The 57,671-nt window shown below is 69.8% G+C and carries 48 protein-coding genes and 1 tRNA gene (2 of these 49 only partly in view); 36 read left to right on the top strand and 13 right to left on the bottom strand.

Translation table 11 applies throughout. The annotated features are described in order from the left end of the window. The 9 genes from ASF23_RS00740 to ASF23_RS00780 all read left to right on the top strand — a co-directional run. Positions 1-1,878, top strand: the 3' portion of a protein-coding gene (locus ASF23_RS00740; RefSeq protein ID WP_055947588.1) for a Na+/H+ antiporter subunit A. 1,143 nt of this gene lie to the left of the window's left edge; 1,878 of the gene's 3,021 nt are visible here — the last part of the coding sequence; the start codon falls outside the window, past its left edge; it ends in the stop codon at positions 1,876-1,878. Further along, positions 1,875-2,351, top strand: coding sequence for a Na(+)/H(+) antiporter subunit C (locus ASF23_RS00745; protein ID WP_055947591.1), 477 nt, complete (start codon positions 1,875-1,877; stop codon positions 2,349-2,351). Before ASF23_RS00740 ends, ASF23_RS00745 begins: the two co-directional genes overlap by 4 nt. After that, positions 2,348-4,168 carry a Na+/H+ antiporter subunit D gene (locus ASF23_RS00750; RefSeq protein WP_055947594.1) on the top strand — a complete coding sequence of 607 codons (1,821 nt, stop codon included), beginning with the start codon at positions 2,348-2,350 and terminating at the stop codon, positions 4,166-4,168. The genes ASF23_RS00745 and ASF23_RS00750 overlap by 4 nt, the downstream gene beginning before the upstream one ends. Continuing rightward, a complete protein-coding gene (locus tag ASF23_RS00755) occupies positions 4,165-4,731 on the top strand; it encodes a Na+/H+ antiporter subunit E (protein WP_082473668.1) in 567 nt (188 codons plus the stop codon). The genes ASF23_RS00750 and ASF23_RS00755 overlap by 4 nt, the downstream gene beginning before the upstream one ends. Beyond that, positions 4,728-5,009, top strand: coding sequence for a hypothetical protein (locus ASF23_RS00760; RefSeq protein WP_055947596.1), 282 nt, complete (start codon positions 4,728-4,730; stop codon positions 5,007-5,009). The genes ASF23_RS00755 and ASF23_RS00760 overlap by 4 nt, the downstream gene beginning before the upstream one ends. After that, positions 5,006-5,374 (top strand): cation:proton antiporter, encoded by a 369-nt coding sequence (locus ASF23_RS00765; RefSeq protein WP_082473669.1) that lies wholly within the window; start codon positions 5,006-5,008, stop codon positions 5,372-5,374. Before ASF23_RS00760 ends, ASF23_RS00765 begins: the two co-directional genes overlap by 4 nt. Positions 5,375-5,520: 146 nt before the next feature. After that, complete coding sequence (locus tag ASF23_RS18925; protein ID WP_055947599.1) at positions 5,521-6,798, top strand: GAF domain-containing protein; 1,278 nt, start codon at positions 5,521-5,523, stop codon at positions 6,796-6,798. Positions 6,799-6,836: 38 nt separating this feature from the next. Then, a tRNA-Leu gene (locus ASF23_RS00775) sits at positions 6,837-6,918 on the top strand. A 188-nt stretch (positions 6,919-7,106) separates the two neighbouring features. Further along, positions 7,107-7,712 carry an ANTAR domain-containing response regulator gene (locus ASF23_RS00780; RefSeq protein ID WP_055947602.1) on the top strand — a complete coding sequence of 202 codons (606 nt, stop codon included), beginning with the start codon at positions 7,107-7,109 and terminating at the stop codon, positions 7,710-7,712. A gap of 169 nt (positions 7,713-7,881) precedes the next feature. On the opposite strand, the gene ASF23_RS00785 is transcribed toward ASF23_RS00780, so the two are convergent. Beyond that, complete coding sequence (locus ASF23_RS00785; RefSeq protein WP_055947605.1) at positions 7,882-8,307, bottom strand: hotdog fold thioesterase; 426 nt, start codon at positions 8,305-8,307, stop codon at positions 7,882-7,884. 51 nt (positions 8,308-8,358) lie between these two features. Between ASF23_RS00785 and polA the strand changes: the two genes are divergently transcribed. The 8 genes from polA to ASF23_RS00825 all read left to right on the top strand — a co-directional run bounded on the left by polA (position 8,359) and on the right by ASF23_RS00825 (position 20,735). Further along, positions 8,359-11,019 (top strand): DNA polymerase I, encoded by a 2,661-nt coding sequence (gene polA, locus ASF23_RS00790; RefSeq protein WP_055947608.1) that lies wholly within the window; start codon positions 8,359-8,361, stop codon positions 11,017-11,019. A gap of 58 nt (positions 11,020-11,077) precedes the next feature. Next, a complete protein-coding gene (locus ASF23_RS00795; RefSeq protein WP_055947610.1) occupies positions 11,078-12,757 on the top strand; it encodes a DUF885 domain-containing protein in 1,680 nt (559 codons plus the stop codon). 150 nt (positions 12,758-12,907) lie between these two features. Further along, a complete protein-coding gene (gene rpsA / locus ASF23_RS00800; protein WP_055947612.1) occupies positions 12,908-14,380 on the top strand; it encodes a 30S ribosomal protein S1 in 1,473 nt (490 codons plus the stop codon). 102 nt (positions 14,381-14,482) lie between these two features. Continuing rightward, positions 14,483-15,088, top strand: a complete 606-nt coding sequence (coaE, locus tag ASF23_RS00805) for a dephospho-CoA kinase (RefSeq protein ID WP_055947614.1) — start codon at positions 14,483-14,485, stop codon at positions 15,086-15,088. A gap of 93 nt (positions 15,089-15,181) precedes the next feature. Beyond that, positions 15,182-16,312, top strand: a complete 1,131-nt coding sequence (locus ASF23_RS00810; protein WP_156364029.1) for a BPSS1187 family protein — start codon at positions 15,182-15,184, stop codon at positions 16,310-16,312. A 109-nt stretch (positions 16,313-16,421) separates the two neighbouring features. Then, positions 16,422-17,534 carry a BPSS1187 family protein gene (locus tag ASF23_RS00815; RefSeq protein WP_055947621.1) on the top strand — a complete coding sequence of 371 codons (1,113 nt, stop codon included), beginning with the start codon at positions 16,422-16,424 and terminating at the stop codon, positions 17,532-17,534. A gap of 22 nt (positions 17,535-17,556) precedes the next feature. Then, positions 17,557-19,086, top strand: coding sequence for a class I adenylate-forming enzyme family protein (locus ASF23_RS00820; RefSeq protein ID WP_055947622.1), 1,530 nt, complete (start codon positions 17,557-17,559; stop codon positions 19,084-19,086). Between the two features lie 149 nt (positions 19,087-19,235). After that, positions 19,236-20,735, top strand: coding sequence for an acyltransferase (locus tag ASF23_RS00825; RefSeq protein ID WP_055947625.1), 1,500 nt, complete (start codon positions 19,236-19,238; stop codon positions 20,733-20,735). 135 nt (positions 20,736-20,870) lie between these two features. Here ASF23_RS00825 and ASF23_RS00830 read toward each other — a convergent pair whose 3' ends face one another. Further along, a complete protein-coding gene (locus ASF23_RS00830) occupies positions 20,871-22,205 on the bottom strand; it encodes an MFS transporter (RefSeq protein ID WP_055947627.1) in 1,335 nt (444 codons plus the stop codon). Between the two features lie 165 nt (positions 22,206-22,370). Here ASF23_RS00830 and uvrB point away from each other — a divergent pair, with 165 nt between their 5' ends. The 11 genes from uvrB to ASF23_RS00885 all read left to right on the top strand — a co-directional run bounded on the left by uvrB (position 22,371) and on the right by ASF23_RS00885 (position 36,781). Further along, on the top strand, positions 22,371-24,443 hold the full coding sequence (gene uvrB, locus ASF23_RS00835) for an excinuclease ABC subunit UvrB (RefSeq protein WP_055947630.1): 2,073 nt from the start codon (positions 22,371-22,373) through the stop codon (positions 24,441-24,443). After that, positions 24,433-25,344 (top strand): SDR family NAD(P)-dependent oxidoreductase, encoded by a 912-nt coding sequence (locus ASF23_RS00840; protein WP_055947633.1) that lies wholly within the window; start codon positions 24,433-24,435, stop codon positions 25,342-25,344. The genes uvrB and ASF23_RS00840 overlap by 11 nt, the downstream gene beginning before the upstream one ends. A 138-nt stretch (positions 25,345-25,482) precedes the next feature. Continuing rightward, positions 25,483-28,560: an excinuclease ABC subunit UvrA gene (uvrA, locus tag ASF23_RS00845; protein WP_055947635.1), complete on the top strand. Its 3,078-nt coding sequence runs from the start codon at positions 25,483-25,485 to the stop codon at positions 28,558-28,560. Further along, positions 28,561-30,669, top strand: coding sequence for an excinuclease ABC subunit UvrC (uvrC, locus tag ASF23_RS00850; RefSeq protein ID WP_082473670.1), 2,109 nt, complete (start codon positions 28,561-28,563; stop codon positions 30,667-30,669). 95 nt (positions 30,670-30,764) lie between these two features. Further along, on the top strand, positions 30,765-31,649 hold the full coding sequence (rapZ, locus tag ASF23_RS00855) for an RNase adapter RapZ (RefSeq protein WP_055947638.1): 885 nt from the start codon (positions 30,765-30,767) through the stop codon (positions 31,647-31,649). A 137-nt stretch (positions 31,650-31,786) separates the two neighbouring features. Next, entirely contained in the window at positions 31,787-32,767 is a 981-nt protein-coding gene (gene whiA / locus ASF23_RS00860; protein WP_055947641.1) for a DNA-binding protein WhiA, read from the top strand. A gap of 202 nt (positions 32,768-32,969) precedes the next feature. Further along, complete coding sequence (gene gap, locus ASF23_RS00865) at positions 32,970-33,974, top strand: type I glyceraldehyde-3-phosphate dehydrogenase (protein ID WP_055947644.1); 1,005 nt, start codon at positions 32,970-32,972, stop codon at positions 33,972-33,974. Positions 33,975-34,000: 26 nt separating this feature from the next. After that, positions 34,001-35,218, top strand: a complete 1,218-nt coding sequence (locus tag ASF23_RS00870) for a phosphoglycerate kinase (protein WP_055947647.1) — start codon at positions 34,001-34,003, stop codon at positions 35,216-35,218. Further along, on the top strand, positions 35,206-35,994 hold the full coding sequence (gene tpiA / locus ASF23_RS00875) for a triose-phosphate isomerase (RefSeq protein WP_055947650.1): 789 nt from the start codon (positions 35,206-35,208) through the stop codon (positions 35,992-35,994). The genes ASF23_RS00870 and tpiA overlap by 13 nt, the downstream gene beginning before the upstream one ends. Positions 35,995-36,155: 161 nt before the next feature. Then, complete coding sequence (gene secG, locus ASF23_RS00880; RefSeq protein WP_055947653.1) at positions 36,156-36,407, top strand: preprotein translocase subunit SecG; 252 nt, start codon at positions 36,156-36,158, stop codon at positions 36,405-36,407. 5 nt (positions 36,408-36,412) lie between these two features. Continuing rightward, positions 36,413-36,781, top strand: coding sequence for an RNA polymerase-binding protein RbpA (locus ASF23_RS00885; RefSeq protein ID WP_055947656.1), 369 nt, complete (start codon positions 36,413-36,415; stop codon positions 36,779-36,781). Between the two features lie 170 nt (positions 36,782-36,951). On the opposite strand, the gene pgl is transcribed toward ASF23_RS00885, so the two are convergent. The 6 genes from pgl to tkt all read right to left on the bottom strand — a co-directional run bounded on the left by pgl (position 36,952) and on the right by tkt (position 45,308). Then, the gene (gene pgl, locus ASF23_RS00890) at positions 36,952-37,722 is read right to left on the bottom strand and encodes a 6-phosphogluconolactonase (protein ID WP_055947659.1); all 771 of its coding nucleotides are present in this window, start codon (positions 37,720-37,722) and stop codon (positions 36,952-36,954) included. 108 nt (positions 37,723-37,830) lie between these two features. Further along, positions 37,831-38,775, bottom strand: a complete 945-nt coding sequence (locus ASF23_RS00895) for a glucose-6-phosphate dehydrogenase assembly protein OpcA (protein WP_055947662.1) — start codon at positions 38,773-38,775, stop codon at positions 37,831-37,833. Then, entirely contained in the window at positions 38,772-40,313 is a 1,542-nt protein-coding gene (zwf, locus tag ASF23_RS00900; protein WP_055947665.1) for a glucose-6-phosphate dehydrogenase, read from the bottom strand. Before zwf ends, ASF23_RS00895 begins: the two co-directional genes overlap by 4 nt. 23 nt (positions 40,314-40,336) lie before the next feature. Beyond that, positions 40,337-41,935, bottom strand: coding sequence for a glucose-6-phosphate isomerase (locus ASF23_RS00905; protein ID WP_055947668.1), 1,599 nt, complete (start codon positions 41,933-41,935; stop codon positions 40,337-40,339). Continuing rightward, positions 41,932-43,056, bottom strand: a complete 1,125-nt coding sequence (tal, locus tag ASF23_RS00910) for a transaldolase (protein ID WP_055947670.1) — start codon at positions 43,054-43,056, stop codon at positions 41,932-41,934. Before tal ends, ASF23_RS00905 begins: the two co-directional genes overlap by 4 nt. Before the next feature lie 152 nt (positions 43,057-43,208). Continuing rightward, on the bottom strand, positions 43,209-45,308 hold the full coding sequence (gene tkt, locus ASF23_RS00915) for a transketolase (protein WP_055947673.1): 2,100 nt from the start codon (positions 45,306-45,308) through the stop codon (positions 43,209-43,211). A gap of 459 nt (positions 45,309-45,767) precedes the next feature. Between tkt and ASF23_RS00920 the strand changes: the two genes are divergently transcribed. Then, entirely contained in the window at positions 45,768-46,703 is a 936-nt protein-coding gene (locus ASF23_RS00920) for a heme o synthase (RefSeq protein WP_055947675.1), read from the top strand. Positions 46,704-46,995: 292 nt separating this feature from the next. On the opposite strand, the gene ASF23_RS00925 is transcribed toward ASF23_RS00920, so the two are convergent. Beyond that, on the bottom strand, positions 46,996-47,964 hold the full coding sequence (locus tag ASF23_RS00925) for a COX15/CtaA family protein (RefSeq protein WP_055947678.1): 969 nt from the start codon (positions 47,962-47,964) through the stop codon (positions 46,996-46,998). Positions 47,965-48,218: 254 nt separating this feature from the next. Between ASF23_RS00925 and sufB the strand changes: the two genes are divergently transcribed. The 5 genes from sufB to ASF23_RS00950 all read left to right on the top strand — a co-directional run bounded on the left by sufB (position 48,219) and on the right by ASF23_RS00950 (position 52,469). Next, positions 48,219-49,637 (top strand): Fe-S cluster assembly protein SufB, encoded by a 1,419-nt coding sequence (gene sufB, locus ASF23_RS00930; protein ID WP_055947681.1) that lies wholly within the window; start codon positions 48,219-48,221, stop codon positions 49,635-49,637. 159 nt (positions 49,638-49,796) lie between these two features. Next, positions 49,797-50,993: a Fe-S cluster assembly protein SufD gene (gene sufD / locus ASF23_RS00935; RefSeq protein WP_055949001.1), complete on the top strand. Its 1,197-nt coding sequence runs from the start codon at positions 49,797-49,799 to the stop codon at positions 50,991-50,993. Then, entirely contained in the window at positions 50,990-51,319 is a 330-nt protein-coding gene (locus ASF23_RS00940) for a non-heme iron oxygenase ferredoxin subunit (RefSeq protein WP_055947683.1), read from the top strand. Before sufD ends, ASF23_RS00940 begins: the two co-directional genes overlap by 4 nt. A gap of 17 nt (positions 51,320-51,336) precedes the next feature. Then, complete coding sequence (gene sufC, locus ASF23_RS00945; RefSeq protein ID WP_055947684.1) at positions 51,337-52,134, top strand: Fe-S cluster assembly ATPase SufC; 798 nt, start codon at positions 51,337-51,339, stop codon at positions 52,132-52,134. Positions 52,135-52,139: 5 nt separating this feature from the next. Continuing rightward, a complete protein-coding gene (locus tag ASF23_RS00950) occupies positions 52,140-52,469 on the top strand; it encodes a metal-sulfur cluster assembly factor (RefSeq protein ID WP_055947686.1) in 330 nt (109 codons plus the stop codon). A gap of 116 nt (positions 52,470-52,585) precedes the next feature. On the opposite strand, the gene ASF23_RS00955 is transcribed toward ASF23_RS00950, so the two are convergent. Further along, positions 52,586-53,188, bottom strand: a complete 603-nt coding sequence (locus tag ASF23_RS00955) for a biotin transporter BioY (protein ID WP_055947689.1) — start codon at positions 53,186-53,188, stop codon at positions 52,586-52,588. 167 nt (positions 53,189-53,355) lie between these two features. Between ASF23_RS00955 and ASF23_RS00960 the strand changes: the two genes are divergently transcribed. Continuing rightward, a complete protein-coding gene (locus ASF23_RS00960) occupies positions 53,356-54,954 on the top strand; it encodes an ABC-F family ATP-binding cassette domain-containing protein (RefSeq protein WP_055947692.1) in 1,599 nt (532 codons plus the stop codon). A 69-nt stretch (positions 54,955-55,023) separates the two neighbouring features. On the opposite strand, the gene ASF23_RS00965 is transcribed toward ASF23_RS00960, so the two are convergent. From ASF23_RS00965 to ASF23_RS00975, 3 genes are read right to left on the bottom strand one after another with little or no spacing between them, the layout of a single operon-like run. After that, a complete protein-coding gene (locus ASF23_RS00965; protein WP_082473673.1) occupies positions 55,024-56,016 on the bottom strand; it encodes an SURF1 family cytochrome oxidase biogenesis protein in 993 nt (330 codons plus the stop codon). Beyond that, complete coding sequence (locus tag ASF23_RS19045; RefSeq protein ID WP_442854993.1) at positions 56,013-56,429, bottom strand: hypothetical protein; 417 nt, start codon at positions 56,427-56,429, stop codon at positions 56,013-56,015. Before ASF23_RS19045 ends, ASF23_RS00965 begins: the two co-directional genes overlap by 4 nt. Before the next feature lie 46 nt (positions 56,430-56,475). Beyond that, positions 56,476-56,898 (bottom strand): DUF3099 domain-containing protein, encoded by a 423-nt coding sequence (locus ASF23_RS00975; protein ID WP_055947696.1) that lies wholly within the window; start codon positions 56,896-56,898, stop codon positions 56,476-56,478. 134 nt (positions 56,899-57,032) lie between these two features. On the opposite strand from ASF23_RS00975, the gene fabG reads away from it, so the two are divergent. Next, positions 57,033-57,671 carry the 5' portion of a 3-oxoacyl-ACP reductase FabG gene (gene fabG, locus ASF23_RS00980; protein ID WP_055947699.1) on the top strand. 75 nt of this gene lie beyond the right edge of the window, so the window shows 639 of its 714 coding nt (coding positions 1-639); the start codon lies at positions 57,033-57,035; its stop codon lies off the right edge, out of view.

Here is a 57,671-nt window from a genome sequence, read left to right on the forward strand (position 1 = left end):
GGCCTCCCCCCGACCCTCGGGTTCGTCGGCAAGGAGGCGGTGCTCACCGGGTTCCTCGACGCCACGTCCGGTGTCGCGCCGGCCTGGGCATGGATCGCGCTGGTGGGCGTGACCGCGGGGTCGGTCCTCACGGTCGCGTACAGTGCGCGGTTCTTCTGGGGAGCGTTCTGGCGGAAGCCCGGCGTGGCCGAGGCGCACCCGCACGACCTCGTCCCGCTGCTGCCGGTGCCGGCGTCGCTCGGGCTCGCCGGCCTGGTCCTCGGCACGGTCGTCGGAATCGTCGGACCGTTCCTCGAGCCGGCGGCGCACGGACTGCCGGCCGACGGCGAAGTCGCGCACCTCGCGCTCTGGCACGGTCTCGAACCCGCGCTCGGCCTGTCCGCCGTGACGCTCGTCGGCGGACTCGCCCTGTTCACGGTGCTGTACCGCCTGCGCGTCGGGGCGTCCGCCGTCCGACCGGCACCGTCCCTCCACACCGGTTCCGTCCCCACCCACCATGCGCCGACCCGTGTGCGGATGCCGAGCGCGGCCGGCAGCTACCGCGCGGTCATGCGGGGCATCGACCGCGGTGCAGCGGTGACGACCGCGAGCGTGCAGCGCGGGTCACTGCCCTACTACCTCACCGTGATCCTGTCGGTCATGGTCGCTGCCGCGGTCGTGAACCTCGTGCTCGGCGGACCGTGGACGATCCACCTCCGGTTCCAGGACACCTGGGCGCAGCTGCCGACCGTCGTCATCATGGCGATCGCGTCGATCGGGGTGCTCACCGCGCGGACCCGGTTCGCCGCGGCGCTCCTCGTCGGCATCACCGGCTACGGCATGTCCGTGCTCTTCGTCATCCAGGGTGCCTACGACCTCGCGTTGACCCAGCTCGTCGTCGAGACCGTCACCCTCGTCGCCTTCGTCCTCGTGCTCCGCCGGCTCCCCCCGCGCATCGCCGAGGCGAACCCGTCCCGGTTCCGGGTCGGTCGCGCCGTCTTCGCAGCACTCACCGGTGTGACCATCGCCGTCGTGGTGGTCGTCGTCGCGTCGAGCCGCGGCGCCGACCCGATCTGGACCGAGCTCCCGGCACTGACCAGCTCGTTCGGTCACGGGCAGAACGTCGTCAACGTGGCGCTCGTCGACCTCCGCGGCTGGGACACCATGGGCGAGCTCAGCGTCGTCGTCGCCGCGGCCACGGGCGTCGCGAGCCTGGTGTTCGTCAAGTCCCGCGAGGACACCCTGCCCCGACTCCGCGGCTCGCAGTCCCGACTCGGCGACGGGGCCAGGGACGCGGACCACACCGGCCCCGCGGACCAGGGCGACCGCTCCCGTGCCGCGGCCGCCGGGGGACCGCGCATCTGGCTCCCCACGTCCGACGTGATCCCGACCGGCAGGTCAGCGCTCCTCGACGTCGTCGTGCGCCTGCTCTTCCACGGCATGGTCGTCCTGTCGATCTACCTGCTGTTCGCCGGGCACAACCTGGTCGGTGGCGGGTTCGCGGGCGGGCTCGTCGCTGGCATCGCGCTCGTCGGCCGCTACCTGGCCGGCGGCGCGGCCGAACTCGGTGCCGCAGCCCCGATCCGCGCCGGGCGACTGCTCGGCCTCGGGCTGGCGACGGCGGCAGCGACGGCCGTCGTCCCCCTGTTCTTCGGCCAGGACGCACTCGAGAGCACCTTCATCGACGCGACCGTCCCGATCCTCGGCCACGTCGAGTTCGTCACCGCGACGTTCTTCGACATCGGCGTGTACCTCATCGTCATCGGGCTCGTGCTCGACGTCCTGCGGAGCCTCGGCGCCGAGGTCGACCGGCAGGGCCGCGAGGAACGCTCGGCGCGGAACGGCACCACCGACGAACGACCAGAGCGCATCGACATCACCGAGGGGAGCGACGCATGACCATCAGCCTCGTCCTGGTCATCGCGATGGCGGTGCTGTTCGCCTCGGGGGTGTACCTGCTCCTGGAGCGGAGCCTGACGCGGATGCTGCTCGGCTTCCTGCTCCTCGGGAACGCCGTCAACCTCCTGCTGCTCATCATGACCGGCGCGGCGGGCCGGCCGCCGATCGGTGACGACCCCGCCGGCATGACCGACCCGCTGCCGCAGGCGTTCGGGCTGACGGCGATCGTCATCACGTTCGCGGTCAGCGCGTTCCTCCTCGCGCTCATCTACCGGTCATGGAACCTCTCGCGTCGTGACGAGGTCGACCTCGACGAGGAGGACGTCGCGATCGGACGCCTCCGACCGGACGATGACGACGCCGACGACGTCGACGCGGACGACGACGCGGACGGCGACGACGCGGACGGCGGCCCAGCGGACGCCGCCGGCGACGACGACGCCGACCGGACCGTCGGAGAGGCACGCCGATGATCGCCCTCGTCCCGCTCCTCGTCCTCCTCCCGCTCCTCGGGTCCGCCGTCGCGCTCGGACTCCTCCGCCACCAGGGCGTCCAGCGCGTCGTCACGGTCACAGTCCTCGCGCTCGTGGTGACCATCGCGGTGATCCTGCTCATCGAGGTGGACCGCCACGGCACCCTCGTCATGCAGGTCGGCGGGTGGGCGGCCCCGTACGGCATCTCCCTCGTGGTGGACCGGCTGAGCGCGCTGCTGCTCCTGGTGTCCGCGGCCGTGCTCCTCGCGGTCCTGCTCTACTCCGTCGGGCAGGGCCTCGCCGACGACGACGCCGACGCGCCCGTCACGATCTACTACCCGACCTACCTGGTGCTCGCAGCCGGGGTGCTCAACAGCTTCATCGCCGGCGACCTCTTCAACCTCTACGTCGGGTTCGAGATGCTGCTCGTCGCGAGCTTCGTGCTGATCACGGTCGGCGGGAGCGCCACCAGGGTGCGGGCCGGCACGACCTACATCATCACCAGCCTGGTGTCGTCGGCGATCTTCCTCACCGCGATCGGCCTGGTGTACGGCGCGACCGGCACGGTGAACCTCGCGCAGATCAGCCAGCGCGTCGCGGACCTGCCGCTCGGGACCCAGCTGCTCCTGCACTCGATGCTGCTCATCGGGTTCGGGATCAAGGCCGCGGTGTTCCCGCTGGCGTTCTGGCTGCCGGACTCCTACCCGACGGCTCCGGCCCCGGTCACGGCCGTGTTCGCGGGCCTGTTGACCAAGGTCGGCGTCTACGCGATCATCCGGCTCGAGACGATCGTGTTCCCGTCGGACACCCTGAACCCGGTCCTCATGGTGGTCGCCGCGCTGACCATGATCGTCGGTGTCCTCGGGGCGGTGTCGCAGACGGACATCAAGCGGCTGCTGTCGTTCACGCTCGTGAGCCACATCGGCTACATGGTGATGGGCATCGGCCTCGGGACCGTCGCCGGCACGGCCGCCGCGGTCTTCTACACGGTGCACCACATCCTCGTGCAGACGACCCTGTTCCTCGCCTCGGGGCTCATCGAGCGAGCGGGCGGGTCGACCTCGACGCGTCGGCTCGCCGGACTCCTGAAGGCCTCCCCACTCCTCGGGGTCCTGTACTTCATCCCCGCACTGAACCTCGGTGGCATCCCGCCGTTCTCCGGGTTCCTCGGCAAGGTCGGTCTCTTCCGGGCGGCCGCGGAGCAGGGCGGTGTGCTCGCGTACGTGCTCATCGGCGTCGGCACCGTGACGTCGCTCCTCACCCTGTACGCACTCATGCGCGTGTGGGACGCCGCCTTCTGGCGCCCGCGCCGTTCGATCGCCGCGGCCGCGGCACCGCACGCGGACATCGTCGACCGCGCGGGCCACGTCGACCGTGCGGGCCACGCCGACCGCACCGGGGCCGACACCGGACACGACGACGACGTGACCATGGACCCGGCCGAGCGCGCGACGTCGGACCTGACACGATCCTCCAGGCCGGTGGGGACGACCGCGGCACCGCACCGGACGGGAGGCACGGCGCAACCGGCCGAGCCGCTCGCGGCTCCAGGGACCCGCACCGAGGTGGCGACCGCCTCGTCACCGGAGGACGGTGCGACGTCCACCGCGGATCCAGAACCCGCGCACCTGCCCCGCATGCTCGTCGGCGTCACGGCGACCATGGTGCTCGCGACACTGGCGCTGACGGTGTTCGCCGGTCCGCTCTACGGGTACGCGACGCGCGCCGCGCAGAACCTCGAGTCGCCGACGGCGTACGTCACGGCGGTCCTCGGCTCGGGCGGCACCAGCGGCCAGGACGGAGGGACCGCACCGTGACCGCAACACCGCCCCCGTCCACGCACGCGCACGCGCCGAGACTGGCCCTGACCTGGCGGTACGAGATCCCGCTCGTCCTCGGGCTCGTCGTGCTCTGGGCTCTGCTCTGGGGCTCGTGGACGCCGCTGACCCTCCTCACCGGCATCGTCGTCGCCGTCCTCGTGACGCAGACGCTCCCGCTGCCGCCGATCCCGCTCTCGCCGCGCGTCGACCCGTTCCGGCTCATCGTGCTCCTCGTGGTGTTCGTCGCGCAGGTCGTCGTGGCCTCGTTCCAGGTCGCCTGGATCGCCGTCCGTCCGAGGGGGGCGCCGACGAGTTCGATCATCCTCGTCCCGCTCCGCACGACGTCGGAGCTCACCTTCACCCTCGCGGTGCTCGCGATCTCGCTCGTGCCGGGTTCCTACGTGGTGGACGTCGACCTCGATCGTCGGCGGGTGCTCCTGCACGTGCTCGACACCCCCACCGAGGCGCACGCCGACGCCGCACGGTCGTCCGCGCGCGCACTCGAGGCCCGGGTTGTCAGGGCGCTGGGGTCGACCCGGGACGTGGAGGCACTCCGATGATCGTGATGCTCGCCGTGATCGGCCTCCTGGTCAGCGCGACCCTGGTGCTCTCGGTGCTCCGGATCCTCCGGGGCCCGACACTCATCGACCGGATGATCGGCTCGGACATCGTCCTGACGACGGTGCTCATCGTGCTCGCCGCCGTCGCGGTCGTGCACGGGGACCTCACGGTGATCCCGGTGCTCGTGGTGATCGGGGCGACGAGCGTGTTCGCGACCGTCGCCGTGGCCCGGGTCATCACGCCGACGTCGAACCCCGACGGGAGTGAGGACGCATGACCGAGATGACCGCCTACCTCGAGACCATCGGTCTGCGGGCGTGGATCGCCCTGGCGCTCCTCCTCGTGGCCGCGCTGCTGTCACTGTCCGCGGGCATCGGCATCACCCGGTTCCTCGACCCGCTGGCCAGGCTGCACGCGATGGCGAAGCCGCAGGTGCTCGGGCTCGCCTGCGCCCTCGCAGCGATCGTCGTGGCCGTCGGCACCTGGACGGCGTTCTGGGTGGTCGTCCCGGTGATGGTCTTCCAGCTGTTCCTCGTCCCGGTGTCGACGCACATGATCGCGCGGGCCGGGCTCCGCGACGGGGACTACCGCGAGGACGCACTCCTCGTCGACGACACCGACGACCACCACCGCGCGCCCTGAGCCTCGACCGGCTCCCGACCCGGTCACACCCTGCGTTCGTGGATCCTCGCCACGGCCGTGTACGCCCGGATCGATCGGACGTAGCATGTCGCTGAAGCCGGCGGGGCGATGCTGCTCCGCCTCCCGTCGACGGCGATCGGAGAGCGATGAACGAGCCCGGTGCCGTTCGACTCCGCCCGGTGGTCCGGGACTCCTGGCGGCGTTCCTCCGCGCTCGATCCCGACCGGCTCCCGTCGCTCGGGCCGGACGGCGACGCGATCGGCGACGTCCGCGCGGCGCACCCGCTCGCGGCCGTGCTGCCGGTGGTCCGGAAGCTCCTGCTCCGGGACACGGAGGGGTCGGGCCTCCTCGTCGCGATCGGTGACGCCGACGGTCGCCTGCTCTGGGTGGAGGGTGACCACGTGGCTCTCGACGCCGCCGAGCGCATGCGGTTCGTCGCCGGTGCCGACTGGGCCGAGCGGCTCGTCGGCACGAGTGCGCCCGGCACGGCACTGGTGCTCGACCGTGCCGTGCAGATCCGCGGACACGAGCACTGGGCGACCGTCGTCAAGGGCTGGTCCTGCACCGCGGTCCCCATCCACGACACCGACACGGGCCGGGTCCTCGGGGTCCTCGACCTGACCGGTGACGTCCGCGCGGTGGGGGAGCACGCCCTGCCGCTGCTCACCGCGACGGGCGTTGCGATGGAGGCCGAGCTGGCGCTCGAACGGCTCAGACGGGAGGCGCGGCGAACCACCGTCGGGCGACGTCCGGCCCGGTCCGTGGCCGGCTCCCCGACCACCGCCGCCGTCCGTCCCCGCTCCGACCCCGGCCCGCGGTCCGGCATCGCTCCGCGTCCCGTCACCCGCGTCCGACTCCTCGGCATCGACGACGCCGGTGTCGAGGTCGACGGGCGGCACGCGAGGGTCGGCGGCCGGCACTCCGAGATCCTCGCCGTGCTGAGCGCACACCCGGACGGCCTCCCGGCGCGGGCACTCGCGGCCGCGGTGTACGGCGACGAGGACGCGGTCGACACGCTCCGGGCCGAGATCGTCCGACTCCGACACGTCCTCGACGGGGTCGCGCCGGGTCTCGAGCTCGCCTCGCGCCCGTACCGACTGTGCGGACCGGTCGACACGGACGTCGCCGACGTGCTCGCGTCCCTCGGCCGTGGGAACCGACAGGCCGCGATCCGCGCCTACGTCGGGCCGGTCCTGCCCTCGTCGCGCGCACCCGGGGTGGAGGCCGTCCGCGACCGGGTCCGGCGGCGCATCAGCGAGTCGGTGGTCGAGGACGGCTCCGTCGACGCGCTCGTCGCCTGGACCGCGACGGCCTGCGGAGCGGAGGACGTCGCCGCGCTCCGTGCGCTGCTCGCGCTCCTGCCCGCACGGTCGCCGCGCCGGGCCGGGGTCGTCGCGACGCTCGCCGACCTGGGGGAGCCGTGACGGGCCTCCCGGCTGCGCGCTGCTACTCTGGCAGCCGCGCGAGTGTGGTGGAATCGGCAGACACGGGGCACTCAAAATGCTCTGCCTCACGGCGTGCGGGTTCAAGTCCCGCCACTCGTACGAACGGCGTGCGGGACTCCGTCATCCAGGKGTCCCGCCACTCGTACGAACGGCGTGCGGGACTCCGTCATCCAGGGGTCCCGCCACTCCTACGGACGGCGTGCGGGACTCCGGCATCCAGGGGTCCCACCACTGCTGCAGATCAACCGCACGCCGCCCGCACGTGCCACGCATAGTAGAGTTCCGGTGTGAGTGACACTGAAGCAACTACCGCCGCCCCCCGCCGAGTCGTCGTCGCGGAGGACGAGTCGCTCATCCGCCTCGACATCGTCGAGATCCTCCGGGACAACGGCTTCGACGTGGTCGGTGAGGCCGGTGACGGCGAGACCGCCGTCGCACTGGCCACGGACCTCCGTCCCGACCTCGTCATCATGGACGTCAAGATGCCCCAGCTCGACGGCATCTCGGCCGCGGAGCGCCTCTCGAAGAACCACATCGCACCCGTCGTTCTGCTGACCGCGTTCAGCCAGAAGGAGCTCGTGGAGCGGGCGACCGAGGCCGGCGCACTGGCCTACGTCGTCAAGCCGTTCACGCCGAACGACCTGCTGCCCGCGATCGAGATCGCGCTCTCGCGGTACCAGCAGATCATCACCCTCGAAGCCGAGGTCGCCGACCTCGTCGAGCGCTTCGAGACCCGCAAGCTCGTCGACCGCGCCAAGGGCCTGCTCAACGAGAAGATGGGCCTCACCGAGCCCGAGGCCTTCCGCTGGATCCAGAAGGCCTCGATGGACCGCCGGCTCACCATGCACGACGTCGCCAAGGCCATCATCGAGCAGCTCAGCGCCAAGAAGTAGCGCTGCCCGGCCGACTGCCGGCCGAGGTCGAGTCCGCAGAACACGCCGCGTGCCCCTCGGGGACGCGGCGTGTTCCGTTTCCGGACGCTGCCACGCGCGGACTGGAGGGACGGCGCGGTCCCGCACCGTCCCTCCAGTCCGCCAGGCGGTGACGCGGGACGACCGCCGCCTACGCGTCCCGCAGGAAGTTCGTGATCCGCACCGTCGACAGCCGACGGCCCTGGTCGTCGGTCAGGACGATCTCGTGCGTGGCGAGGGTGCGCCCGAGGTGGAGTGCCGTGCACGTCCCGGTGACGGTACCGGTGGTGGCGCTCCGCGAGTGCGATGCGTTCAGCTCGATGCCGACGGCGATGCGCCCGGGACCAGCATGGACGGTCGCGGCCATCGAGCCGAGGCTCTCCGCGAGGACCACGTACGCGCCGCCGTGCAGGATCCCGACCGGCTGGGTGTTGCCCTCGACCGGCATCGTGCCGACGGCACGTTCCGCGCCCATCTCCGTGACGACGATCCCCATCTTCTCGGCGAGGGGGCCGACCCCGCGGAGCTCGAGCCGCTCGGCGCCGGTCGGAGGAGTGGTCGGCTGGGTGTCGGTCACGGGGCTCCTCGGCGGTCGGTCGTTGTCACCTGTCGCTTGTAGTGTGGCGGGGTGTCGGATCCTGAAAAGCCTACCCTTCTGGTCATCGACGGACACTCGCTGGCGTTCCGGGCGTTCTACGCGCTCCCGGTCGACAGCTTCGTGAACCGCGAGGGGCAGCACACCAACGCCATCCACGGCTTCATCTCGATGCTGCTGATGCTCCTCCAGCGCGAGAAGCCGACCCACCTCGCGGTCGCGTTCGACATCTCGCGGTACTCCTTCCGCACGCGCGAGTACGAGGCCTACAAGGGCACCAGGAACGAGACCCCGGCGGAGTTCAAGGGCCAGATCCCGCTCCTGCAGGAGGCCCTGCACGCCATGGGCATCACGACCGTCACGAAAGAGGACTACGAGGCCGACGACATCCTCGCGACGCTGTCCCTGCAGGGTGCGGAGCAGGGGTTCCAGGTGTTCGTCGTCTCCGGTGACCGCGACGCGATCCAGCTCGTCGACGACCGGGTGACGCTCCTGTACCCGTCGGTGCGCGGCGTGTCCGAGCTCACCCGGTACGACCGCGACAAGGTGTTCGAGCGCTACGGCATCGAGCCGCACCAGTACCCGGACGTCGCGGCGCTGGTCGGCGAGACGAGCGACAACCTGATCGGGATCGACAAGGTCGGCGAGAAGACCGCCGTTAAGTGGATCAACCAGTTCGGCTCGCTCGACGCGGTCCTCGAGCACGCCGACGAGATCAAGGGCGTGGTCGGCAACAACCTGCGGGAGCAGAAGGACCGCGCGGTCCTCAACCGGCGGCTGAACCGCCTCGTGCGCGACGTCGAGCTGCCCGTCGGTCCCGCCGACCTCGCGCGACGCCCGGTCGACGAGGACGCCGTCCGCGAACTCTTCGCGAAGCTGCAGTTCCGGACGCTCCTCGACCGCGTCTTCAAGGTCGCGGGCTCCGGCGAGTCCGCGGAGCCGTCCGCCGACGCGCCCGAGCCGACCGGGCCCGCGGCGCCCGGCGTCCGGACCCTCATCGACGAGGAGCTCGGGTTCTGGCTCGACCGGAAGACGGCGGACGACGCCGCCTTCGGGGTCGCGATCGAGACGATCGACGGCCGCCTCAGCGCGATCGGGATCGCCACGCACGACGACACCGTGATGGTCCCGGGCGGCAGCGGCATCAAGGACTACGAGCAGCTCCAGGCGTGGCTCGCCTCCGACGCGCCGAAGCACTTCCACGACGCCAAGGCCGCCGTCCACGCGCTCGGCACCGCCGGGTTCACGGTCGGCGGGATCGCCGGCGACGCCAGGATCATGGGGTGGCTCGCGAACCCCGGCAAGCAGGGCCAACCCCTCGACGACCTCGTGTACGCCGAACTCGGCGAGTCGATGCCGACCGCCGACCCGAACCAGCTCGTGCCGGAGTCCGAGCCGACGACCATCGCGACGGAGGCCTGGTACGTCCTCCGGGTGACGACGGCCCTCCGCGCACGGATCGACCCGAGTTCGCTCGGCGTCCTCGACGACATCGAGCTCCCGCTCGTGCCGGTGCTCGCCGGCATGGAGCGTCTCGGTGTCACGATGGACCACGACGTGCTCGCGGACCTGTCGCACGAGCTCGGTGACCGCGCGGCGGACCTCGCCCAGCAGGCGTTCGCGGAGATCGGGCACGAGGTCAACCTCGGCTCCCCGAAGCAGCTGCAGGAGGTCCTGTTCACCGAGCTCGCGATGCCGAAGACCCGCAAGACCAAGACCGGGTTCTCCACCGACGCCGCGAGCCTCGCCGACCTCCAGGACCAGCACCCGCACCCGTTCCTCGGGCTCCTGCTCCAGCACCGAGACGCCACGAAGCTCCGGCAGATCGTGGACACCCTCGACACCGCGGTGGTCGACGGCCGCGTGCACACCACGTACGAGCAGACCGGCTCGAGCACGGGCCGGATCTCGTCGACCGACCCCAACCTGCAGAACATCCCGGTCAAGACCGCCGTCGGGCGTCGGGTCCGCAGCGCCTTCACGATCCAGGCCCCGTTCACGACCCTGCTGACCGCCGACTACTCGCAGATCGAGATGCGCATCATGGCGCACCTCTCCGGCGACCCGGGGCTCATCGAGGCGTTCAACGCGGGCGAGGACCTGCACCGCTTCGTCGGTGCCCGTGTCTTCGGGGTCGAGCCAGCCGAGGTCAGTCCCGAGATGCGCACCAAGGTGAAGGCGATGTCCTACGGACTCGCCTACGGGCTCAGTGCGTTCGGCCTGTCGAAGCAGCTCCGGATCGACCAGAAGGAGGCCCGCGGACTCATGACGGGGTACTTCGAGCGGTTCGGAGCGGTCCGCGACTACCTCAGGAACGTCGTCGAGCAGGCGCGCGAGGACGGCTACACCGAGACGATCTTCGGCCGACGCCGTCCGTTCGGGGACCTGAAGAGCCCGAACCGTGTGCTCCGCGAGAACGCCGAGCGAGCGGCGCTGAACGCGCCGATCCAGGGCTCAGCCGCCGACATCATCAAGATCGCGATGCTCGGTGTGACGGAGGACCTCCGCGCGGGCGGTCACGAGTCGCACCTGCTGCTCCAGGTGCACGACGAGCTCATCCTCGAGGTCGCTCCGGGCGAGGAGGCCGCGGTCGAGGAGCTCGTCCGTCGCCGGATGGGTGCCGCGGCCGAGCTGACCGTCCCGCTCGACGTGTCGGTCGGCACCGGCCCCAACTGGGAGGTCGCGGCGCACTGACGTGCACCCTGGCCACCCACCGGACGGGAGGGTCGGTGCGGGTGGGTAGGGTCGGGGCATGACCGACGCACGACCAGACCGCACCCCGTCCGACGTCGACGCGATCGCCGAGGGCTGGGTCGCCACCCTCGTCGACCTCGACCCGACGGTCGCCACGTACATCGGCGTGCCCGGACGCACGGGCGAGTGGGGCGACACCTCCCCGGCCGGCGCGGACGCCCTCGCCGAGGCGGCTCGCCGGACCCGCGACGCCCTGGCCGCGACGCCCGCCGTCGACCGCGTCGACGAGGTGACGAAGACCGACCTCGACGCCGAGCTCGAGCTCGTCGTCCTCAGCCACGAACGGCGCCTGCACCTCCGGGACCTCAACGTCATCGCGAGCCCGTCGCAGGACCTCCGGATGGCGCTCGACCTCATGCCCACCGCGACCGTCGACGACTGGACGGACATCGCGTCGAGGCTCGCCACCATGGGCGACGCGCTCGAGGGCTACCGCGAGACCCTGCTGCAGGGCACGCGCGAGGGTGTCGTGCCCGCGGTGCGCCAGGTGGAGGCGGTCGCCGAGCAGTGCCTCCGGAACGGCAAGGACGGCGGGTTCTTCGACGAGCTCGCTTCCGGCGCCGCGCTCGAGGACGGCGGAGCGCTGCCGGAATCGCTCCGCGCGGACCTGACCCGCGGTGCCGAGATGGCCGCCGCCGCCTACCGATCGCTCGGCGAGTTCCTCCGCCACGAGCTGCTGCCGCTCGCCACGCCGGTCGACGCCGTGGGGCGCGAGGCCTACGAGCTGCACTCCCGCCGGTTCCTCGGCGCCGTCGTCGACCTCGATGAGACCTACGAGTGGGGCATCGCCGAGCTCGCGCGGATGAGCGAGGAGCAGGAGCGGATCGCCGACCGCATCGAGTCCGGGGCGTCGGTGGCCCGCGCGATCGAGCTCCTCGACGCCGATCCCGCACGTCGACTCAACGGCACGGACGCGCTCCGGGCCTGGATGCAGGAGACCTCGGACGCCGCGGTCGCGGGTCTCGCCGGCACCGCCTTCGAGGTACCGGACCCGATCCGCCGCCTGGAGTGCCGGATCGCGCCCACGAAGGACGGCGGGATCTACTACACGGGGCCGAGCGACGACTTCTCGCGTCCGGGCCGGATGTGGTGGTCGGTGCCCGAGGGCGTCACCGAGTTCAACACGTGGCGCGAGAAGACCACCGTCTACCACGAGGGCATCCCGGGCCACCACCTGCAGATCAGCCAGGGCGTCTACAACCGCGGGGAGCTGAACACCTGGCGACGGCAGCTGTCCGGCAGCTCGGGGCATGTCGAGGGGTGGGCGCTCTACGCGGAACGCCTCATGGACGAGCTCGGCTACCTGGACGACGACGGCGACCGACTCGGCATGCTCGACGGTCAGCGCATGCGTGCGGCGCGGGTGGTGCTCGACATCGGCGTGCACCTGCAGAAGACCAACCCGGACGGCGGCGGCTGGACGCACGAGTACGCCCTGGGGTTCATGCGCGAGAACGTCAACATGGACGACGCCTTCATCCGGTTCGAGGTCGACCGGTACTTCGGCTGGCCCGGACAGGCCCCGTCCTACAAGGTCGGGCAGCGGGTCTGGGAGTCCATCCGCGACGAGGCAGCGGCGCGTGCGGGGGAGTCCTTCGACCTCAAGCGCTTCCACGCGGAGGCCCTGGCGCTCGGCTCGATCGGGCTCGACACCCTCCGGAAAGCGGTGCTCGGCTGAGTCATTGTGACCGGCCTCGCGAACCCGTTAGACTAGTGCGGCGCAATCCGCGTCGAACATCCCACACCGCCACGGCGAATCCCCGGATCCGGGAGCCATCTCCCCGTCCGTCCCCGTGGCCCGATCAGTGCCCAATGGAGTAATTCCTACATGACAACCACCACGACCAAGGCTCCCAAGCAGGTCGCCATCAACGACATCGGTTCGGCTGATGACTTCCTGGCCGAGGTCGAGAAGACCCTGAAGTTCTTCAACGACGGAGACCTCATCTCCGGCACCGTCGTGAAGATCGACCGCGACGAGGTCCTCCTCGACGTCGGTTACAAGACGGAGGGTGTGATCCCCTCCCGCGAGCTCTCCATCAAGCACGACGTGGACCCCAACGAGGTCGTCCAGGTCGGCGACGAGGTCGAGGCCCTGGTTCTCCAGAAGGAGGACAAGGAAGGTCGGCTGATCCTCTCCAAGAAGCGTGCTCAGTACGAGCGTGCATGGGGAGACGTCGAGAAGATCAAGGAGTCCGACGGCGTCGTGACCGGGACGGTCATCGAGGTCGTCAAGGGCGGTCTCATCGTCGACATCGGTCTCCGTGGCTTCCTCCCGGCATCGCTCATCGAGCTCCGCCGTGTCCGCGACCTCACGCCGTACCTCGGCCAGGAGATCGAGGCGAAGATCCTCGAGCTCGACAAGAACCGCAACAACGTGGTCCTGTCGCGCCGTGCGCTCCTCGAGCAGACGCAGTCCGAGTCCCGGACGACGTTCCTCAACAACCTGCACAAGGGCCAGGTCCGCAAGGGCATCGTCTCGTCGATCGTCAACTTCGGCGCGTTCGTCGACCTCGGCGGCGTCGACGGCCTCGTGCACGTGTCGGAGCTCTCCTGGAAGCACATCGAGCACGCCTCGGAGGTCGTCGAGGTCGGTCAGGAAGTCACCGTCGAGATCCTCGAGGTGGACCTGGACCGCGAGCGTGTCTCGCTGAGCCTCAAGGCGACGCAGGAAGACCCGTGGCAGGTGTTCGCCCGCACGCACGCGATCGGGCAGGTCGCACCGGGCAAGGTCACGAAGCTCGTCCCGTTCGGTGCGTTCGTGCGCGTCGCAGACGGCATCGAGGGCCTCGTGCACATCTCGGAGCTGTCGAACAAGCACGTCGAGCTCGCCGAGCAGGTCGTCGCCGTCGGCGACGAGGTGTTCGTCAAGATCATCGACATCGACCTCGACCGTCGCCGCATCTCGCTCAGCCTCAAGCAGGCGAACGAGGGCGTCGACCCCGAGGGCGACGAGTTCGACCCGGCGCTCTACGGCATGCCGACCGAGTACGACGACAAGGGTGACTACAAGTACCCGGACGGCTTCGACCCGGAGACCAACGAGTGGCGCGAGGGCTTCGAGACCCAGCGCGACGCGTGGGAGAAGGAGTACGCGGCAGCCCAGGCACGCTGGGAGGCCCACAAGAAGCAGGTCGCCGCTTCCCTGGTGGAAGAGGCAGCCGGGTTCGACGCTCCCGCGGCATCGTCGGCATCGCCGGCAGCCGGTGGATCGTCCTTCTCGAGCGAGACCGCTGGCGCCGGCACCCTCGCCGACGACGCGTCCCTCGCAGCGCTCCGCGAGAAGCTCAGCCAGAACTGAGTTCCCCGCACCGACTCGTCGGTGCAGCAGTCCGAACGCCCGGTCCCCTCGTGGGGCCGGGCGTTCGGCGGTTCCGAGCGCGATGCTCGTTAGGCTGGCCGCGTGCGCATCATCGGGTTGACGGGCGGCATCGCCGCGGGCAAGTCCACGGTCTCGCGACGGTGGGCGGAACACGGTGCGGTGATCGTCGACGCCGACCGGCTCGCGCGCGCGGCCGTCGATCCTGGCACCCCCGGTCTCGCGGCGATCGCGGAGCGGTTCGGTCCGAGCGTGATCGCACCCGACGGCGCCCTCGATCGGCCGGCGCTCGGCACCATCGTGTTCTCCGACGCCGATGCACGGGCCGACCTCAACGCGATCACCCATCCCGAGGTCTGGCGCCTCGCGCAGGAGCGGTTCGCGGCCGCCCAGGACGCCGATCCGGACGCCGTCGTCGTCTACGACGTGCCGCTCCTCGCCGAGGCGGCCGAGGGGCGCCCGCTCCGCTTCGACGCGGTGGTGGTAGTGGACGCACCGGCCGCCGTGCGCATCGAACGGCTGGTGGAACATCGTGGGATGGGCCGTCCGGAGGCGGAGCGGCGCATCGGCGCGCAGGCGAGCGACGCCGATCGGCTCGCGCTCGCGGACGAGGTGGTCGACGCCACCGGTTCGCTCGAGGACACCATCCGATCGGCTGATGCGGTCTGGAGGCGCGTCACGGCATCCTGAGGACGTCGACCGGTCGCCGGACGGCCCGGGACACGACCGTGGTCGCGGGACAGCCCGGGACACGGGACACGAGTGTGGGAAAGAGGACGATCCGTGGGGGATTCCCGATCGAGGCGCGTGCGCCCCTGGTCACGACTCGTCGCCGTCGGCGTGCTGTCCGTGCTCGCCATGACGGCCGTGTTCGTGGCGGTGGACGTCAGGACGACCGCCGACGCCGCCGGCCGCGAGCTCCTCGCGAACGGGGCCTCCGTCGCCAGGACCCCGGTGCCGGAACCGACCCACGACCGGCGGCACGGTGCGCACCGGGACCGGGGCGCGCCTCCCGGCTCGGACCCCGACCGCTTCCAGCGGTTCCGGCTGGGGGGCGCGGAGGGCGCCACCCTCCGCCCGAACCGCGACGACCTCGCGGCGCGGAGCGTCGCGAACGGTCCGCTGCTGCTGTTCCTGCCCGCGACACGGGCGCAGCCGTCCGACTACACCGAGTTCCTCTCGGCGGCCACGGCGTCCGGCTACCACGTGATCGGTCTCGACTACTGGAACCTCGGACGGACGCTGTCGCGGACCTGCGGGGGACATCCGCACTGCTACACCGCGGTCCAGCGGAACCGGTTCGACGGCACTGCTGCCTCCAGGCACTCGCGGGTCGACCCGGCCGGGTCGATCGTCAACCGGCTCCGCTCGGCCGTACGCCACCTCGACGCTGCGGACCCCGCGGGCGGGTGGGGTCGGTTCGTGCAGGGTGGCCGTGTGCAGTGGCAGGACATCGTCGTCGCCGGGCACTCACAGGGCGGCAGCGAGGCGGCGTACATCGGGCACATCCGGAGCGTGCAGGGGGTGCTGATGTTCGGAGCCCCGGCGGTGTCGCGGGGACAGTCGCACGCGTCGTGGCTCGACCGGCCCGGCCGGACCCCGACCTCGCGGTTCTACGCCCTGGCGCACGTCCACGACGAACTCGGGCGGTTCATCCGGCCGTCGTGGCGATCGCTCGCGCTCGAGGGTGCTCGCCGGCCGTTCGTCACCCGTTCCGGCACGCCGATCACCGATCCGCACGTGATCGAGACCACGGTGCCGGTCCCGTTCGGACGCCGCGCGCACTCGATCGTCGTCAGCGACGGCACCCCGAGGGACGCGGCGGGGAACCCGGTGCTGCTGCCGGTGTGGGAGTGGATGCTCGGGCGGTTCGCGGTGCCGCTCGTGCACCCGGAGCCGGCCACGGACGAGTAGCTGGCCGGAAGCCGGCGCCCAGCGTCCTCACGGCGGACGGCCGCCCATCCTGAGAGCCGCGGACGGTCCCTCACGGAGCCTGCCCGTGTCCGCTGGATAGCCTGACCTCGTGCGATCCGTCCTGCCGAGGTTCCTCCGCGTCCCGCTCGCGGTGGTCGTCGTCCTCGCGATCATCATCGCGGTGTTCGTCGCGGTCGATCGGCGCCAGGACGCCCACGATCCGGCCGCCGCGCGGTCGTCGGCGCCGTCCGGGGCACTCGGACACGTGCCGGTCCCGGACGTCGACCGCGACTTCACGCGGTTCCGCATCGGAGCGATCGACGGCAACCGGCTGACCCCGAACAAGACCGACTTCGCCGCGCGGACGGTCGACGACGGCCCGCTGATGCTCTTCCTGCCCGCGACCAGGGCCAAGCCCGCCGACTACCAGCTCTTCCTGTCGACGGCGACGGCCGCCGGCTACCACGTGCTCGGTCTCGACTACTGGAACCTCGGGACGACGCTCTCCGGCACGTGCGAGGCGGACCCCCGGTGCTACTCCGAGGTGCAGCGGAACCGCTTCGACGGGACCGACTCGTCGCGGTACAGCGACGTCGGACCCGTCGGTTCGATCACGTCGCGCTTCCGGGACGCGATCGCACACCTGTCCACAGCGGACCCCGCGGGTGGCTGGTCGCGCTTCGTCGCGCCGGACGGTGCGATCCAGTGGTCGGACATCGTCGTCGCGGGCCACTCCCAGGGCGGGGGCGAGGCGGCCTACATCTCCCACATCCGGCCGGTGCTCGGTGCGCTGATGTTCTCGTCGCCCGTGGAGTCGGACGGGTCCTTCCACGCCGCGTGGATGGACCACCCGGGCGTGACGCCGACGTCGAGGATGTACTCCCTCGACGACGTCCGCGACGTCTTCGGTCCGCGGATCCGCGGATCCTGGAGGGTGCTCGGGCTCGACGGACCGCACGGCCCCTACATGACGACGACCACCGCCCCGCCCGCCGATCGGACGACACATGCGATCCTGACGCGGCTCGACGTCGGCGACCCCGACCAGTCGCACTCGCTGACGATCGACGACTCGACCCCGCTCGCGGCGAACGGGTCCCCGAGGATGCTCCCGCTCTGGGAGTGGATGCTCCGGCGGTTCCCCCTCCCGGACGTCCACCAGGGCGAGGGAGCCGCGGATCCGTCGACCACTCCTGCTCCCACACCATCCGCCGGGTCATAGGAATCAGCAATACGATGATCCCGTGCAGCACGATGCCGAACGCCCCGCGGTGACCGAAGCCGTCTCGGACGACGAGTCCCTGATCGAACTCGTCCGGCGTCGGGGCGACACGTCGCCGGACCACCCGTTCCTCGAAGACGCCCGATCCGACCGTGCACTGACCTACGGCGGGTTCGCCGATGCCGTGAGCACGTGGACGTCCACCTTCGACGCGCTCGACATCGCCCCGTCGGGCGGCGTGCTCGTCGACGTCGGCGACCCCCTGTCGTTCGCGGTCGTGCACGTCGCGGCGCTGGCCTCCGGTCGACGGTCGATCCCGGTCGACACGGGTCAGCCCGTCTCCGAGCCCGCTCGACTCGCGGAACTCCTGCGGGGCGCATCGCTCGTCGTGTCCGACCGGGACGAGGACGCCACCATCGACGGGGTGCCCGCGGCGCGCATCGATCCGGCGTCGTTCGCGGTCGTCGGCCTCCGCGGCGGCTCGGTGCCGCCGAGCAACCCGGACGCCCTGGACACCGGATCGGTCGTGCTCTTCACCTCCGGGTCCACCGGGACCCCGAAGGGTGTCGAGCTGCCGGAGCCCCAGCTCATGTTCGTCGCCAGGGCCGTGGCGGACCACAACGCGATGACCGATCGGGACCGCGGCTTCAACTCCCTCCCGCTCTTCCACGTCAACGCCGAGGTGGTCGGCGTCCTGAGCACGCTCGTCGCCGGAGCGACCCTGGTGCTCGACCGACGGTTCCGTCGGACGGGGTTCTGGGAGCTCCTCGCCGAACGACGCATCACCTGGCTGAACGCCGTCCCCGCGGTGCTCGCGGTCCTCGCCAAGACCGGACCGCTCGATCTGCCCGCCGGCCTCCGGTTCGTCCGGAGCGCGTCCGCGCCCCTGCCGGACCCGGTCCGAGAGGCCCTCGGCGACACCCCGCTCGTGATCAGCTGGGGGATGACCGAGGGCGCGAGCCAGATCACCGCGACCCCGCTCGGCGCATCGCCCCGTGCCGGCTCCGTCGGGGTCCCGGTCGGGTCGGAGGTCGAGGTCCGTGGCGACGACGGCGCGGTCCTTCCCCCCGGCGAGGTCGGGGCACTCTGGATCCGGGGCCAGGGCATCGTGCACCGGTACCTGTTCGGTCGCGCCTCGGACCGTTTCGACGACGGGGGCTGGCTCAGCACCGGTGACCTCGGCTCGGTGTCCGAGGACGGCTGGGTGTCACTCGCCGGTCGGTCGGACGACGTGATCAACCGCGGCGGCGAGAAGGTCTACCCGTCCGAGGTCGAGGACGTCCTGCTCGGGGACGCCCGCGTGCTCGAGGCCGTCGTCGTGGGACGGCCGGACCCGATCCTGGGACACGTCCCGATCGCCTACGTCATCGCCCAGCCGGGTGACGAGGACATCGACGCCGATGCCTTCACCGCGGAGCTCGCCGACCGTTGCGTCGCGCACCTCACCCGGTTCCGTCGCCCGGTCGAGATCATCATGGTGCCGGACCTGCCCCGGGCACCGACCGGCAAGGTGCAGCGCGCCAGGGTGCGTGCGATGGCGACCACCGACTGACCCGTCGACCGGAACGCGGCCCGCTGCCGGACGTGGCCCGCTGCCGGACGCGACACCGGGCGCACGTGCCGCGCCGTTCCTCCAGTCCGACGGTCACCGCCACATGGCGGACGCGGCCCGCTCATCGGATCCTGCCGTAGCCTTGGGCGGTGCAGCAGCCCGTCCACACCCCGCCGTCGACCGGCGCCCCCGTGACCACGCCGACCATGCGGAACGGTCGTCCGCGGCACCTCTACGAGGTCGACGTCCTCCGGATCCTGACCTTCGCGTGCGTCATCGGGGTGCACACGACGTCGCACACGACGGCGCCTGACAACCACTTCTACTTCGCGGCGCTCGCGCTGCTGCACTTCACGCGGCTCGTCTTCTTCTCGCTCACGGCGTTCGTGCTCGTGTACAGCTACACGCTCCGACCGCGGCCGATGTCCGAGTTCTGGCCGAAACGGTTCCTGCTCGTCGGCGTGCCGTACCTCGCGTGGTCGTTCGTCTACGTCCTGTCCGCGTGGCTCATCAGCTCGACCACCCGTGGCGACGTCCCGACCCTCGTCACCACGTTCGCGCACGGTGTCGTGTCCGGTACATCCTGGTACCACCTGTACTTCCTGCTCGTGACGATGCAGGTCTACCTGCTGCTGCCGGCGATCATGTGGCTCGTCCGGAAGACCCGCGGGCACCACTGGACGCTGGTGTTCGTGGCGCTGGCGGTCAACCTCGCCGTGTACTCCGTCTACAAGTACAACTACGACGCGTTCGGCGGCTTCCACGGCTACACGAAGCAGTTCTTCTTCATGTACGTGTTCTTCATCGTGTCCGGGGCGGTCGCGGCCGACCACGCCGAGGCGTTCCTCACCTGGGTCCGTGTCAAGCGCCGCCTCATCGGCTGGATCGTCCTGGCCACGGCACTCGCGACCCTGCTCGTCTGGTGGCTGCAGATCGTCGTGCGGGGTGACTCGCTCTACGCCGCCGGGACGCCGAACCAGCCGATCCAGGTCATCTGGAGCACGGTCGTCGGGCTCGGGTTCCTCGCGCTCGGAGCGGGGTGGGCCGATCGTCGGGACCCGGACAGCCGCCTCGCCAAGATCATCGACTACGGCTCGGACCGGTCGTTCGGCATCTTCCTGAGCCACCCGTTCGTCATCTGGATCCTGCTCTACGGGGATAGCTGGATGGAGCGGCACGTCCCACAGCCCTGGCTCACGCCCGTCATGTACGTGCTCGTCGTGATCGGTGCCGTGGCGGTCACCGAGCTCTTCCGCTGGACGCCGCTCAGCGTGCCGCTCACGGGTCGGCCCTCGCTCGGATCGCGGAAGGCCCGTGCCGCGCGTCGCGCGAAGGCGGCCGCTGCCGGCGCTGCGGCCGCGTCGGCCGGCACCGCGTCCGTCGCGACGGCCGGGTCGGCCGGTACCGCGTCCGTCGCGACGGCCGGTACCGCGTCCGGACTGGAGGCGCGACCCGCGTCCGCAGACCAGCCGTCGGTCGGCGACGTGGCCGGTTCCGGCACCGTCGCGGGGCCCTCGGACGCAGCTCCCGATGCCGATGTCGCTGGTGGAGCCGCAGACGCGGTGCCGCCGACGGGTGAGCCCCTCGAACCGGACGATGCCCTCGTGGGGGAGACCGACGACGTCGGGAAGCCCTACCCGCGTTCCTGAGGGGCACCGTGCATCCAGGCGGCACCCTGGGTTGCTCCGTCCGGCTGCGGTCAGAACGCCCGGTTCGGGACAGCCGGCCCGGGAACGAGTCCGTCCTGGTGTCCCGAACCGGTGGGTGCGACCGGGGTGCGGCGCTCAGTGCGTCGTCTGCTCCGCCTTCGGGATGCCGACCTCGAGGACACCGTCGGTGACGGTCAGGCGCTTGGGCTTCATGAACCACGCGACCACCGCGGCGGCACCGAGGAGCACGCAGGACAGGGCGAAGGGCAGTTGCCACCCCGAGGCGTCGATGAGCAGACCGAAGATGATCGGCGAGAGCACGCCGGCGATGCCGAACCCGGTGTTCATGAAGCCCGACGCCGTACCGGACCACTGCGGTGCGACGTCCATCGGGATCGCCCAGAGGTTCGCGTTGCAGAGTTCGAGGAAGAAGAACGACAGCGCGAGCGAGATCGCCGCGACCAGGAGTCCCTGACCGATCACGAGGGGGATCAGGCAGACCAGCGACCCGCCGAGACCCACCACGAGGATGATCCGACGTGCGTGCCGCGAGTCGCCCCCGCGGTGGATGATCCGGTCGCTGAGCATCCCACCGACGGTGTCCCCGACGACCCCGGCGAGCAGGATCAGCGTGGTGAAGAGCGCGAAGCTGCCGATGGGGAGCTTGTACGTGTCGCTGAGGAACGTCGGGAGCCAGGTGAGGAACACCCAGAGGGTCCAGCCGTAGCCGAAGTCGACGAAGGTGACGGGGAGGATCTGCTTCGCCAGCGGCCACCACGGCACCGGCGGGCGGGTCGCGCGCGTCTCCACCGGCGGGAGCTCAGCGATCTCTTCGGCCTGGATACCGGGGTAGGTCTCGGGCTTGTCGCGGAAGAAGAAGAACCAGCAGATGCCCCAGGCGATCGAGAGGATCGCGGTCGTGAAGAACGCCCAGCGCCACTCACCGCTCCAGGCGATGACGCCCGCGACGAGCAGCGGTGCGAGGGCGTTGCCGAGGCGGGCCGCGGAGTGCACGACGCCCTGCGCGAAGCCGTTCCGGTCGCGGGGGATCCACCGGCTCATCGCCTGGGTCGCCGTCGGGAACGCCGCCGCCTCACCGAGACCGAGGAGGACCCGGGCCGCGAACAGCGACCAGAAGCCCACGGCGAACCCGGTGAGGAGCGTGGCGACGCCCATCACCATCGTGATGACGAACAGGGCCCGACGAGGTCCGACCTTCTCGCCCACGAGACCGCCGAAGACCTGCAGGAACGCGTAGGGGATCGAGAACGCCGCGATGATCACACCGGCGGTCGCGTCGTTGAACCCGAACTCCGCCTTGATGTGCGGCAGCGCGGTGGAGATGTTGGTCCGGTCGATGTACGAGATGGCGTACATGACACAGAGCATGATGAGCACGCGGCCGCGGACTCGGCCACGGAGCGGGGTGGCAGCCCGGGGCGGGGCAGCGGGAGCGGGAGCAGTGGTCATGGGGTCCTCGGGACTCGGGGAAGGGTGATCGAGGTCGCTGCTCGACCTGAGAGCTGGTCGAGGCTATCGAGCTTTCCTATCAGCCAACTCAGAGCTCGATGGGGCCACGATACGCCCTCGGCGAGCAGCCCTCGCGCTGTCAGTGGCCACGCCTACAGTTGACGCATGGAACCGACCCGCGCCGTCCGCCCGTTCGAGGTGATCAGCGAGTACTCGCCGAGCGGTGACCAGCCCGCCGCGATCGCCGAGCTCGCGGGCCGCATCAACGCCGGCGAGACCGATGTCGTGCTCCTCGGCGCCACCGGGACCGGCAAGTCCGCCACGACCGCCTGGCTCATCGAGCAGGTGCAGCGGCCGACCCTCGTGCTCGCGCACAACAAGACCCTCGCCGCGCAGCTGGCGAACGAGTTCCGGAGCCTGCTCCCGAACAACGCGGTGGAGTACTTCGTCTCCTACTACGACTACTACCAGCCCGAGGCCTACGTCCCGCAGACGGACACGTTCATCGAGAAGGACTCGTCGGTCAACGCCGAGGTCGAGCGCCTCCGCCACTCCACGACCAACTCGCTGCTGAGCCGGCGGGACACCGTGGTGGTGTCGACGGTGTCCTGCATCTACGGCCTCGGGACGCCAGAGCAGTACATGAACGCCATGGTCGCGCTCCAGGTCGGCGGCACGATCTCCCGCGACCAGCTCGTCCGCAAGTTCGTCGCCATGCAGTACCAGCGCAACGACGTCGACTTCGCACGCGGCACGTTCCGCGTCCGGGGCGACACCATCGAGATCATCCCGATGTACGAGGAGCACGCGATCCGCATCGAGATGTTCGGTGACGAGATCGAAGGCCTCAGCTCACTCCACCCGCTCACCGGGTCCGTCATCGAGAACCTCGATGCCGTCTCGGTGTTCCCGGCCTCGCACTACGTCGCTGCGACGGACGTCATGCACCGTGCCATCGAGACGATCAAGGTCGAACTCGCCGAGCGGCTCGCCGAGCTCGACGGCCAGGGCAAGCTCCTCGAGTCGCAGCGCCTCCGGATGCGCACGACCTACGACATCGAGATGATGGAGCAGATCGGGTTCTGCAACGGCATCGAGAACTACTCGCGGCACATCGACCAGCGCGCTCCCGGCGAGGCCCCGCACTGCCTCATCGACTACTTCGCGGACGACTTCCTGGTCGTCATCGACGAGTCGCACGTCACGGTGCCGCAGATCGGGGCCATGTACGAGGGCGACGCCTCCCGCAAGCGCACCCTCGTCGAGCACGGCTTCCGGCTCCCGAGCGCACTCGACAACCGACCGCTGACGTGGGAGGAGTTCCTCGGGCGTGTCGGACAGAAGGTCTACCTGTCGGCGACCCCGGGCCGGTACGAGCTCGGCGTCACCGACAGCGTGGTCGAACAGATCATCCGGCCCACCGGACTCGTCGATCCGCAGATCGTGGTCAAGCCGAGCGACGGCCAGATCGACGACCTCCTCGAAGAGATCAAGATCCGAGCGGAGCGGAACGAGCGCGTCCTCGTCACGACGCTCACCAAGCGGATGGCCGAGGAGCTCACGGACTTCCTCGGGAACGCCGGCGTCCGGGTGCGTTACCTGCACTCCGACGTCGACACCCTGAAGCGCGTCGAGCTGCTGACCGAACTCCGCCAGGGCGTCTACGACGTCCTCATCGGCATCAACCTGCTCCGCGAGGGCCTCGACCTCCCCGAGGTCTCGCTCGTCTCCATCCTCGACGCCGACAAAGAGGGGTTCCTGCGCTCCTCGACGTCGCTCATCCAGACGATCGGTCGTGCAGCCCGCAACGTCAGCGGCGAGGTGCACATGTACGCGGACAAGATCACCGACTCGATGCGTCAGGCGCTCGACGAGACCGATCGCCGTCGTGAGAAGCAGGTGGCGTACAACCTCGAGCGAGGGATCGATCCGCAGCCGCTCCGCAAGAAGATCGCGGACATCACCGAGATCCTGGCGAGAGAGGGCGAGGACACCCGCGAACTCCTCGAACGCCGCGGTGCCGGGGACAAGAAGCGTTCGCCCACACCGAACCTGCGTCGCGAGGGCATCGCCGGTGAGGGCGCGACGCAGCTCGAGTCGATGATCGGGGACCTGACGGACCAGATGCTGCAGGCATCGGCGGAGCTCAAGTTCGAGCTCGCGGCACGGCTCCGCGACGAGGTCCAGGACCTCAAGAAGTCACTGCGACAGATGGAGTCGGCCGGCCATGTCCGCTGAGTCGCACCGCACGGTGGTCGTCACCGGGGCGAGTGCCGGGCTCGGGTACTTCGCGTCCGAGCAGCTCGCGGCCGCCGGCCACCGCGTCGTGCTCGCCACGCGCAACCCGACCAAAGCCCAGGCCGCCGACCGGAGCATCAGGGCGGTCGTTCCCGATGCGGACCTCGAGCACCTGCACATCGACCTCGCCGACCTCGACAGCGTGCGCGCCGCCGCCGACGCCCTCGCGGACCTCGGACCGGTCCACGCGGTGCTGAACAACGCCGGTGTCGTCGGCTCGGGCTCGCCGCAGACCACCGCGCAGGGCATCGAGCTGCAGTTCGGCACGAACCACATCGGGCACTTCGCCTGGACCGCTCGGATCCTCCCGCTCCTCGAGGCGACGGGCGGACGCGTGGTGCACCTCGGCAGCATCAGCCATCGCTGGGCGTGGCTCGACCAGGCGCGTCCCGAGCGGGCGCAGCCCTACGTCAACTACCTGCAGTACGCCAGGAGCAAGCTCGCCGTGATGCTCTTCGGGTTCGAGCTCGCGGAGCGCCTCGCCGACGCCGGTTCCCGTGTGTCGAGCGTCGTCGCTCATCCGGGCTTCTCGCTCGACACGCTCGCGCCGGCCCGTCCCGGAGTGCTCGCGACCACGCCGACCCCGGGATGGGTCCGAGCGGGCGAGCATCTCTGGGCGCAGGGCAAGGACGCGGGCGCCACCCCGCTCGTCCATGCCGCGGTCGGAGCCGGGGTCCGGTCGGGGGAGTACTGGGGTCCCGACGGGTGGATGCAACTCCGTGGGACGCCCGCGGTGGTGCCCGCGAAACCGCGCGCCCACGATCGGAACGTGGCCGCGCACCTGTGGACGGCGAGCGAGCGGCTGAGCGGCGTGCCGCTCGACCTCGGCACGCGCGGCTGACGGCCGAGCCACCGACCCGTCCTCGCGCGTCCGCTCCGGACTGGAGGCCCGTGGCGGCGGTGATCCGTGCCTCCCGTCCGCCACTGGCGAACCGACCACCCGGCCGGATGTCGGCGGCGATCCGTAGACTCCTCGGTGATGACGATCACCTCTGACCGCGACGCCTCCATGGACGACCGGACCGCATTCGGCGAGCTCGCCGACCCCCACATCCCCGGTGCGAACGGCCCCGGCGGCCTGACGACCCTGAGCGTCCGTGGCGCACGCGTGCACAACCTGCGCGACGTGGACCTCGAGATCCCGCGCGACTCCCTCGTCGTGTTCACGGGTCTCTCCGGGTCCGGCAAGTCGTCTCTCGCGTTCGACACGATCTTCGCCGAGGGCCAGCGCCGCTACGTCGAGTCGCTGTCCGCCTACGCCAGGCAGTTCCTCGGCCAGGTCGAGCGCCCCGACGTCGACTTCATCGAGGGCCTGAGCCCCGCGGTGTCGATCGACCAGAAGTCCACGAACCGGAACCCCCGGTCCACAGTGGGCACCATCACCGAGGTCTACGACTACATGCGGCTCCTGTGGGCGCGCATCGGGATCCCGCACTGCCCCGTCTGCGGCGAAGTGATCAGCAAGCAGACCGTGCAGCAGATCGCCGACCAGCTCATGACCTTCGACACCGGCACGCGTTTCCAGGTCCTCGCGCCGATCGTCTCCAAGAAGAAGGGCGAGTTCGTCGACCTGTTCCAGGAGCTCGCGGCGTCCGGCTACTCGCGTGCCATCGTCGATGGCGAACGCATCCAGCTGAGCAGCCCGCCGACCCTCAAGAAGCAGGTCAAGCACGACATCTCGGTCATCGTCGACCGCCTGGTGTCGGGCGAGGACATCCTGAACCGCCTCACCGACTCCCTCGAGACCGCGCTGCGGCTCACCGGCGGCACGGTCGGGATCGACCTCGTCGACCACGAGGGCGCCGGGGCGGTCCGCACGTACTCCGAGAACCTCTCGTGTCCGAACAACCACCCGCTCGCGCTCACCGAGATCGAGCCGCGCACCTTCTCGTTCAACGCCCCGTTCGGTGCGTGCCCGGAGTGCTCGGGCCTCGGCACCCGGATGTCCGTCGACCCCGACCTGGTGCTCGGCGACCCCGATGCGAGCCTGTCGGGGGGCGTGATCCTGCCGTGGACCGGTACGAGCGGCATGTACAGCTACTTCGAGAAGCTCCTCGCCGGTCTCGGCAAGGAGCTCGGGTTCACGCTGAGCACCCCGTGGAGCTCGCTCGACCCGACGATCCAGGCCGCGATCCTCACCGGCAAGGACTTCACGGTCAACGTCTCCTGGAAGAACCGCTTCGGTCGCGAGATGCGGTACACGTCGGGCTTCGAAGGCGTCATGCCGTACATCGAGCGGAAGTACGCCGAAGCGGAGACCGACGCGCAGCGGCAGCGGTTCCAGGGCTACCTGCGCGAGGTGCCGTGCCCGGTGTGCGAGGGCACGCGGCTCAAGCCCGAGGTCCTCGGTGTCACGGTCGACGGCCACAGCATCGCCGACGTCACCGACATGTCGCTCGACCAGGCGTACGGGTTCATGGACGACCTGACGCTGACCAAGCGCGAGGCGCACATCGCCGCCGCCGTCCTCCGCGAGATCCGAGCTCGGCTCGAGTTCCTGCTCGAGGTCGGCCTCAACTACCTGACGCTCGCCCGCGGCGCCGGTGGGCTCTCGGGTGGCGAGGCGCAGCGCATCCGACTCGCGACGCAGATCGGGTCCGGCCTGACCGGGGTGCTCTACGTCCTCGACGAGCCGAGCATCGGTCTGCACCAGCGCGACAACCGCCGGCTGATCGACACCCTCGTCAAGCTGAAGAACCTCGGCAACACCCTCATCGTCGTCGAGCACGACGAAGACACCATCCGCACGGCGGACTGGGTCGTCGACATCGGCCCCGGTGCCGGCGTGAACGGCGGCCGTGTGGTGCACTCCGGTTCGTACGAGGGCCTCCTGGAGAACCGGGAGTCCTACACGGGCGACTACCTGTCCGGCCGCCGGTCGATCGAGATGCCGAAGAAGCGTCGGAAGATCGACAAGAAGCGCATGATCACGGTGCAGGGTGCCCGGGCGAACAACCTCAAGAACATCGACGCGGACTTCCCGCTCGGCGTGTTCACCACGGTGACCGGGGTCAGCGGCTCGGGCAAGTCGACGCTCGTCAACGACATCCTCTACAAGGTGCTCGCCAACCAGCTCAACGGTGCCCGGCACATCGCCGGCAAGCACACGCGCGTCAAGGGCCTCGATCTGCTCGACAAGGTCGTGCACGTCGACCAGGCGCCGATCGGGCGGACCCCGCGCTCGAACCCCGCCACCTACACGGGCGTCTTCGACAAGATCCGCCAGTTGTTCGCCGAGACGCAGGAGGCCAAGGCGCGCGGGTACCTCCCCGGACGGTTCAGCTTCAACGTCAAGGGCGGTCGCTGCGAGAACTGCGCGGGTGACGGCACCATCAAGATCGAGATGAACTTCCTGCCGGACGTCTACGTGGCGTGCGAGGTCTGTGGTGGTGCTCGCTACAACCGCGAGACGCTGCAGGTGCACTACAAGAACAAGAACATCTCCGAGGTGCTCGACATGCCGATCAGCGAGGCGGCGGAGTTCTTCGAGCCGATCTCCTCGATCCACCGGTTCATGGCGACGCTCGTCGACGTCGGGCTCGGGTACGTCCGACTCGGGCAGTCGGCCACGACGCTCTCCGGTGGCGAGGCGCAGCGCGTCAAGCTCGCGACGGAACTCCAGCGCCGGTCGAACGGCCGGACCGTCTACGTCCTCGACGAGCCGACGACCGGACTCCACTTCGAGGACGTCCGCAAGCTGTTGGTCGTCCTGCAGGGGCTGGTCGACAAGGGCAACACGGTCATCACGATCGAGCACAACCTCGACGTCATCAAGTCCGCGGACTGGCTGATCGACATGGGTCCCGAGGGCGGTGCGGGCGGCGGCGAGGTCCTCGCGACCGGCACCCCCGAGCAGGTCGCGGAGGTCGCGGCGAGCCACACGGGCGTGTTCATCAAGGAGATCCTCGACGCCCAGGACGCCAGGGTCGGGACCGGTCGGTCCGTCGGCCACCGCGCCCCCGGCGAAGGGTCGAACGGCGCGGGGTCGAACGGCGCGGGGGCGAACGGCGCGGGGGCGGCTCGTCGGTCGAGCAAGAAGCCCGTGGGAGCTCGATAGGTGGCCGACACCGTCCCGTGGCGCCCGAAGGCCGGTGAGATCCCGACCGATCCCGGCGTGTACCGCTGGCGGAACGACAGCGGTCGCGTGCTCTACGTCGGCAAGGCGAAGAACCTGCGGGCCAGGCTCAGCAACTACTTCGCGCCGCTCCGGACCCTGCACGAGCGGACCCGGCGGATGGTGCTGTCGGCTTCGAGCGTCGAGTGGACCGTCGTCGGCAGCGAGATCGAGGCGCTCCAGCTCGAATACACCTGGATCAAGGAGTTCGATCCGCCGTTCAACGTCAAGTTCCGCGACGACAAGTCGTACCCGTACATGGCGATCACCCTCGGCGACGAGGCACCGCGCGTGATGGTCACGCGCAACCGGAAGATCAAGGGTGCCAAGTACTTCGGCCCGTACCCGAAGATCTGGGCGGTGCACGACACCATCGACCTGATGATCAAGGTGTTCCCGATCCGCACCTGCTCGGACTCGAGCTACAAGAACGCCATGGCGACCGGACGACCGTGCTTCCCGGGTCAGATCGGCAAGTGCGGCGGCCCGTGTTCCGGCAAGGTGTCGATCGACGAGCACCGCGCGATCGTCGAGGAGTTCGTACGGTTCATGAACTCGTACGACCGCAGCGTCATCACGCGCCTCCGGCAGCGGATGGCGGCGTCGGCGGACGCCATGGAGTTCGAGCAGGCGGCCAGGTTCCGTGACCAGGTCGGCGCCCTCGAGGCCGTGCTCGAGAAGAGTGCCGTCGTGCTCAAGGACTCGGTGGACCTCGATCTGTTCGGGATCGCGGAGGACGAGCTCGCCGCGGCGGTGCAGATGTTCACGGTGCGCGGTGGCCGCATCCGCGGTGTCCGTGGGTGGGTCGTCGACAAGGAGATCGACATCGCGACCGGCGACCTCGTCGAGCAGATCGTGCAGGGCGTGTACGCCGGCGACGGCAACTCGCCGGGTGCGACGGGTGAGGAGCCCCCGCGCGAAGTCGTGGTGCCGGCGCTGCCGGAGGACGCTGATGCGCTCCAGGGGTGGCTCAGCGACCGTCGCGGTGGCCGCGGCACGAAGCTGAGCACCGCCCAGCGCGGGGACCGGGCGGGGCTGGCGAAGACCGCGGACCTCAACGCCAAGCAGGCGCTGATGCTCTACAAGACGAAGCGGTCGAGCGACTACACGACCCGCTCCGCGGCGCTCGCGGACATCCAGGACGCCCTCGGGATGACCGAGGCTCCACTCCGCATGGAGTGCTACGACATCTCGCACCTGCAGGGCACGAACATCGTCGGGTCGATGGTGGTGTTCGAGGACGGCCTGCCCCGGAAGGACCAGTACCGGCGGTACACGATCGCCGAGTCACGGGACGACACGGACAGCATCTACCAGGTGCTGAGCAGGCGTCTCGCGCGCCTCGACGAGGACCCGGACGAGCCGCCGGCCCCCGACCCGACGAGCGTCGACGTCGTCGTCGACGAAGGGCCCAAGAAGAAGCGGTTCGCCTACCGTCCACAGTTGCTCATCGTCGACGGCGGGCAGCCGCAGGTGGCCGCTGCGGCTCGGGCGTTCGCGGACGCCGGTGTCACGGACATCGCACTCGTCGGCATCGCGAAGCGCCTCGAGGAGCTCTGGCTCCCCGACGATGACTTCCCGGTGATCCTGCCCCGCAACTCCGAGGCGCTGTTCCTCATCCAGCGCATCCGCGACGAGGCGCACCGCTTCGCGATCACCCACCAGCGCACTCGGCGGAAGCGCGATCTCCGGTCGCAGCTGGCCGAGATCCCCGGGCTCGGGCCCACCCGCGTGAACGCACTGCTGAAGCACTTCGGGTCCGTCGCTCGGCTGCGGTCCGCGACGGCGGAGCAGATCGCCGAGGTGCCCGGGATCGGGACCGCGACGTCGACCATGGTGCGGGATCGTCTCGCGACGCTCTCCGGTGCCGCGGTCGCGGCTGCGCAGGCGGCCGCGGTGGACGAGGGGACGGTCGCCGCCGACGGCGGGGTCGCCGCCGACGACGGTGCAGCGGACGGTCTGGAGGGACGGGGCGGCACCCACGCGCTCGTCACGGACTTGGACAGAGCGGAACCGACCACCTCGGAACTGGCGCCGTCGTCGCGGTCGTGATCCGACCCTCCAGGCCGGTACGCGGTCGTGTCCGGGCGGCCGGTGAGGGTGAACGGCCGTCCTCGCGGTCGGTGTGAGCCGATACCCTTGACGTCATGACCGACGTCAGCAGCCCTCAGCACGACGTCCTGATCGTGACCGGCATGTCCGGGGCCGGCCGCTCGACGGTCGGCAAGGCACTCGAGGACCTCGGCTGGTACGTCGTCGACAACCTGCCGACCCAGATGCTCGGGCCGCTGACCGACCTCGCCGACCGCGCGGGGGAGTCCCTGCCGAAGATCGCGACGGTGGTCGACGTCCGGGGCGGGCGGTTCTTCACGGACCCCGAGGAGGCGGTCCAGCGGCTCCGTGCGAACACCTCCGCGCGGGTCCGCGTGCTGTTCCTCGAGGCGACGGACCAGGTGCTCGTTCGCCGGTTCGAGCAGGTGCGGCGTCCGCACCCCCTCCAGGCCGGCGACACCCTGCTCGACGGCATCGCCCGTGAGCGCACCAGGATGCTCGGGCTCCGTGAGGCGAGCGACATCATCATCGACACCTCGGACCTGAACATCCACCAGCTCGCGGCGTCGGTGACCGAGAAGTTCTCGGAGGACCGGTTCATGGGCGTCCAGGTGACGCTGATGAGCTTCGGGTTCAAGTACGGCCTGCCCGCGGACGCCGACATGGTGGGGGACGTCCGCTTCCTGCCGAACCCGTACTGGGTCCCGGAACTCCGGGGTTCGACCGGGCTCGACGCCCCGGTGTCCGACTTCGTCCTGGCCCAGGACGGGGCGCGCCTGTTCGTCGAGCGGTACGGCTCCGTGCTCGAGCCGGTGCTCGCCGGGTACCAGCGGGAGAACAAGAGACACGCTACGATCGCCATTGGCTGCACGGGCGGCAAGCACCGTTCCGTCGCCATCGTCGCCGAACTGGCGAGTCTCATCCGAGGAATGCCGAACGTGGCCGTGCGGGTCAAGAACCGCGACCTCGGCAGGGAGTGAGCAACCCTCCCGCGCCGATGCCCTCATCGGGGCAGCACCCGCCCGCCAGGGCAGCACCCGCCCCCACCGGGGCACCCGCCCCCACCGGGGCACCCGCCCCCACCCGGGGCACCACCCCGAACGGAAGGAATGATGCATTGCCGTTGACTGCCGAGGTCAAGGACGAGCTGGCTCGCGTCGTCGTGAACCGCAACACGGTCCGCGCCGCCGAACTGAGCTGCGTCCTCCGGTTCGCCGGGGGACTGCACGTCATCTCGGGCAGGATCGCGGTGGAGGTCGAGCTCGACACCCGCATCATCGTGCACCGCGTGCGGAAGGACCTCGCCGAGCTCTACGGTGTGCGGAGCGAGGCGAGCATCGGGTCGTCCGCGTCGGCGCGTCGTGGCACCAGGTACCTGGTCCGCGTGCTCGAGGCCGGCGAGACCCTCGCACGACAGACCGGGCTCATGGACGCCAGGCGTCGGCCGGTCCGTGGCCTGCCGAACCGGCTCACCACGGGCAACCGTGAGGACCTCGCCGCGATCTGGCGCGGGGCGTTCCTGGCGAGCGGCACCCTCACCGACCCGGGTCGGGCCGCCGCACTCGAGGTCACCTGCCCCGGCAACGAGGCGGCGATGGCCCTCGTCGGCGCCGCCTCGCGTCTCGGCGTCGCCGCGAAGAGCCGTGAGGTCCGTGGTGTGCACCGTGTCGTCATCCGCGACGGCGAGGCCATCGGCCAGATGCTCACGGTCATGGGCGCTGCGCGGTGCACGGCCGAGTGGGAGGAGCTCCGTCAGCGGCGCGAGGTCCGGGCCACCGCGAACCGGCTCGTGAACTTCGACGACGCCAACCTCCGCCGTTCCGCACAGGCCGCCGTCGCCGCCTGCGCCCGGGTCGAGCGCGCGATGGAGATCCTCGCCGACGACGTCCCCGAGCACCTCCGCTACGCCGGGTCCCTGCGACTGGCGCACCGCGATGCGAGCCTCGACGAACTCGGGCAGCACGCGGACCCGCCCATGACGAAGGACGCGATCGCCGGCCGGATCCGTCGCCTGCTCGCGATGGCCGACAAGAAGGCCTCCGACCTCGGCATCCCCGGGACCGACGCCAACCTCCCCGACGACCTCGACGAGGACTGACACCTCGTCCGCGACGCTCGTCCACAGGCGGTCGTCGCATTCGCGGTCCCGTCGCACGCGACTGCTACTGTCGATGCGACGGCGTCCAGGCGCGTATCGTCCACCACGGCACGCACCACAGCGGTGATCGTCCACCACAGGTCGGCCCAGGTCGACCATCCCGACAGCGTCCGTCCGACGCTCGAACGCAACAGGAGTTCCTTTGACCGTCAAGATCGGCATCAACGGCTTCGGCCGGATCGGCCGCAACTTCTTCCGCGCCGCCCTCGCCAAGGGCAGCGAGCTCGAGATCGTCGCGGTGAACGACCTCACCGACAACGCCTCGCTCGCGAACCTCCTCAAGTACGACTCCATCTCAGGCAAGCTCCCCGCGACCGTCTCGCTCGAGGGCGACAGCATCGTCGTTGACGGCAAGCCAATCAAGGTGCTCGCCGAGCGCGATCCCGCGAACCTCCCGTGGGGCGAGCTGGGTGTCGACATCGTCATCGAGTCCACCGGGTTCTTCACCAAGGCCGCCGACGCGCAGAAGCACATCGACGCCGGTGCCAAGAAGGTCATCATCTCCGCGCCCGCGACCGGCGACGACGTCACGATCGTCCTCGGCGTGAACGAGGACACCTACGACGCCGCGAACCACCACATCATCTCGAACGCGTCCTGCACCACGAACAGCCTCGCGCCGCTCGCCAAGGTGTTCAACGACGCATTCGGCATCGAGCGCGGTCTGATGACCACGGTCCACGCCTACACGGCCGACCAGAACCTGCAGGACGGCCCGCACAAGGACCCCCGTCGTGCCCGTGCCGCCGCGCTCAACATCGTCCCGACCTCCACCGGTGCCGCCAAGGCCATCGGCCTCGTGCTCCCCGAGCTGGCCGGCAAGCTGGACGGCTTCGCGCTGCGCGTCCCGGTGCCCACCGGGTCGATCACGGACCTCACCCTCGAGACCAAGGCCGAGGTGACGGTCGACGAGATCAACGCCGTCTACAAGGCCGCCGCCGAGGGCCCGCTCAAGGGCATCCTGCTGTACAGCGAGGACCCGCTCGTCTCGACGGACATCCAGTCGGACCCGCACTCCTCGATCTACGACTCCGGCCTCACCAAGGTGATGGGCAACCTCGTGAAGATCACCTCGTGGTACGACAACGAGTGGGGCTACTCGAACCGCCTCGTCGACCTGACCGAGTACGTCGGCGACCGCCTCTAGCCCACGATCGGGACACCAACCGCACCATGACACTCCGCACCCTCGAGGACCTCGGTGATCTCACCGGCAAGCGCGTCGTCGTCCGCTGTGACCTGAACGTCCCGCTCAAGGACGGCGTCATCACCGACGACGGCCGCGTGCGCGCGTCGCTCGGCACGCTCAACACGCTGATCAACTCCGGCGCCCGCGTCGTCGTCATCTCCCACCTGGGACGCCCGGACGGCACGCCCGCGCCGGAGTACAGCCTGGCGCCGGTCGCCCAGCGGCTCTCCGAGCTCCTGGGCAAGGGCGTCGCGTTCTGCGGCGAGACCGTCGGCGACGACGCGACCGCCGCGGCCGAGGCCCTCGAGGACGGGGACGTCCTGGTGCTCGAGAACCTCCGCTTCAACCCGGAGGAGACCTCGAAGGACGCCGACGTCAGGACCGGCTTCGCCGGGCGGCTCGCTGCCCTCGGGGACGCCTTCGTGTCCGACGGCTTCGGCGTCGTGCACCGGAAGCAGGCGAGCGTCTACGAGCTCGCGGGTGCGCTCCCGAGTGCCGCCGGCCAGCTCATCGAGCAGGAGCTCGGCGTCCTCGAACGGCTCACGAAGACCCCGGAGCGGCCGTACACCGTCGTGCTCGGCGGGTCCAAGGTCAGCGACAAGCTCGGTGTGATCGACCATCTGCTCCCGCAGGTCGACACCCTGTGCATCGGTGGCGGGATGCTGTTCACGTTCCTCGCCGCGCAGGGGCACGCCGTCGGCAAGTCCCTCCTCGAGCAGGACCAGCTGGACGTCGTCCGCGAGTACCTCTCCCGCGCAGGAGAACTCGGCGTGACGATCAACCTGCCGACCGACGTCGTCGTCGCGTCCGCCTTCTCGGCCGACGCGGACCACGAGACCGTCCCAGCGGACGGTATCGAGACGGCGTCGTTCGGTGCGGACGGCATCGGCCTCGACATCGGGCCGGAGACGGCGGCGCGCTTCGCGAAGGCCGTCAGCGGGTCCAAGACGGTGTTCTGGAACGGCCCGATGGGCGTGTTCGAGTTCCCGGCGTTCGCCGCCGGCACCAAGACCGTCGCGCAGGCTCTGATCGAGGTCGACGGACTCGGCGTCGTCGGTGGCGGTGACTCCGCGGCCGCAGTCCGGTCGCTCGGGTTCTCGGACGACCAGTTCGGGCACATCTCGACCGGTGGCGGGGCCAGCCTCGAGTTCCTCGAGGGCAAGAGCCTCCCCGGTCTGCAAGCACTCGGATGGGAATCATGAGCCGCACACCCCTAATCGCCGGCAACTGGAAGATGAACCTGGACCACCTCCAGGCCATCGCCACCGTCCAGAAGCTCGCGTGGACCCTGAAGGACGCGCGCCACGACTTCGACGACGTCGAGGTCGCGGTGTTCCCGCCGTTCACCGACCTGCGCAGCGTGCAGACGCTCATCTCCGCGGACAAGCTCCCGATCCGCTTCGGCGGCCAGGACGTCTCGCGGTACGCCTCCGGCGCCTACACGGGTGAGATCAGCGGGGCGTTCCTCGCCGCACTCGACGCCGCGTACGTCATCGTCGGGCACTCCGAGCGTCGCATGATGCATGCGGAGACCGACCAGATCGTCGCCGAGAAGACCGCCGCGGCTGTCCAGCACGGTGTCGTGCCGGTCGTCTGCGTCGGTGAGACGTCCGAGGACCGCGAGTCCCGCGGTGCCGGTGTCGTGCCGGTCGAGCAGCTGCAGGTCGTCCTCGACGCCGTGCAGCCCGCGGAGATCGTCGTGGCCTACGAGCCGGTCTGGGCGATCGGCTCCGGCCAGGCCGCGACGCCCGATCAGGCGCAGGAGGACTGCGGGGCACTCCGCCGTGCGATCGCCGGTGCGTGGGGCGACGAGGCGGCGACGGCGACCCGGGTGCTGTATGGCGGCTCGGTCAAGTCGGGCAACATCGCCGGCTTCATGCGGGAGCCGGACATCGACGGCGCGCTCGTTGGTGGTGCGAGTCTCGACGTGGCGGAGTTCGCCGCGATCGCTCGCTTCCGCCAGCACGTCGGACTCTGACCGACCAGATCATCGGGCGGTCCCGGACCTCGGGGCCGCCTGTACCGGTCGTGCGAACGACGGAGCACACCTCCTGCGGGGAACCGCAGTTCGGGGGAGTGGCCTCCGGCGCCCGCGCGAACCGGTATACTCATACGGCTGACTGACACGAAAGGTTTGGCGTGGTCATTCTCCAGGTCGTCCTGCAGCTTGTGCTCGGAATCACGAGCCTCCTGCTGACATTGCTCATTCTCCTGCACCGCGGTCGCGGCGGCGGACTCTCCGACATGTTCGGTGGTGGTGTGACGAGCAACCTCGGTGCATCCGGGGTAGCCGAACGCAACCTCAACAGGATCACGGTGATCCTCGGGCTGGTGTGGATCATCTCCATCATCGTGCTCGGGCTCATCGCCAAGTTCACAGCGGGGAGCTGAACCAGATGGCATCCGGAGGCAGTGCAATCCGTGGGTCGCGCGTCGGCGCTGGCCCCATGGGGGAACAGGATCGCGGGATCCAGGCGGATCGTGTCGCAATCTCGTACTGGGACGCACTCGGCAACGAGACCGTCCGGTACTTCGCCGCGGGACTCCCCGACGACGAGATCCCCGAGACGATCGACTCCCCGTCGACCGGGCTCCCCGCCGGCCGCGACAAGGCGAACCCGCCGAACGTCGCGAAGACCGAGCCCTACAAGACGCACCTCGCGTACGTCAAGGAACGTCGGACTGAGCAAGAGGCCGAACAGCTCCTCGAAGAGGCGCTCCAGCAGCTCCGTGCACGTCGCGGAACGGTGAGGTCCGCGGACTGATCGTCGAAGCGTGAACAGGCCCGGTACCGCACGGTACCGGGCCTTCTGCGTGCGCGGCGGTGGACGTCCGTCTGGGAGCGGGCGGTCCGGACGGACTCACCAGGGTGACCATGCACAGACGGGAGGCGCAGTGCCAGCTGGCACCGCGCCTCCCGTCTGTCTGTCTGTGCTCAGTACGTCGAGGCGATCAGGTTCTCCGGAACGTCGCGCGCGGCGTCCTCGTCGACGAAGAAGACCGTGCGCTTGCGGCCCTGCACGCCGCCGACCGGGACCTCGTCCACCGACGCGCCGGCGAGGGCGAGGCCGAGGACTGAGGCCTTCTCGGCGCCCGAGAGGATGACCCAGACGCGCTGCGAGGCGTTGATGACCGGGTAGGTGACCGTGAGGCGGAGTGGCGGCGGCTTCGGGGAGTTGTCGACCGGCACGACGCTGGCGTCCTTGACGGACAGCTGCGCGAACTCCGGGAAGAGCGAGGCGGTGTGGCCGTCCGGCCCGACGCCGAGCAGCGTGATGTCGAAGCTCGGTGCGAGCGCGCCCTCCTTGGCCGCGGTGAGGAGCTCGTCGGCGTAGGCCTTCGCGCCCTCCTCGATCGACAGTCCGGCATCGCTCGCCGGCATCCGGTGGATGTTCTCGGCGGGGATCGACACCTTGTCGAAGAAGTCGGTCTGGGTGCCGGTGTCGTTCCGGTCCGCGTCGCCAGCAGGGACCCATCGCTCGTCGACCCACCAGACGTGCACCTTGGACCAGTCGACGCTCTCGCTCGCGGGGGAGTCGCCGATGTCCTTCAGCACGAGGGTCGACACCGATCCGCCGCTGATCGCGATGGACGCCTGGCCCTGCTCGTCGATCACGTCGATGATCTTGGTGATGAACCGCGCGGCGACGGATGCACCGAGGGAGGGCTTGTCGTGGTGCACCAGCACCCGTCGTTCGTTGGTCACGTGTCTCCAGTGTTCGATGCAGCTGGTGCAGGGTCGCTCAGCCGCTGGTTCAGGGTCATGCTCCGGGCGTACTCGAGCCCGAGGTGGTGCTGCCGACCGCGGGTTCGGTCAGCCGGCGACGGCGGCACTCAACTGACGGACGCCGTGCTCGACGACGTCTCCGAAGAGCGTGTCGGGGTCGAGTCTACGGAGTTCCTCGGAGAGGCAGTCGCGCAGGTTCCGGCGTGGCAAGGACAGGTCGTGGGTCGGCTGTCCGGGCTGCGAAAGCGTCGCCACGTCGACGAGGGGACGCTCGAGGACGATCGGCCCGGACTCCCGGATCATGGTGACGCCGTGGATGCCGCTCGAGCCGGTCGCACGGGGTGATGTGACCTGCGTCACCGGGACCTGCAGCTGCAGCTGCAGCCAGGCGGCGAGGAGGAGCGTCGACGGCGAGTCGCTCGCCCCCGAGACCTCCACCGCGGTCACGGGCTCGTACGGTGGCTGGTCGAGGACGGCGGCGAGCTGGTTGCGCCAGAGGGTGAGGCGCGTCCAGGCGAAGTCCGTGTCGCCCGGTCGGTACGACGCGCCGAGGGCCTCGATCGCGTGGCGTGGGCTCTTCTGGTTCGCAGCGTCGGTGATCCGGCGCTGGGCGATGCGCCCGAGCGCGGACTCCGACGGGGTCTCGGGTGCGATCTCCGGCCACCAGGCCACGACCGGCGCGTCGGGCAGGAGCAGTCCGGTGACGAGACCCTCCTCGTCCGTCGCGGTCTCGCCGTAGGCGCGGAGCACGATGACCTCGCTGGCACCCGCGTCGCTGCCGACGCGGATCTGCGCGTCGAGGCGGCCGGGCGACATGGTGTCGCCCGAGTTCCTCGACACGATGATGACCCGCATCGGGTGCTCGCGGGAGGCCTCGTTGGCCGCCTCGATCGCCTCTTCCTCGTGGCCGAGGGAGGTGGCGACGACCAGGGTCAGCACGCGACCGAGTGCGACGGCGCCGCCCTCCTCGCGGATGCGGACGAGTGACTTCTGGATCTTCGAGACCGTGGTGTTCGGCAGATCGATCCTCATGGACGCCTCCAGGTACGGCCGTCACGGGCGAGGAGGTCGTCGGCGGACGCCGGGCCCCACGTGCCGGGACGGTACTGCTCGGGTTGGCCCTGGCCGGCCCAGAACTCCTCGATCGGGTCGAGGATCTTCCAGGACAGTTCGACCTCCTGGTGCCGGGGGAAGAGCGGCGGGTCACCGAGGAGGACGTCGAGGATGAGTCGCTCGTACGCCTCGGGGCTCGCCTCGGTGAACGCGTGGCCATAGCCGAAGTCCATGGTCACGTCGCGCACCTGGGTGCCGACGCCGGGGACCTTCGAGCCGAAGCGGAGGGTCACGCCCTCGTCGGGCTGGACGCGGATGACGAGTGCGTTCTGCCCGAGCGGTGCCCGCTCGCCGATCCCGAAGATCTCCTCCGGCACCCGCTTGAAGACGATCGCGATCTCCGTGACACGACGACCGAGCCGCTTGCCGGCACGGAGGTAGAAGGGAACACCGGCCCAGCGACGGGTGGCGATGCCGAGCTTGATGGCCGCGAACGTCTCGGTAGTGGACTCCGGGTTCATCCCGGCTTCCTCGAGGAACCCGAGCACCTTCTCGCCACCCTGCCAGCCACCGGCGTACTGCCCGCGGCTCGTGCCGGTCGTCAGGTCGTCCGGGAGCCGGACCGCCGAGAGCACCTTCTCCTTCTCGGCGCGGAGGTCACCGGCCTTGAAGGACACCGGCTCCTCCATCGCGGTGAGGGCGAGGAGCTGCAGCAGGTGGTTCTGGATGACGTCGCGTGCCGCACCGATGCCGTCGTAGTACGCGGCACGCCCGGCGACACCGATGTCCTCGGCCATCGTGATCTGCACGTGGTCGACGTAGTTCGAGTTCCAGAGCGGCTCGTACATCTGGTTCGCGAACCGGAGCGTCAGGAGGTTCTGGACGGTCTCCTTGCCGAGGTAATGGTCGATCCGGAAGACGTCGTCGGGTGCGAAGACGGACTCGACGATCGCGTTGAGTTCGCGCGCTGACGTCAGGTCCGAGCCGAACGGCTTCTCGATGACGACTCGGCTCCATGCACCGTCAGGCTTCTCGGTGAGCCCCGACACCCTGAGCTGCTCGGTCACGACCGGGAATGCCTTCGGCGGGATCGAGAGGTAGAACGCGTGGTTGCCCATCGTCCCCCGCTCGGCGTCGAGCTGGTCGACCGTCTCCTTGAGCTGGCGGAACGCCTCGGGGTCGTCGAAGGACCCCTGCACGAACCGGATGCCCTGCTCGAGCTGACGCCAGACGTCCTCGTCGAACGGGGTGCGGGAGTGCTCCTTGACCGCGTCGTGCACGACCTGGGAGAAGTCCTGGTCCTCCCAGTCGCGCCGGGCGAACCCGACCAGCGCGAACCCCGGGGGCAGGAGCCCCCGGTTCGCCAGGTCGTAGACCGCCGGCATCAGCTTCTTGCGGGAGAGGTCACCCGTCACCCCGAAGATGATGAGCGCGCTCGGACCCGCGATGCGGTTCAGGCGTCGGTCGGACGGCAGCCGGAGCGGGTTGTGTTCCGGGGTGATCTGCACCGGTGACATGGGTCGATGTCCTCCTTCGGTGTCTAGGACCGCAGCGCGCCGGCGATCGCCAGCGTGGCGGCCCCGACATCGGAGACGGTCAGGGTGAGGACCGGACGGCCGTGGTCCGCGAGCACGCCCGCGTCACCGGCGGCCTGCGCCCGGATGAGCTGCCCGAAGGTGAACGGCCGGCCGGGGATCTCGAGGTCCGCGGAGTCGGACGCGACGATCTGCAGGAACACGCCGCTCGCGGGACCACCCTTGTGGTACTGCCCGGTCGAGTGCAGGAACCGCGGGCCGAACCCGAAGGTCACCGGTCGTCCGGTCCGAGCGGCGACGAGGTCGCGGAGTCCGGGGATGCCCGTCGGTGCCCCGCGGTCGACGTAGGCCTGGATCGCGACGTAGCCGTCCGGGCCGACGTGGTCGAGGAGTCCGGAGAGCGCCTCGGTGAGGGTCGTCCCGGTGGTGACGTCACCGGTCGCGTGCACCGCGATGCCGTCCTGCTCGAACGCCGCGGCCACGGGGGCCGGTGTCGCCTCGAGCAGGGCACGTGCGGCGACCTTCGCGGCCTCGACGTCCGGCTGGTCGAACGGGTTGATGCCGAGCAACCGCCCGGCGACCACCACCGCGTACTCCCAGACCATGATCTGGCCGCCGAGCGATCCGGAGATCTCCACCTCGCCGTCGACGACCTCACGCTCGTCCTCGCGGGATCCGACCAGTCGGATCACCTGCACGTCGTGCAGGTCCGCGGTGAGCTCGGGGGAGTCGACGTCGAGCACCACGGGCAGCAGCCCGCGGCCGAGCTTGCCGGTCGATTCCGCGATCAGCTGCTCGATCCAGTCGCCGAAGCCGCGGATGTGGGTCCCGTCGGCGACGATCGCGATCTTGTCGCGCAGGGGCTCCGTGCCTCCGAGGACGGCACCGAGCACGAGGCCGGGGTTCTCGTCCGAATCGGTCGCGAGGAGGGGCGAGATCGCCTCCGCCTCGTCGAGCAGCTCGGCGATGTCCGCTCCGGCGAGCCCCGACGGCACGAGGCCGAACGCGGTCAGCGCGGAGTACCGACCGCCGACGGTCGGGTCGGCGAGGAACACCGTGTAGCCGGCGTCGCGGGCGGTCTGCTCGAGCGCCGATCCCGGGTCCGTGACGACGACGATCCGCTCGGCGGGGTCGATGCCGGCGGCACGGAAGGCCGCCTCGTACACCCGGCGCTGGCTGTCGGTCTCGAGTGTCGAGCCGGACTTGGAGGAGACGACGAGCACCGTCCGGTCGAGCTCGGCACCGACGGCCGCGGCGACCTGGGCCGGGTCGGTGGAGTCGAGGACGACGAGGTCCACCCCGTAGGTGCCAGCGATGACCTCGGGGGCGAGCGAGGAACCGCCCATGCCCGCGAGCACCACGTGGTCGACCCCGCGATGGCGCAGGTGCTTCCGGAGCTTCGTGATCTCGGCCACGAGCGGGCGTGAGGTCGCGACGGCCTCGACCCACCCGAGCCGCACCGCCGCCTCGGACTCAGCGGCAGGACCCCAGAGGTCGGGTTCCTGCGCGGTGATGCCCGAGGCGACGTAGTCGGAGACGAGCTGCGGGACGACGGAGTCGACCGCGACGGCTGCGTCGCCCGACGCTGCGATGGAGACCGTCACTTGGCGGCGTCCCCGCCTTCGAGTGCGTTCTTGACGGTGTCGACGAGCTCGCCCCACGAGACGTTGAACTTGTCCACGCCCTCCTTCTCGAGGAGCGCCACGACGTCGTCGTAGTCGATGCCGACGGCCGCGAGCTGGTCCATGACCTGGTTCGCCGCGTCGTACTCGCCCGTGATCGTGTCACCCTCGACCACGCCGTGGTCGAACGTGGCCTCGAGCGTCTTGCCGGGCATGGTGTTCACCACGCCGGCGGCGACGAGGCCGGTCACGTAGAGGGTGTCGGGCAGCGACGGGTCCTTGACACCGGTCGACGCCCAGAGCGGACGCTGCGGGTTGGCGCCGGCGGCCTCGAGTCCCTTGGCGCGCTCGGACGCGAACGCCTGCTCGTAGACCTGGTACGCGAGCTGAGCGTTGGCGACGCCGGCCTTGGACTTCAGGGCCTTCGCCTCGTCGGTGCCGACGGCGTCGAGACGCTTGTCGATCTCGGAGTCGACGCGCGAGACGAAGAACGAGGCGACGGAGTGGATCTTCGAGAGGTCGTGCCCTGCGGCCTTGGCCTTCTCGAGACCGCCGAGGTAGGCGTCGATGACGGCGCGGTACCGCTCGAGGCTGAAGATCAGGGTGACGTTGACGCTGATGCCCGCGCCGATGACCTCGGTGATCGCCTCGAGGCCCTCGAGCGTCGCCGGGATCTTGATGAGGACGTTCTCGCGACCGACCTTGCCGTGCAGGAACTTCGCCTGCTCGATGGTCTTGGCGGTCTCGTGTGCGAGTCCGGGCTCGACCTCGATCGAGACGCGGCCGTCGAAGCCGTTCGTGGCGTCGTAGATGTCCTTGAACTTGTCCGACGCGTTCGCGACGTCCTGCGTGGTGATCTCGAAGATCGCGTCGGTGACGGGCGTGCCGGCGGCCCCGAGCTCGCGCACCTGGTCGTTGTAGCGCTCACCGTTGGCGAGTGCCGAGGCGAAGATCGTGGGGTTGGTGGTGACACCGACGACGTTGCGGTCGGCGATGAGGCCGTCGAGACGACCGGTCTCGAGGAGCTCACGCGAGAGGTCGTCGAGCCAGATGCTGACGCCTGCGGCGGAGAGTGCTGCGGTGGGGGTGGTGGTGTCGCTCATGTCGACTTCTTCTCTCTGTTCCGTGGCCCTGTGGGCCACACGTTCTGTGGGACGGGAGGCGCGGGGCGGGGCCGCACCGCGCCTCCCGTCCGTTTCCGGTTGCGTCCGGAACGAGCGGGGCCGGGTCCGTGGGACGGACCCGGCCCGGTGGCTCAGGAGGCTGCTGCGATCGTCTCCTTGGCAGCGGCGACGACGTGGGCGGTCGTCATGCCGAACTCCTCGTAGAGCGTCTGGTAGTCGGCCGATGCACCGAAGTGCTCGATCGAGACGCTGCGGCCGGCGTCGCCGACGATGTCACGCCAGCTCATGCCGATCCCGGCCTCGACCGAGACTCGGGCCTTGATCGACGACGGCAGCACGCTCTCGCGGTAGGACTCCGGCTGCTCGAAGAACCACTCGAGACTCGGCGCGCTGACGACGCGGGCGTTGACGCCCTCGCCCTTCAGCTGCTCGCGGGCGTCGACGGCGATCTGCACCTCGGAGCCGGTCGCGACGAGGATCACGTCGGGCGTGCCGTTCGGTGCCTCGGCCAGGACGTAGGCGCCCTTGGCGGTGTTCTTCGCCGAGGCGAAGACCTCGCCGGACGCGTCACCGTCGCCACGCTCGAACACCGGGAGGTTCTGGCGGCTGAGCGCCAGACCCGCGGGGCGGTCGGTGTGGCCGAGGATCGTGTGCCAGGCGTACGCGACCTCGTTGGCGTCCGCGGGGCGGACGACGTCGAGTCCCGGGATGGCCCGGAGTGCGGTGAGCTGCTCGACCGGCTGGTGGGTCGGGCCGTCCTCGCCGAGTGCGACGGAGTCGTGCGTCCAGACGTAGGTCGTGGGGACCTTCATCAGCGCGGCGAGACGCACCGGGGGGCGCATGTAGTCGCTGAAGATGAGGAAGGTGCCACCGAAGGGGCGGGTGTTCCCGTGCAGGACGATCCCGTTCAGGATCGAGCCCATCGCGTGCTCGCGGATGCCGAAGTGGAGCACGCGGCCGGTGTTCGGGTCGCCCTTCCACATCTTCGTCGAGAACTTCGCCGGGACGAACGACGCGGCGTCCTCGATGGTGGTGTTGTTCGACTCGGCGAGGTCCGCAGACCCGCCCCAGAACTCGGGCATGACGCCGGCGATCGCGTTGATGACCTTGCCGGAGGCGGCGCGGGTCGAGATCTCCTTGTCGGTGCCGAACACGGGGAGTGCGGCCTCGAGCCCCTCGGGGAGCTCCTTGGCCTGCATGCGGTCGAACAGCGCCTTCTTCTCCGGGTTGGCCGCGGCCCACGCGTCGAAGGTCGTCTGCCACTCGGCGTGCTGTGCCTGGCCCTTGGCGACGGCACCACGGGTGTGCTCGAGGACCTCGGGGGCGACGTCGAAGGACTTCTCCGGGTCGAAGCCCAGGACCTTCTTGAGGCCGGTGATCTCCTCTGTGCCGAGCGCGGAACCGTGGATCTTGCCGGTGTTCTGCTTGGTGGGGGACGGCCAGCCGATGATCGTCTTGAGCACGATGAGCGACGGCTTGGTCGTCTCGGCCTTCGCCTCGTCGATCGCGGCGTTCAGCGCCTCGACGTCCTCGGAGTACTCGCCGGTCTTCTTCCAGTCGACCTCGAGCGTCTGCCAGCCGAGTGCTCGGTAGCGCGCGGCGACGTCCTCGGTGAAGGCGATGTCGGTGTCGTCCTCGATCGAGATCTGGTTCGAGTCGTAGAAGACGATCAGGCTGCCGAGCTCCTGGTGGCCCGCGAGCGACGCCGCCTCGTTGGTCACGCCCTCCTGGTTGTCACCGTCGCCGGTGACCACGTAGGTGTAGTGGTCGAACGGGCTCTGACCGGGCGCTGCCTCGGGGTCGAAGAGGCCGCGCTCGAAGCGCTGCGCGTACGCGAAGCCGACGGACGAGGCGAGACCCTGACCGAGCGGACCCGTGGTGATCTCGACGCCGTCGGTGTGGCCGTACTCGGGGTGACCCGGCGTCTTCGAGCCCCACTTGCGGAGGTGCTCGAGGTCGTCGAGCTCGAGGCCGTAGCCACCCAGGTAGAACTGGACGTACTGCAGGATCGAGGCGTGCCCGGCGGAGAGGATGAAGCGGTCGCGGCCGATCCAGGTGCTGTCACTCGGGTCGCGACGCATCACCTTCTGGAACAGGAGGTACGCGAGCGGGGCGAGACTCATCGCGGTGCCCGGGTGGCCGTTGCCCGCCTTCTCGACGGCGTCGGCTGCGAGCACTCGAGCCGTGTCGACGGCCTTCTTGTCGATGGAATCCCATGCGAATTCTGCCACTGGAATGATGACCCTTCTTGATGCGACATGTGCGAGGGCTCGTGCTCCCGCACGGACATGACACCCACCCGGGTCTCGTCGTGGTCGCTTGGACCCCGACGACTGCGGACTGCTTGCGGCCAACGTCTTCGGGGCACACTGCGGGCAGGCCACCCCAGCATAGTGAACCCTTGTTCAGTCGGTGCTCAGGAACGCATCCCGGGAGTGCCGGAAGCGCACGGGGGTCCCGGTCGACCGGGTCGCGGGGACCGGGGGCGGCGGCGTCCGGGCGGACGTGCGGCGACGCTGTCCGTGGCATCACGTAAACTGATCCCGTCCTCCGGACGTCCCGTCATCGCACGGACGTTCCGTCGCCGCACGGAACGGGTCACACCGACGAGTCCGCCGAGACGCCGCATGCGCTCCACCCTCACGCCCGACGACGCGCAACGGGGCGAGCACTCGTAGACAGAGGTCCTCTTGCCGACAGCCGCCGCGACCCGGCCCGCTCCCGTCCGTCCCGCGCTCTCGGTGAAGCTGCGCGGGTACGTCGCGCTCACCAAGCCGCGGGTGATGGAGCTGCTCCTCGTCACGACCGCGCCGACGATGTTCCTCGCCGCACGCGGGGTCCCCGACCTCTGGCTCGTGCTCTGGACGCTGATCGGTGGCGCGATGAGCGCCGGGTCTGCCGCAGCCTTCAACTGCTACATCGACCGCGACATGGACCGCGTGATGAAGCGGACGAGCAACCGGCCACTCGTCACGGGCGTGCTCTCCGACCGCGAGGCGTGGTGGTTCTCCTGGGTCATCGGCGTCGCCTCGACGATCGAGCTCGGCCTGCTCGTGAACTGGCTCGCTGCGGCATTGAGCGTCGCCGCGATCCTGTTCTACGTGCTCGTCTACACGCTGTGGCTCAAGCGCAGGACGCCACAGAACATCGTCTGGGGAGGTGCCGCCGGCTGCATGCCCGTCCTCATCGGGTGGGCTGCGGTCACCGGCTCGCTGTCCTGGACGCCGGTCATCCTCTTCATGATCATCTTCCTCTGGACGCCGCCGCACTACTGGCCGCTGTCCATGAAGTACCGGGCCGACTACGCCGCCGCGCAGGTGCCGATGCTCGCGGTCGTCCGAGGTCGGGCGGTGGTCGGCCTCCAGGTGATCCTGTACGCCTGGGCGGCGGTCGTCTGCTCGCTGCTCCTCGTCCCCGTGGCGCACATGGGGATCCTGTACACCGTGGTCGCGCTCGCATCGGGGGCGTGGTTCGTCATCGAGTCGCACCGCCTGTACTCGCGGGCGATCCAACACATGGAGCACGTGCAGCCGATGCGGGTGTTCCACAGCTCGATCACCTACTTGACGCTGCTGTTCATCGCCATCGGGATCGACCCGCTGCTCCCGCAGGTGTTCAGCTTCTAGCCGTTTCCCGCGGTCGCATCCCGCCGCTCGGCGCACCCCAGGCGCATGGAACACCGCCTTCCGCACGGAACACCGCCTTCTCGCGCGGTGCTTCGTGCAGAGGGCGGTATTTCGTGGGCGAGTCACGGGCTGGCGTCGTGAGACGGAGCCGACCCGTGCCTCCCAGCCGGACTGGAGGCCCGAGAGTCGTCCGCCGCGCCACCCCCGCGAGCGGATGGCGGGGTCCGGCGCCCACCCCGGTGGCGCACCGCTCGAGAGTCGGGCCGGGTCTCGCGTCAGGCGGCGTCCGGGATCAGGCCGGCAGGCGCAGCTCGTCCGGTCCGGCGCTCTTCCGCGTGGAGAGCACGGTCGCGGTCATCGCGCCGACGAGGAGGCCCGCGAGCACCATGTGCGTGCCGACCAGCCCGACCGGCAGACCCGTGCGCGCCTGGGTGAGGCCGACGGCGATCTGCAGGAACTCGACGACGAGGAGCGCGAGGGCCCAGCGGCTCGAGAGCCGCAGGCGCACCGCTGCGACGACGAGCACCAGGGTGAGTGCGAACGTGGCGTAGGCGGGGTAGGAGTGCAGGTGCTCCATCACCACGGGCGCGAAGCCGGTGCGGTGCAAGCGCCCGCCGTCGACCGCCGCGTCGGCGCCGGCGTGCGGTCCCGACCCGGTCGTCAGGATGCCCATCACGACGGTGAGGCCCACCACGACGGCCGTCACGCGGACGATCGTGCGGTACCACGTCGGCACGAGCAGGGCGTTGGTGCGTGGGCCGTTCAGGCTCCGGTAGACGAGGGTGGTGGCGACGGCCACGAGGACCGAGGACACGACGAAGTGCAGTCCGACGACGTACGGGTTCAGGTTCGTCAGCACGCTCATGCCGCCGATCACGGCCTGCACCGGGATGCTCACACCCTGCGCGAACGCGAGCCAGAACAACTCCGGACGTGCCCGTCGCATCCTGACGACGGCGAGGAACATCGCGATCGCGACGACGACGAGGACGAACGTCAGCAGTCGGTTGCCGAACTCGATGATGCCGTGGACGCCCATCTCCGGCGTCGTGGTGAGGGATCCGGCCGTGCACTCCGGCCAGGTCGGGCACCCGAGCCCGGACGCGGTGAGCCGGACGAGCCCGCCGGTGCCGATGAGCACGACCTCCACCACGAAGGACGCCCAGGCGAGGACGACCACGCGCTTGTCGACACGGCGGGGGAGCGCCCACCACGCGGCGGTGCGGGTCTCTGGGGCCGAGGGGATGCCGACACGTGTCACGGAGGTGGTGCCTTCCTGTTGTTCCCGGTGCTGAGCCTGTAGACTCTGGTGGTTCAGCAGGCGTTCGATTCTACGGTCCGGTCTGCTCCGAAACCGCCGTGATCGGCCGACGCAGCCCGATCGACCTGCCACCATGGAGACGTCGTCGCGAGCACCTTCCGGTACGGAATGGTGCCGGACGGCCACCGGTTGCAGCAGGTGGGTGACTCCGGTCGCCCCCAGCACCGCCACACCGACAGAGATTGAGAGAGACCATGTCTGACGTGCTCATCGACCGTCCGGAACTCGAAGGCCTCGGCCAGTACGAGTTCGGGTGGTCCGACTCTGACGTCGCCGGCGCCTCCGCCCGCCGCGGGATCTCCACCGAGGTCGTGTCGGACATCTCCGCGCTCAAGAACGAGCCGGAGTGGATGCTCAAGAACCGGCTCAAGGGCCTGTCGCTCTTCGACCGGAAGCCGATGCCGACCTGGGGCGCGGACCTCACCGGGATCGACTTCGACAACATCAAGTACTTCGTGCGCTCCACCGAGAAGCAGGCGCAGTCGTGGGAGGACCTCCCCGCCGACATCCGTGAGACCTACGAGAAGCTCGGGATCCCGGAGGCCGAGCGCCAGCGCCTCGTCGCCGGTGTCGCCGCCCAGTACGAGTCCGAGGTCGTGTACCACCAGATCCGTGAGGACCTGGAGCAGCAGGGTGTGATCTTCATGGACACCGACACCGCCCTGCGCGAGCACCCCGAGCTCTTCCAGGAGTACTTCGGCACCGTGATCCCGGCCGGCGACAACAAGTTCGCCGCGCTCAACACGGCCGTCTGGTCCGGCGGGTCGTTCGTCTACGTGCCGAAGGGCGTGCACGTCGAGATCCCGCTGCAGGCGTACTTCCGGATCAACACCGAGAACATGGGCCAGTTCGAGCGCACGCTGATCATCGCCGACGAAGATTCCTACGTGCACTACATCGAGGGCTGCACGGCCCCGATCTACAAGTCGGACTCGCTGCACTCCGCCGTGGTCGAGATCATCGTCAAGAAGAACGCCCGCGTCCGGTACACGACGATCCAGAACTGGTCGAACAACGTCTACAACCTCGTCACCAAGCGTGCGATCGCGCACGAGGGGGCGACGATGGAGTGGATCGACGGCAACATCGGGTCCAAGGTCACCATGAAGTACCCGTCGATCTACCTCGCGGGGGAGCACGCCAAGGGCGAGACCCTGTCCGTCGCGTTCGCCGGCCCCGGCCAGCACCAGGACGCCGGCGCGAAGATGATCCACATGGCGCCCTACACCACGTCGTCGATCGTCTCGAAGTCGATCGCGCGCGGCGGTGGCCGCGCCGGGTACCGCGGCGAGGTCCGCGTCGACCCGGGAGCGCACCACGCGGCGAACACCGTCCGGTGCGACGCCCTGCTCGTCGACACCGTCTCGCGGAGCGACACGTACCCGGCGATCGACATCCGCGTCGACGACGTCCAGCTGGGGCACGAGGCGACGGTCTCCCGCGTCAGCGAGGAGCAGTTGTTCTACCTGATGTCCCGCGGGCTCGCTGAAGACGAAGCGATGGCCATGATCGTCCGCGGGTTCATCGAGCCGATCGCCCGCGAACTCCCGATGGAGTACGCACTCGAACTCAACAAGCTCATCGAGATGAGCATGGAAGGATCTGTCGGCTAGATGAGCGCCAGCACCCCGAACCCCACCGAGCTCCAGGGCACCGACCTGCACGACACCGAGGAGTCCTTCACGGGACAGGTGTCCGATGCGCCGCAGGACACCCCCGAGGCACCCGGCAACGACCGACTCGGAGCGAGCCGCACGGGCACCGAACGGCAGATGGGCACCGAGCAGCACGGCGCCCGCGCGCACTCGGACGGTGGCTGGGACACCTCGACCGGTCCGAAGGTCCCAGTGCAGACGCGGTCCGCCCGTTTCGCCTCCACCGACGTCGCGGCGTTCGCCCCGGTGACCGGTCGCGAGGTCAACTGGAAGTTCGCGCCGCTCCCGAAGCTGCAGCCACTCCTCGACGGTGACCTCGACGGTGCCGCCTACCCGTTCCTCGCCCGTGAATCGGGCGGTGCGTCGGTCGAGTGGGTGCGGAGCGACGACGAGCGTGTCGGCAGTGCCGGTCTGCCCGAGGACCGCGCCTCCGCAGCGGCGTGGGCAGCCAGGGACGCCGTCCTCGCGATCACCGTCGCGGGCGACGAGCCGGGGCACCTCACGGTCACGCGCTCCGACATGGGCACGCAGCCCCGGGCAGCGCACACCGTGATCACGGCCGAGCCGAACAGCACCGGCATCGTCATCATCAACAGCACGGGGTCGGCGCTCCTCAGCGAGAACGTCGAGATCGTCGCGAAGCAGGGCTCGCGCCTCACCGTGGTCTCCGTCCAGGACTGGGACGACGACGCCGTGCACATCGGCACCCACTTCGCCGAGGTCGGACGCGACGCCTTCCTCAAGCACGTCGTCGTGTCGCTCGGTGGTTCGGTCATCCGGGTCAACCCGTCGACCCGCCTCGGGGCACAGGGCGGCGACACCGAGATGTACGGCGTGTACTTCGCCGACGCCGGGCAGTACATCGAGCAGCAGGTGTACGTCAACCACGACGCCCCGAACACCCGCAGCCGCGTCAACTACAAGGGTGCGCTCCAGGGCCAGGGTGCACACACGGTGTGGATCGGGGACGTCCTGATCGGTCGCCCCGCCGCCGGCACCGACAGCTACGAGCAGAACCGCAACCTGGTCCTGTCCGAGGGCACCCGCGCAGACAGCATCCCGAACCTGGAGATCGAGACCGGTGACATCACCGGTGCCGGACACGCGAGCGCGACCGGACGGTTCGACGACGAGCACCTCTTCTACCTGCAGTCCCGCGGGATCCCGGAGGACGAGGCCCGCCGCCTCGTCGTCCTCGGCTTCCTCGTCGAGGTCATCCAGAAGATCGGCGACCCCGAGCTCGAGGAGCGTCTCGTCGGCGCCATCGAGCAGGAGCTCGCCGGGGGCCGCACCGCGCACGGGGACCTCGCCTGATGGCCACCCGCGTGTGTGCCGAGTCGGAGATCGCCGTCGACAGCCCCCTGCGGGTGGTCGTCGACGACGTCGCCATCGCCATCGTGAAGGACTCGGCCGGCACGGTGCACGCCATCGGCGACACCTGCACGCACGGCGACATCTCGCTCGCCGAGGGCTTCGTCGAGGACGGCACGCTCGAGTGCTGGGCACACGGCTCGCGGTTCGAGCTCACCACCGGCAAGCCCCTCACCCTGCCCGCGTACGAACCCGTCCCGGTGTTCCGCGTCCAGATCGACAACGGCGAGGTCTACGTGGACACCCACGACGTCCTCGCCAGCAACTAGCAGTCAGAAGGAATCGAATGTCCACTCTCGAAATCAAGGACCTCAAGGTCTCGATCGACACCGATCAGGGCAAGAAGGAGATCCTCCGCGGTGTCGACCTCACCATCAACGAGGGCGAGATCCACGCGATCATGGGGCCGAACGGCTCCGGCAAGTCCACCCTGGCGTACACGATCGCCGGCCACCCCCGCTACAACGTCGACGGTGGCCAGATCCTGCTCGACGGCGAGGACGTCCTCGCGATGAGCGTCGACCAGCGCGCGCGTGCCGGCATGTTCCTCGCGATGCAGTACCCGGTCGAGATCCCGGGTGTCACGGTCTCGAACTTCCTGCGGACCGCCAAGACCGCGATCGACGGCGAGGCTCCGGCGCTCCGCAAGTGGGTCACCGACCTCCGCAAATCGATGTCCGACCTCAAGATGGACAGCGCGTTCGCCGAGCGCAACGTCAACGAGGGCTTCTCCGGTGGCGAGAAGAAGCGCCACGAGATCATGCAGCTCGAGCTGCTCAAGCCGAAGTTCGCCGTGCTCGACGAGACCGACTCCGGGCTCGACGTCGACGCGCTCAAGATCGTGTCCGAGGGCGTCAACCGCGCGCACGACTCGACGAACCTCGGCGTCCTCCTCATCACGCACTACACGCGCATCCTCCGCTACATCACGCCGGACTTCGTCCACGTGTTCGTCGCGGGCAAGGTCGCGGAGCAGGGCGGGCCCGAGCTGGCCGAGCGTCTCGAGAACGAGGGCTACGACCGCTACGTGACCGCTTCCGCCGACGCGGACACGCAGGCCGCCGCTGCCGCAGAGGCGCGCTGACCACGATGATCACGACACTGGCCGACACGAAGTTCGACGAGGTCGCCGAGGCGCTGAAGGAGGTCTCCGACCCGGAGCTGGGCGTCAACATCGTCGACCTCGGCCTGGTCTACGACCTCGCCTGGGACGACGAGGCAGACGCGCTCGTCATCAGCATGACGCTGACGAGCGCGGGCTGCCCGCTCACCGACGTCATCGAGGGCGACACGGCGAACGCGCTCGACGGCGTGGTCGACGCCTTCCGGATCAACTGGGTGTGGATGCCGCCGTGGGGTCCTGACCGGATCACCGACGACGGCCGCGAGATGATGCGGGCACTCGGCTTCTCGATCTGACGCGAGACCCGCTCCGCGTGTCACGTCCTCGACGTGCCCCGTGACGGACTGGAGGCCCGGTACCAGCTGGTACCGGGCCTCCAGTCCGTTCTGTGGTCGCGACGCGACCTGCGATCTCAGCGACGGCGGCCGAGCGCCTTCCACGCGAGGGGCAGGACCCCGGCTGCGATGAGCGCCTTGGCGATGCCACCGACGACGAACGGCCAGAGGCCGAAGCCGAGCACCGTGCCGATGTCGTGCGGAGCACCGAGCTGGGCCAACACGACCGCGAGGTACGGGATACCGGTGACGAAGGGGATCGCACTCGCAAGGGTGAACGCGAGCGCGGCACGGACGAACCTGCGGTCCCAGTCGCGGCGGGCGAGCCAGCCGACGACCGCTGCCGCGGGGACGAACCCGATGACGTACCCGAAGCTGGGGATCGTGAGCGCGTGCAGCCCACCCGTCATGTCCGCGAAGAACGGCGCGCCGGCGAGCCCGGCGACCATGTAGACGAGCATCGCGAGCGTGCCGCGGCCGGCTCCGAGCGTGGCGCCGGCCAGCACGACGGCGAGCGTCTGCCCGGTGATCGGGACCGGCCACATCGGCACCTCGAGCTGCGCCATGGCAGCGGTGAACAGGGCACCGCCCGCCACGAGGGCGGCGTCGGTGGCGATCCCGCGCGAGCGGATCCGGTCCGCGAGGACGGTACGGACGGCGCCGTTGGCGGCATTCGTCATGAAGTCTCCTACAATGGGTCGGTGGTCGAATCCGGGCCGCGCGTGCCGTTCGTGCTGAACAGCCGATCGCAGTGCTGCGCTGCGAGTCCGGATCGTGTTGCCATCCTATTGGCCGCCTGCATGCACACACCGTTGTGACCACCCCACCAACTGATTGGACATTCGCTGTGCTTGCCGTGCACGACCTCGAGATCCGCGTCGGAGCTCGCCTGCTGATGCAGGACGTGTCGTTCCGTGTCGACAAGGGCGACAAGATCGGTCTGGTCGGGCGCAACGGCGCCGGCAAGACCACCCTGACCAAGTCCCTCGCGGGCGATCAGCCACCCTCGGGCGGCAAGATCGAGAGCAACGGGGAGATCGGGTACCTGCCGCAGGACCCCCGATCCGGGAACCCCGAGGACACTGCGCGCAAGCGCATCCTCGACGCCCGTGGTCTCGGTGAGATCGTCGAGAACATCCGGAAGGCCACCGTCGACATGGGGTCGTCCGACCCCGCCGTCGCCGAGAAGGCGATGAACCGGTACGCACGGCTCGACGACCAGTTCAACGCGCTCGGCGGCTACTCCGCCGAGGCCGAGGCAGCGTCGATCGCGTCGAACCTCAAGCTCCCGGACCGCATCCTCGACCAGCAGCTCAAGACGCTCTCGGGCGGTCAGCGTCGCCGGATCGAACTCGCGCGCATCCTGTTCTCCGAGGCGGACACGATGATCCTCGACGAGCCGACGAACCACCTCGATGCGGACTCGGTCGTGTGGCTCCGCGAGTACCTCAAGACGTACCCGGGCGGCGTGATCGTGATCTCCCACGACGTCGAACTCGTCGACGAGGTCGTCAACCGCGTCTTCTACCTCGACGCGAACCGGCAGGCGATCGACATCTACAACATGGGCTGGAAGCACTACCAGCGCCAGCGTGTCGCGGACGAGGAGCGCCGTCGCAAGGAGCGCTCGACCGCCGAGAAGAAGGCCGGTGAGCTGCAGAAGCAGGCCGCGCGCTTCGGTGCGAAGGCCACGAAGGCCGCAGCAGCGCACCAGATGGTCGCGCGCGCCGAGAAGCTCCTCGCCGGACTCGACGAGGTGCGCGAAGTCGACCGCGTGGCCAAGCTGCGCTTCCCGACACCCGTGTCGTGCGGTCGTACGCCCCTCATGGCCGAGGGGCTGTCGAAGTCCTACGGGTCACTCGAGATCTTCGCCGGGGTCGACCTGGCCATCGACCGGGGTTCCCGCGTCGTCATCCTCGGCTTCAACGGTGCCGGCAAGACGACGCTCCTCCGGATCCTCGCGGGAGCAGACGCGCCCGACACGGGCGAGATCCTGCCTGGTCACGGGCTGCGGATCGGCTACTACGCGCAGGAGCACGAGAACATCGACGTCAACCGATCGGTGCTCGAGAACATGGTGTCGGCGTCGCCGAACCTGACCGAGACCGAGGCGCGGCGTGTCCTCGGCTCGTTCCTCTTCACGGGCGACGACGGCTACAAGCCCGCCGGGGTGCTCTCCGGCGGGGAGAAGACCCGACTGTCGCTCGCGATGATCGTGGTCTCGGGGGCGAACGTGCTCCTGCTCGACGAGCCCACGAACAACCTGGACCCCGCGTCGCGCGAGGAGATCCTCGGCGCGTTGGCCGGCTACGAGGGTGCGGTCGTCCTGGTGTCGCACGACGCGGGTGCTGTCGAGGCGCTCAACCCCGAGCGTGTCCTGCTCCTGCCGGACGGCACGGAGGACCACTGGAACAAGGACTACGCCGAGCTCATCGAACTGGCGTAGACGAACTGCGCGGTCTGCAGGGCGCGCCGCGCAGGAACCGAGCGGACTGCGGGGCGCGTCCCGCCGCGCTCAGCGCCGCTCGAGCAGTTCATCCTCGATGTCGGCGTCGGTCTTGGGACGGGCATCGCGTCGTCGCTGCCGTTCGAGCGCGCGCTCGCGTTCCTCCGGGTCGTCCTGGTTCAGGTTCCGGTACTCCTGGACCATCAGGTACGCGAGGAACCCGAACCCCCCGGCGGCGAACATGAACCACTGGATGAAGTAGCTGAGGTGGAGTCCGGTGTCCGCCGAGGGTCGGTCCCATCCGAGCGGGGCTGCCTCGGTCGGGGCGGGACTCTCGCTGGCGAGCTGCCCGTAGGCGCCTGACCAGATCGGCGTGTCGACCTTGCCGGCGACGTCGGAGAGCGTGACCGACTGGATCTCGTCGGTGTGCTCGGGGTCGGACCGGCCGGGGATGTGCGGTTCGTCGCCCTGCAGACGGACGATCACGGTCACCTGGCCCTTCGGGGGAGCCGGCACGTGGTCCGGGTAGTCCTGCGCGTTGCCGGTCGGTACCCACCCTCGATCGACGACGAACGCCCGACCGGACGAGGTGACGAGGGGTGTCAGGACCTCGAAGCCCGGCTGGCCGTTGTGCACGCGGTTCCGGACCAGGAGCTGGTCGTCGACGTCGTAGTGCCCGGTCATCGTCACGCGGAGCCAGGTCTGGGACGCATCGAACGAGCGCGGGCCGGGGAGTGCGGTGTCGAGCGGCACCGGGGAGTGGTCGTAGTTCGCGGCGATCTGGTCGTTCTCGCGCACCGCCTCGTTGCGGCGGTCCCACTGCCACAGGCCGAAGAACGCGCAGAGGATCGCGAACCCGATCGCGATCGCGACGTAGCCGAGCCAGCGCCTGCCGATCACGAACCGCCATCCGACGAACGGGTCGCCGGGTCCGCGGTCGCCAGTCGCATCGGGCGTGACGGTCGCCGGGGACGCATCACGGGCCTCCCGGTCGAGCCGTCGGAGTCGCTCTGCGCCCTTCCGGCCGTACCGGGCGGCCGGGTCGAAGTCGCGCTCCGTCACGACGCGCCGTCGGTGTGGCCCTGCACCTCGGCCCGCGTGGCATCGGTCCGGGACGCCTCGGCACGCGTGGCATCGGTCCGGGACGCCTCGGCTCGGAACCCGTCGGCTGGAGCGGTGTCGACGCGCACGGAGTCCGACGCCCGACCGTAGGTGAGCCGGGAACCGGACGGGTCGTCGAGGCGGTCGACGTCTTCGTGGATGTCCGTCACCGTCACGGGGAAGGAGCGAGACCGGAGGTAGTCGGCGAGGAAGCCGCGATGCTCGTCGCAGGCCGCCCAGACCTTGACCCGGTCGGCGGCGTGGATCCTGGGGTTGCGCCAGTTGATGCGGAAGTGCGCGGTCTCTCGGCAACCGGCTCGCGAGCACACCGGTGCGACGGGGTCCGTGCTCAGGAGGTCGAACGTCGCACCCATCAGCGGCGTCCGGCCTGTGGCAACGTCGCGGTCCGGGCTCCCGCCATCAGTGGTGCCCCGCCCTGGCCGCGCGACGCGCACCCGCACGGGCGACACGATCGCGTTCGGCGGCTTCTGCCTCGGCGTGCGCCTGCTCGGACCGACGACGCTGGTCGTCGCGGTAGCGCTGCTCGCGCTCCTGTTCCTGCTGTTCGCGATCGACGACGGGGTCGGATCCGTACCGCATGAGCTGGCCACCCGGCTCGACGAGGTCCGAGCCGCGTCGGTTGCCCGCGTTCGCGACGACGACGGCGACCCACGGGATCACGCCCGCGAGGACGAGCGGGACGACGCTCCAGACGTTGTGCAGGAGGACGGCGCCGATGAAGCACGCCACGCGCACGGACATGGTGAACACGTACCGCTTGAGCCGGTACTGACGGTCCTGCGTCGGGGACGCGGGAAGTGTCGTGATGCTCTTGGTCTTCATTCCACTCGGATCTGTCGTTCGCCCGTGTCAAGACTAACTCGAACCACCGACGCTAGGCTCGTCTGGGCCGTTCCGAACCGTCGTGTTCCGAGATCGTGCCGGAAGACGTCCCGCATCCGATCGGAGCCCACCACATGTCCACACCTCGCACCGTCCTCGTCACCGGCGGCAACCGCGGCATCGGTCACGCGATCGCCGCCGAGTTCGTGGCGGCCGGACACCGGGTCGCCGTGACGTCGCGGAGTGGCTCGGGCGGGCCGGACGGCGCGCTCACGGTGCAGGCCGACGTCACCGACGCCGCGAGCGTCGACGCCGCGTTCACCGAGATCGAGGCGCAGCTCGGCCCGGTCGAGGTGCTCGTCGCGAACGCCGGCATCACCAAGGACACGCTGCTGCTGCGCATGTCGGAGGAGGACTTCACCGGGGTCGTCGACACCAACCTCACCGGGACGTTCCGGGTCGTCAAGCGTGCTTCGAAGGGCATGATCAAGGCGCGCTTCGGGCGTGTCGTGCTGATCTCGAGCGTCGTCGGCACCCTCGGGTCCGCCGGGCAGATCAACTACGCGTCCTCGAAGGCCGCACTGATCGGCTTCGCACGGTCGCTGACGCGCGAGCTCGGGAGCCGCGGACTGACGGCCAACGTGGTCACTCCCGGGTTCATCGAGACCGAGATGACGGCGGTGCTCTCCGAGGAGACGAAGGCGGACTACAAGAAGCAGATCCCGGCCGCGCGGTACGGCAGCGCACACGAGGTCGCCGCCGCCGTGATGTTC

Origin of the sequence: Curtobacterium sp. Leaf261, assembly GCF_001422205.1 — a bacterium.
GTDB lineage: Bacteria > Actinomycetota > Actinomycetes > Actinomycetales > Microbacteriaceae > Curtobacterium.

What these genes read in the sequence shown, in the direction of transcription:
- ASF23_RS00745 (WP_055947591.1), top strand. Translation starts at nt 1,875, where the DNA reads ATGACCATCAGCCTCGTCCTGGTCATCGCGATGGCGGTGCTGTTCGCC.
- ASF23_RS00750 (WP_055947594.1), top strand. Translation starts at nt 2,348, where the DNA reads ATGATCGCCCTCGTCCCGCTCCTCGTCCTCCTCCCGCTCCTCGGGTCC.
- ASF23_RS00760 (WP_055947596.1), top strand. Translation starts at nt 4,728, where the DNA reads ATGATCGTGATGCTCGCCGTGATCGGCCTCCTGGTCAGCGCGACCCTG.
- ASF23_RS00765 (WP_082473669.1), top strand. Translation starts at nt 5,006, where the DNA reads ATGACCGAGATGACCGCCTACCTCGAGACCATCGGTCTGCGGGCGTGG.
- ASF23_RS18925 (WP_055947599.1), top strand. Translation starts at nt 5,521, where the DNA reads ATGAACGAGCCCGGTGCCGTTCGACTCCGCCCGGTGGTCCGGGACTCC.
- ASF23_RS00795 (WP_055947610.1), top strand. Translation starts at nt 11,078, where the DNA reads ATGACCGACGCACGACCAGACCGCACCCCGTCCGACGTCGACGCGATC.
- rpsA (WP_055947612.1), top strand. Translation starts at nt 12,908, where the DNA reads ATGACAACCACCACGACCAAGGCTCCCAAGCAGGTCGCCATCAACGAC.
- ASF23_RS00830 (WP_055947627.1), bottom strand. Translation starts at nt 22,205, where the DNA reads ATGACCACTGCTCCCGCTCCCGCTGCCCCGCCCCGGGCTGCCACCCCG.
- uvrB (WP_055947630.1), top strand. Translation starts at nt 22,371, where the DNA reads ATGGAACCGACCCGCGCCGTCCGCCCGTTCGAGGTGATCAGCGAGTAC.
- ASF23_RS00840 (WP_055947633.1), top strand. Translation starts at nt 24,433, where the DNA reads ATGTCCGCTGAGTCGCACCGCACGGTGGTCGTCACCGGGGCGAGTGCC.
- uvrA (WP_055947635.1), top strand. Translation starts at nt 25,483, where the DNA reads ATGACGATCACCTCTGACCGCGACGCCTCCATGGACGACCGGACCGCA.
- rapZ (WP_055947638.1), top strand. Translation starts at nt 30,765, where the DNA reads ATGACCGACGTCAGCAGCCCTCAGCACGACGTCCTGATCGTGACCGGC.
- ASF23_RS00870 (WP_055947647.1), top strand. Translation starts at nt 34,001, where the DNA reads ATGACACTCCGCACCCTCGAGGACCTCGGTGATCTCACCGGCAAGCGC.
- tpiA (WP_055947650.1), top strand. Translation starts at nt 35,206, where the DNA reads ATGGGAATCATGAGCCGCACACCCCTAATCGCCGGCAACTGGAAGATG.
- ASF23_RS00885 (WP_055947656.1), top strand. Translation starts at nt 36,413, where the DNA reads ATGGCATCCGGAGGCAGTGCAATCCGTGGGTCGCGCGTCGGCGCTGGC.
- ASF23_RS00895 (WP_055947662.1), bottom strand. Translation starts at nt 38,775, where the DNA reads ATGAGGATCGATCTGCCGAACACCACGGTCTCGAAGATCCAGAAGTCA.
- zwf (WP_055947665.1), bottom strand. Translation starts at nt 40,313, where the DNA reads ATGTCACCGGTGCAGATCACCCCGGAACACAACCCGCTCCGGCTGCCG.
- tal (WP_055947670.1), bottom strand. Translation starts at nt 43,056, where the DNA reads ATGAGCGACACCACCACCCCCACCGCAGCACTCTCCGCCGCAGGCGTC.
- sufB (WP_055947681.1), top strand. Translation starts at nt 48,219, where the DNA reads ATGTCTGACGTGCTCATCGACCGTCCGGAACTCGAAGGCCTCGGCCAG.
- sufD (WP_055949001.1), top strand. Translation starts at nt 49,797, where the DNA reads ATGGGCACCGAGCAGCACGGCGCCCGCGCGCACTCGGACGGTGGCTGG.
- sufC (WP_055947684.1), top strand. Translation starts at nt 51,337, where the DNA reads ATGTCCACTCTCGAAATCAAGGACCTCAAGGTCTCGATCGACACCGAT.
- ASF23_RS00950 (WP_055947686.1), top strand. Translation starts at nt 52,140, where the DNA reads ATGATCACGACACTGGCCGACACGAAGTTCGACGAGGTCGCCGAGGCG.
- ASF23_RS00955 (WP_055947689.1), bottom strand. Translation starts at nt 53,188, where the DNA reads ATGACGAATGCCGCCAACGGCGCCGTCCGTACCGTCCTCGCGGACCGG.
- ASF23_RS19045 (WP_442854993.1), bottom strand. Translation starts at nt 56,429, where the DNA reads ATGGGTGCGACGTTCGACCTCCTGAGCACGGACCCCGTCGCACCGGTG.
- ASF23_RS00975 (WP_055947696.1), bottom strand. Translation starts at nt 56,898, where the DNA reads ATGAAGACCAAGAGCATCACGACACTTCCCGCGTCCCCGACGCAGGAC.